The 57,671-nt window shown below is 67.7% G+C and carries 49 protein-coding genes (2 of these 49 cut by a window edge); 19 read left to right on the forward strand and 30 right to left on the reverse strand.

Annotated elements, in window-relative coordinates; translation table 11 throughout:
* Positions 1-159, reverse strand: partial view of a winged helix-turn-helix domain-containing protein gene (locus EV650_RS03695; protein WP_134115315.1) — the start only. It extends 2,445 nt beyond the left edge of the window; only the first 159 of its 2,604 coding nucleotides appear in the window; the start codon lies at positions 157-159; its stop codon lies off the left edge, out of view.
* A 98-nt stretch (positions 160-257) separates the two neighbouring features.
* Between EV650_RS03695 and EV650_RS03700 the strand changes: the two genes are divergently transcribed.
* A complete protein-coding gene (locus EV650_RS03700) occupies positions 258-938 on the forward strand; it encodes an SDR family NAD(P)-dependent oxidoreductase (RefSeq protein ID WP_134115317.1) in 681 nt (226 codons plus the stop codon).
* Positions 939-950: 12 nt separating this feature from the next.
* Complete coding sequence (locus tag EV650_RS03705; RefSeq protein ID WP_134115319.1) at positions 951-1,991, forward strand: MBL fold metallo-hydrolase; 1,041 nt, start codon at positions 951-953, stop codon at positions 1,989-1,991.
* 138 nt (positions 1,992-2,129) lie between these two features.
* On the opposite strand, the gene EV650_RS03710 is transcribed toward EV650_RS03705, so the two are convergent.
* The gene (locus EV650_RS03710; RefSeq protein WP_134115320.1) at positions 2,130-2,618 is read right to left on the reverse strand and encodes a MarR family winged helix-turn-helix transcriptional regulator; all 489 of its coding nucleotides are present in this window, start codon (positions 2,616-2,618) and stop codon (positions 2,130-2,132) included.
* Positions 2,619-2,673: 55 nt separating this feature from the next.
* Here EV650_RS03710 and EV650_RS03715 point away from each other — a divergent pair, with 55 nt between their 5' ends.
* The 7 genes from EV650_RS03715 to EV650_RS03745 all read left to right on the forward strand — a co-directional run bounded on the left by EV650_RS03715 (position 2,674) and on the right by EV650_RS03745 (position 11,065).
* Complete coding sequence (locus EV650_RS03715) at positions 2,674-3,876, forward strand: Bcr/CflA family efflux MFS transporter (protein ID WP_202874369.1); 1,203 nt, start codon at positions 2,674-2,676, stop codon at positions 3,874-3,876.
* On the forward strand, positions 3,873-4,805 hold the full coding sequence (locus tag EV650_RS03720) for an alpha/beta hydrolase (RefSeq protein ID WP_134115322.1): 933 nt from the start codon (positions 3,873-3,875) through the stop codon (positions 4,803-4,805). Before EV650_RS03715 ends, EV650_RS03720 begins: the two co-directional genes overlap by 4 nt.
* 72 nt (positions 4,806-4,877) lie before the next feature.
* Positions 4,878-5,105, forward strand: a complete 228-nt coding sequence (locus EV650_RS03725) for a hypothetical protein (RefSeq protein ID WP_134115323.1) — start codon at positions 4,878-4,880, stop codon at positions 5,103-5,105.
* 513 nt (positions 5,106-5,618) lie between these two features.
* The gene (locus EV650_RS03730) at positions 5,619-7,739 is read left to right on the forward strand and encodes a PHA/PHB synthase family protein (protein ID WP_202874371.1); all 2,121 of its coding nucleotides are present in this window, start codon (positions 5,619-5,621) and stop codon (positions 7,737-7,739) included.
* Positions 7,740-7,794: 55 nt separating this feature from the next.
* Positions 7,795-9,411: a long-chain-fatty-acid--CoA ligase gene (locus EV650_RS03735; RefSeq protein ID WP_134115325.1), complete on the forward strand. Its 1,617-nt coding sequence runs from the start codon at positions 7,795-7,797 to the stop codon at positions 9,409-9,411.
* Complete coding sequence (locus tag EV650_RS03740; protein WP_202874372.1) at positions 9,408-10,640, forward strand: acyl-CoA dehydrogenase family protein; 1,233 nt, start codon at positions 9,408-9,410, stop codon at positions 10,638-10,640. The genes EV650_RS03735 and EV650_RS03740 overlap by 4 nt, the downstream gene beginning before the upstream one ends.
* Before the next feature lie 32 nt (positions 10,641-10,672).
* A complete protein-coding gene (locus EV650_RS03745) occupies positions 10,673-11,065 on the forward strand; it encodes a helix-turn-helix domain-containing protein (RefSeq protein ID WP_134115327.1) in 393 nt (130 codons plus the stop codon).
* Between the two features lie 8 nt (positions 11,066-11,073).
* Here the strand turns inward: EV650_RS03745 and EV650_RS03750 are convergent, their stop codons facing one another.
* Positions 11,074-12,231, reverse strand: a complete 1,158-nt coding sequence (locus tag EV650_RS03750) for a DUF3141 domain-containing protein (protein WP_134115329.1) — start codon at positions 12,229-12,231, stop codon at positions 11,074-11,076.
* A 119-nt stretch (positions 12,232-12,350) separates the two neighbouring features.
* On the reverse strand, positions 12,351-12,650 hold the full coding sequence (locus EV650_RS03755; RefSeq protein ID WP_134115331.1) for a hypothetical protein: 300 nt from the start codon (positions 12,648-12,650) through the stop codon (positions 12,351-12,353).
* 346 nt (positions 12,651-12,996) lie between these two features.
* On the opposite strand from EV650_RS03755, the gene EV650_RS03760 reads away from it, so the two are divergent.
* Entirely contained in the window at positions 12,997-13,671 is a 675-nt protein-coding gene (locus tag EV650_RS03760; RefSeq protein ID WP_134115333.1) for a PucR family transcriptional regulator, read from the forward strand.
* Here the strand turns inward: EV650_RS03760 and EV650_RS03765 are convergent.
* Positions 13,668-16,142, reverse strand: a complete 2,475-nt coding sequence (locus tag EV650_RS03765; protein ID WP_166678008.1) for an AAA family ATPase — start codon at positions 16,140-16,142, stop codon at positions 13,668-13,670. The two genes, EV650_RS03760 and EV650_RS03765, sit on opposite strands and share 4 nt — an antisense overlap.
* Positions 16,143-16,294: 152 nt before the next feature.
* Between EV650_RS03765 and EV650_RS03770 the strand changes: the two genes are divergently transcribed.
* Positions 16,295-17,512 carry a PucR family transcriptional regulator gene (locus EV650_RS03770; protein ID WP_134115337.1) on the forward strand — a complete coding sequence of 406 codons (1,218 nt, stop codon included), beginning with the start codon at positions 16,295-16,297 and terminating at the stop codon, positions 17,510-17,512.
* Here the strand turns inward: EV650_RS03770 and EV650_RS03775 are convergent.
* Both EV650_RS03775 and EV650_RS03780 read right to left on the reverse strand, forming a co-directional pair.
* On the reverse strand, positions 17,492-18,742 hold the full coding sequence (locus EV650_RS03775; RefSeq protein WP_134115339.1) for a helix-turn-helix transcriptional regulator: 1,251 nt from the start codon (positions 18,740-18,742) through the stop codon (positions 17,492-17,494). The two genes, EV650_RS03770 and EV650_RS03775, sit on opposite strands and share 21 nt — an antisense overlap.
* Before the next feature lie 109 nt (positions 18,743-18,851).
* Positions 18,852-19,301, reverse strand: coding sequence for a YtxH domain-containing protein (locus EV650_RS03780; protein WP_166678009.1), 450 nt, complete (start codon positions 19,299-19,301; stop codon positions 18,852-18,854).
* A 167-nt stretch (positions 19,302-19,468) separates the two neighbouring features.
* Between EV650_RS03780 and EV650_RS03785 the strand changes: the two genes are divergently transcribed.
* Entirely contained in the window at positions 19,469-20,023 is a 555-nt protein-coding gene (locus EV650_RS03785; protein ID WP_134115343.1) for an HdeD family acid-resistance protein, read from the forward strand.
* Here the strand turns inward: EV650_RS03785 and EV650_RS03790 are convergent.
* The 4 genes from EV650_RS03790 to EV650_RS03805 are packed head-to-tail and all read right to left on the reverse strand — an operon-like array spanning position 20,004 to position 25,748.
* Positions 20,004-22,700, reverse strand: a complete 2,697-nt coding sequence (locus tag EV650_RS03790) for a helix-turn-helix transcriptional regulator (RefSeq protein WP_166678010.1) — start codon at positions 22,698-22,700, stop codon at positions 20,004-20,006. The two genes, EV650_RS03785 and EV650_RS03790, sit on opposite strands and share 20 nt — an antisense overlap.
* Before the next feature lie 43 nt (positions 22,701-22,743).
* A complete protein-coding gene (locus EV650_RS03795) occupies positions 22,744-23,577 on the reverse strand; it encodes an alpha/beta fold hydrolase (protein ID WP_134115347.1) in 834 nt (277 codons plus the stop codon).
* A 13-nt stretch (positions 23,578-23,590) separates the two neighbouring features.
* Positions 23,591-24,433 carry an MBL fold metallo-hydrolase gene (locus tag EV650_RS03800; protein WP_166678011.1) on the reverse strand — a complete coding sequence of 281 codons (843 nt, stop codon included), beginning with the start codon at positions 24,431-24,433 and terminating at the stop codon, positions 23,591-23,593.
* 55 nt (positions 24,434-24,488) lie between these two features.
* Complete coding sequence (locus tag EV650_RS03805) at positions 24,489-25,748, reverse strand: PucR family transcriptional regulator (RefSeq protein WP_238174007.1); 1,260 nt, start codon at positions 25,746-25,748, stop codon at positions 24,489-24,491.
* Positions 25,749-25,900: 152 nt separating this feature from the next.
* Between EV650_RS03805 and EV650_RS03810 the strand changes: the two genes are divergently transcribed.
* Genes EV650_RS03810 through EV650_RS03820 form a run of 3 tightly spaced genes read left to right on the forward strand, consistent with a single transcriptional unit; the run spans position 25,901 to position 30,593 of the window.
* Positions 25,901-27,364, forward strand: a complete 1,464-nt coding sequence (locus EV650_RS03810; protein ID WP_134115351.1) for a class I adenylate-forming enzyme family protein — start codon at positions 25,901-25,903, stop codon at positions 27,362-27,364.
* Between the two features lie 11 nt (positions 27,365-27,375).
* Positions 27,376-29,184 carry a DUF3556 domain-containing protein gene (locus EV650_RS03815; RefSeq protein WP_134115353.1) on the forward strand — a complete coding sequence of 603 codons (1,809 nt, stop codon included), beginning with the start codon at positions 27,376-27,378 and terminating at the stop codon, positions 29,182-29,184.
* The gene (locus tag EV650_RS03820; protein ID WP_134115355.1) at positions 29,181-30,593 is read left to right on the forward strand and encodes a phytoene desaturase family protein; all 1,413 of its coding nucleotides are present in this window, start codon (positions 29,181-29,183) and stop codon (positions 30,591-30,593) included. The genes EV650_RS03815 and EV650_RS03820 overlap by 4 nt, the downstream gene beginning before the upstream one ends.
* Here EV650_RS03820 and EV650_RS03825 read toward each other — a convergent pair.
* From EV650_RS03825 to EV650_RS03885, 13 genes are all read right to left on the reverse strand, one after another.
* Positions 30,586-31,599, reverse strand: a complete 1,014-nt coding sequence (locus tag EV650_RS03825; protein ID WP_134115357.1) for a LacI family DNA-binding transcriptional regulator — start codon at positions 31,597-31,599, stop codon at positions 30,586-30,588. The two genes, EV650_RS03820 and EV650_RS03825, sit on opposite strands and share 8 nt — an antisense overlap.
* Positions 31,600-31,631: 32 nt before the next feature.
* Positions 31,632-32,786, reverse strand: a complete 1,155-nt coding sequence (locus EV650_RS03830; RefSeq protein ID WP_134115359.1) for a glycoside hydrolase family 99-like domain-containing protein — start codon at positions 32,784-32,786, stop codon at positions 31,632-31,634.
* Between the two features lie 23 nt (positions 32,787-32,809).
* Entirely contained in the window at positions 32,810-33,598 is a 789-nt protein-coding gene (locus EV650_RS03835; protein ID WP_134115361.1) for a carbohydrate ABC transporter permease, read from the reverse strand.
* Between the two features lie 4 nt (positions 33,599-33,602).
* Positions 33,603-34,526 carry a carbohydrate ABC transporter permease gene (locus EV650_RS03840; RefSeq protein WP_134115363.1) on the reverse strand — a complete coding sequence of 308 codons (924 nt, stop codon included), beginning with the start codon at positions 34,524-34,526 and terminating at the stop codon, positions 33,603-33,605.
* A 9-nt stretch (positions 34,527-34,535) separates the two neighbouring features.
* Positions 34,536-35,855, reverse strand: coding sequence for an ABC transporter substrate-binding protein (locus EV650_RS03845; RefSeq protein ID WP_134115365.1), 1,320 nt, complete (start codon positions 35,853-35,855; stop codon positions 34,536-34,538).
* Positions 35,856-36,403: 548 nt separating this feature from the next.
* Positions 36,404-38,401, reverse strand: coding sequence for an NAD-dependent DNA ligase LigA (gene ligA / locus EV650_RS03850; RefSeq protein WP_134115367.1), 1,998 nt, complete (start codon positions 38,399-38,401; stop codon positions 36,404-36,406).
* A gap of 18 nt (positions 38,402-38,419) precedes the next feature.
* Positions 38,420-39,673, reverse strand: coding sequence for an ABC transporter substrate-binding protein (locus EV650_RS03855; RefSeq protein ID WP_134115369.1), 1,254 nt, complete (start codon positions 39,671-39,673; stop codon positions 38,420-38,422).
* Positions 39,670-40,716: a branched-chain amino acid ABC transporter permease gene (locus EV650_RS03860; protein ID WP_202874373.1), complete on the reverse strand. Its 1,047-nt coding sequence runs from the start codon at positions 40,714-40,716 to the stop codon at positions 39,670-39,672. The genes EV650_RS03855 and EV650_RS03860 overlap by 4 nt, the downstream gene beginning before the upstream one ends.
* Positions 40,709-41,587 carry a branched-chain amino acid ABC transporter permease gene (locus EV650_RS03865; protein ID WP_134115373.1) on the reverse strand — a complete coding sequence of 293 codons (879 nt, stop codon included), beginning with the start codon at positions 41,585-41,587 and terminating at the stop codon, positions 40,709-40,711. The genes EV650_RS03860 and EV650_RS03865 overlap by 8 nt, the downstream gene beginning before the upstream one ends.
* Positions 41,584-42,342, reverse strand: a complete 759-nt coding sequence (locus EV650_RS03870; protein ID WP_134115375.1) for an ABC transporter ATP-binding protein — start codon at positions 42,340-42,342, stop codon at positions 41,584-41,586. Before EV650_RS03870 ends, EV650_RS03865 begins: the two co-directional genes overlap by 4 nt.
* Positions 42,339-43,043 (reverse strand): ABC transporter ATP-binding protein, encoded by a 705-nt coding sequence (locus EV650_RS03875; RefSeq protein ID WP_202874374.1) that lies wholly within the window; start codon positions 43,041-43,043, stop codon positions 42,339-42,341. Before EV650_RS03875 ends, EV650_RS03870 begins: the two co-directional genes overlap by 4 nt.
* Positions 43,044-43,181: 138 nt before the next feature.
* Positions 43,182-43,802 carry a response regulator gene (locus EV650_RS03880; protein WP_134115379.1) on the reverse strand — a complete coding sequence of 207 codons (621 nt, stop codon included), beginning with the start codon at positions 43,800-43,802 and terminating at the stop codon, positions 43,182-43,184.
* A 57-nt stretch (positions 43,803-43,859) separates the two neighbouring features.
* Positions 43,860-44,954 (reverse strand): GAF domain-containing protein, encoded by a 1,095-nt coding sequence (locus EV650_RS03885; protein WP_202874375.1) that lies wholly within the window; start codon positions 44,952-44,954, stop codon positions 43,860-43,862.
* A 111-nt stretch (positions 44,955-45,065) separates the two neighbouring features.
* Here EV650_RS03885 and EV650_RS03890 point away from each other — a divergent pair, with 111 nt between their 5' ends.
* A complete protein-coding gene (locus EV650_RS03890; protein WP_134115381.1) occupies positions 45,066-47,096 on the forward strand; it encodes a DUF6351 family protein in 2,031 nt (676 codons plus the stop codon).
* Here the strand turns inward: EV650_RS03890 and EV650_RS03895 are convergent.
* Positions 47,080-47,664 (reverse strand): TetR/AcrR family transcriptional regulator, encoded by a 585-nt coding sequence (locus EV650_RS03895; protein WP_134115383.1) that lies wholly within the window; start codon positions 47,662-47,664, stop codon positions 47,080-47,082. The genes EV650_RS03890 and EV650_RS03895 overlap by 17 nt on opposite strands.
* Positions 47,665-47,791: 127 nt before the next feature.
* Here EV650_RS03895 and EV650_RS03900 point away from each other — a divergent pair, with 127 nt between their 5' ends.
* Both EV650_RS03900 and EV650_RS03905 read left to right on the forward strand, forming a co-directional pair.
* Positions 47,792-48,655: an LLM class F420-dependent oxidoreductase gene (locus EV650_RS03900; protein ID WP_134115385.1), complete on the forward strand. Its 864-nt coding sequence runs from the start codon at positions 47,792-47,794 to the stop codon at positions 48,653-48,655.
* Positions 48,656-48,798: 143 nt separating this feature from the next.
* Positions 48,799-49,695, forward strand: coding sequence for a hypothetical protein (locus EV650_RS03905; RefSeq protein ID WP_134115387.1), 897 nt, complete (start codon positions 48,799-48,801; stop codon positions 49,693-49,695).
* Here the strand turns inward: EV650_RS03905 and EV650_RS03910 are convergent.
* The 5 genes from EV650_RS03910 to EV650_RS03930 form a co-directional block, all read right to left on the reverse strand.
* Positions 49,692-50,684 (reverse strand): ABC transporter substrate-binding protein, encoded by a 993-nt coding sequence (locus EV650_RS03910; RefSeq protein ID WP_238174008.1) that lies wholly within the window; start codon positions 50,682-50,684, stop codon positions 49,692-49,694. The two genes, EV650_RS03905 and EV650_RS03910, sit on opposite strands and share 4 nt — an antisense overlap.
* Before the next feature lie 32 nt (positions 50,685-50,716).
* Positions 50,717-51,727 (reverse strand): FecCD family ABC transporter permease, encoded by a 1,011-nt coding sequence (locus tag EV650_RS03915; RefSeq protein ID WP_202874377.1) that lies wholly within the window; start codon positions 51,725-51,727, stop codon positions 50,717-50,719.
* The gene (locus tag EV650_RS03920; RefSeq protein ID WP_166678013.1) at positions 51,724-52,752 is read right to left on the reverse strand and encodes a FecCD family ABC transporter permease; all 1,029 of its coding nucleotides are present in this window, start codon (positions 52,750-52,752) and stop codon (positions 51,724-51,726) included. Before EV650_RS03920 ends, EV650_RS03915 begins: the two co-directional genes overlap by 4 nt.
* Positions 52,753-52,832: 80 nt before the next feature.
* Positions 52,833-54,431 (reverse strand): DHA2 family efflux MFS transporter permease subunit, encoded by a 1,599-nt coding sequence (locus EV650_RS03925; protein WP_134115391.1) that lies wholly within the window; start codon positions 54,429-54,431, stop codon positions 52,833-52,835.
* A 137-nt stretch (positions 54,432-54,568) separates the two neighbouring features.
* Complete coding sequence (locus tag EV650_RS03930; RefSeq protein ID WP_134115393.1) at positions 54,569-55,270, reverse strand: alpha/beta fold hydrolase; 702 nt, start codon at positions 55,268-55,270, stop codon at positions 54,569-54,571.
* A gap of 121 nt (positions 55,271-55,391) precedes the next feature.
* Between EV650_RS03930 and EV650_RS03935 the strand changes: the two genes are divergently transcribed.
* On the forward strand, positions 55,392-57,671 hold the 5' portion of the coding sequence (locus EV650_RS03935) for an AAA family ATPase (RefSeq protein ID WP_166678014.1). It continues 420 nt past the right edge of the window; the window shows 2,280 of its 2,700 coding nt (coding positions 1-2,280); its start codon is at positions 55,392-55,394; its stop codon lies beyond the right edge, outside the window.

Consider the following 57,671-nt stretch of genomic DNA (forward strand, 5'->3'; position numbering starts at 1 on the left):
GGCTCGCCGAGCGGCCCAGGCGCGCAGCAGCGACGTTTTCCCGCTCCCCGCGGGCGCCGAGACGACCGTCACCCGCAGCGTCGCGGCCCGGTCCAGGGCTGCGACGAGATCGTGGCGGTCGATCAGCCCGGTCGGTGTCGCGGCGTCTGGTCCAGGCACCTGGTCAGCCTAACCGCAGAAATCACTGGAATCAGGTGACGACCGGGCACGGGTCCGGCGGGAAATCTGAACCAAAACGAATGCAGGGAGATGACCAGATGACGGAGCGAGTGGCGATCGTGGTCGGTGCGGGCGGTGAGCTCGGTCGCGAGACCGTGGTGAAGCTGGCCGCCGCCGGATTCACGGTGGTCGGCGTCGATCGCAACGAGGACGGGCTGAAGGAACTGCCGGACGGCATCCGGTCCGAGGTCGCCGACGCGAGCGACCCGGCGGTCGCCAAGCAGGTGGTCGACCGGATCGCCACCGAGGTCGGACCACCCGAGGTGCTGGTGAACACCCTCGGCACCTATCACCTGGGTGGCGTCCTGGACGCGACGCCGGAGGATCTCCGGCTGATGCTCGACGTGAACACCGGCCCAGCACTCTGGCTCTCGCAGGCAGTCGCGCCGTACATGCGTGATGCCGGTACGGGCGCGATTGTCCACGTGGCCGCCCGTCCGGGGTTGGAGCCGACTCCGGGACTCACGACGTACAGCGTCAGCAAGGCGGCGCTGGTCCACCTGACCCGCGTGCTCGACGTGGAACTGCGGCCACTCGGCATCCGCGTGAATGCCGTCGCGCCGATGATCCTCGACACCGCCAAGAACCGGCCGTACCTGCCGCCGGACCAGCTGGCGCACGCCGTCGCACCCGAAGCCGTCGCCGGCATCATCGCGTTCCTCGTCAGCGAGGCGGCCGCGCCGATCAGTGGAGCCGTCATTCCCACCTACGGGGCCTGAGAAAGGACTGTCATGACATCAACGACCAACCGCCGCTCGTTCCTGGCTGCCGGCGCGGCGGTTGCCGCCGCGCCAGTGGTAGCGGGGGCACTGGCCTCGCCCGCCTCCGCCGATGAGCTGCCCGACTACGCGCCGGTCCCGCCGTCCGCATTGGGCCCGGCGGTCAACGCGCAGGGGTACTTCGTCGGGCGGGTGCAGAAGAACCTGTACTGGGTCACCGACAGCACCTACCAGGCAGCGTTCCTGACCACGAAGGACGGCGTCGTCCTGTTCGACGCACCACCCTCGATCGGCCAGAACATCCAGCGTGCGATCGACCAGATCGCCGCCGAGAACGGTGTGTCCAACAAGGTCACCCACCTCGTCTACTCGCACCACCACGCCGACCACCTCGGCGCCTCGTCGCTGTTCGGCAAGCACGTCACCCGGATCGGCCACACCGAGAACAAGCGATTGCTTGCCAGAGACAACGACCCGACCCGGCCGGTACCCGATGTCACGTTCGAGACCCGCCGTACCCTGCACGTCGGCGGTGAGCGGATCGAGCTGGCGTATCACGGGACGAACCACACCCCGGACAACATCTACATCCACTTCCCGGATCACGACACGCTGATGCTGGTCGACGTCATGCTGCCCGGCTGGGTGCCGTTCGACTTCTTCAACATCAACGAGGACGTGCCGGGCTCGATCGCGGCGCCGGCCAAGGCGATGGCGTATCCGTGGAAGCACTACATCGGCGGTCACATCGGCCGGCTCGGCACGCGTCAGGACATGACCGTGTACCGGCAGTACATCGACGACATCGTCGCCGGCGTGAAGCTGGCGCTGGTCAACGTGGACCCGACACCGTTCTTCGTGAAGTACGGGAACAACGCCTGGGCGGCGGTGAAGGAGTACCAGGCGGCGCAGGTGAAGTACGCGTCCGATCCGGTGATCAAGAAGTACCTCGGGGTGCTCGCCGCGGCCGACGTGTACACGGCGACCACGACATTCCTGATCCTCGAGTCGATCCGCCTCGACCTCGGAGTGGGTTCGCAAGTCCATCCGTGAGCGCCTCTTGACTCTTGTTCACTGACCAAGTTCGGTCGGGAAACGCGGCGACCCGGCGCTGGCGAAGGTCGGCCTCGCGACGATGCTCGACGATTCGTTCGACGACCGCTTCGACTATGGGATCGCTCGCCTGATCGGTTAGACCTGGCGGGCAAGGGTCTCCGCGAGGAGGTTCAGGGCGTCGATGACGCGCTGACGGTCGTCACCGAGGGCTTCGAGCAGCTCGGCCTCGCGAGCGAGCTGCCGGGGGAAGAGTTTGTCGACGACGGCCTCGCCGTCCGGGGTCAGCCGGACCAGGGCGGCGCGGCGGTCGTTCGGGCTGGGATCCCGCCGTACCAGGCCGCGCGTCTCGAGCCGGCTCAGCGTCTTGCTGATCGCGGCCCGCGAATGACGCATCTGGCCGGCCAGGTGGCGGGCGATCATCGGGCTCTCGTCGTGCCGGAGCCGGATGCAGATGTCGAGCTCGGCGCCGGTCAGCGGTGCGTCGACGTACAGCGGCTCGAGGGCCTCGTCGAGCATCGCGGCGATCCGCTTGAGCGGCCCGATCACCTCCATCGGCGAGGTGTCCAGATCTGGGCGCGCGGCCGTCCACGCCTTCCGGACCCGGTCCAGGCTGCGCTCATTCATCGGCCGTCCGTCTCTCTAGATTGTTAACTAGTTGACCATAGGTTACCTTATTTGCATGCCCCAGACCACAGCGGTACGCCGGCCGATCGCGCTGATCGTGATCCTGAGCGCGCTGACCGCCGTCGCTCCGTTCGCGATCGACATGTACGTGCCGGGCTTCCCCGAGCTCGGCGTGGAGCTGAAGTCGGCCGCGTCGACGGTGCAGTTGTCGATGAGCGTGTTCCTGATCGGCCTGGTGATCGGCCAGTTGGTCATCGGCCCGATCAGCGACAAGCTCGGCCGTCGGCGCCTCCTGCTCGGCGGTACGTCGTTGTTCACCGTCCTGTCCGTCGCTTGTGCGGTCGCCCCGACCATGCCGCTGCTGATCGCCGGCCGGTTCCTCCAGGGTTGTGCGGGGGCAGCCGGCCTGGTGCTTGCGCGGGCGGTGCTGACCGACCGGTTCGCCGGTCCGCGACTGCCGTTCTACTTCTCGATCCAGTCGATGATTCTCGGCATCGCGCCGGTGCTCGGGCCGTTGCTCGGCGGGCTGATCGTGACCGCGGGCGGCTGGCGGGCCGTGTTCTGGGTCCTCGCCGGGCTGGGCGTCGTACTGCTCACGTCGGTCTTCCTCGGGGTGTCCGAGTCGCTGCCGGTCGAGCGGCGGGCGCCGCAGGGGATCGGGGCCACTTTCACCGCGATGGGTCAGCTGATGCGCGGACGGGCCTTCGCCGGATACACGCTCACGTTGGGATTCGCGGCCGCTGCGATGTTCATCTACATCGGCGGTTCGAGTTACGTCTTCCAGGACCTGTTCGGCCTGTCGGCAGCGCAGTACGGGATGGTGTTCGCCTCGAACGCGGCCGTGATGCTGGTGGCCAACATCATCTTCGGCCGGGCCTCGAAACGGATCGCTCCGTCGCTGTTGCTGAGCGGTTACATCACGGTCGGCGTGGCCGGCGCGCTGGCGCTGGCGATCCAGGCCACCATCGCCCCGACGCTCGGCGGTACGTGGGCCGGCCTGGCCGTGGTGATGTTCGGCATCGGCGGGACGTTCCCGTCGGTCACGACGATCACGCAGACGATCGGGCGATCCCGCGCCGGCGCCGCGGCGGCCCTGTCCGGTGGCGGCACCTACCTGTTCGGGGCGTTGACCAGTCCGCTCAGCGGCGGCGAAGTGAGCGCGATGGCGCTGTACATGCTGATCGCCCTCGGACTGGCCGCAATCGCCCTGATCTCTGCCCGCCCGTGGCAACCTGTCGTTGAAAGGACACTGACATGAAGCTGTCGATGCGGATCATCGCCGCCCTCGCCACCCTGCAAGGCCATCCGATCCGGTTCTCCACGGTCGCCGCGCCGGAGAAGGACCCCGACAGCATCGCGATCGAGGTGAATCCGGATCCGCAGATCGGCCGCGCCCGGAACCTCCGCTCCACCAAGGGCATCGGGTACGCCGGGAAACTCAAGCTGGACCTGCTGATTCCGCAGGGTAGCGGCCCGCGTCCGCTGGTGCTCTACCTGCCCGGTGGCGGTTTCGTCGCCGCCCGCCGGATGATGGCAGCCAAGCAGCGGCAGTATCTCGCTGCCGCCGGCTACGTGGTCGCGAGCATCGACTACCGCACCACGACCGTCGGCGCGACGTACCGGGACGGGCTCACCGACGTCGCGGCCGCACTCGAGTTCCTGCGTTCGCACGCGACGGAGTACGGCATCGATCCGGACCGGGTCGCGGTTTGGGGCGAGTCGGCCGGCGGCTACCTGGCGTCGATGGCGGGAACCGAACCAGGCAACAGGATCACCGCCGTCGTCGACTTCTTCGGCGCCTCGGATCTCGCCTCGATCGCCGAGGGATTCGAAGGGGAGATCGTGGCGGCCCTGACCGGCCCCGGCGCCGCGATTCCGGCGTACGTTCTGGGGCCCGACCGGGCGGCGGCCGACCATCCCGACGAGATGCGGCAGGCAGACCCGGCGACGCGGGTCACGGCGGACACGCCGCCGTTCCTGCTGCTGCACGGCGACGACGACCGGGTGATTCCGCCGATGCAAACGGCGCGTCTGCACCAGGCGTTGCGTGAAGCCGGCGTCGACAGCACTCGCTATGTGGTAACAGGCGGTGGTCACGGCGACCTGTCCGACAACCCGGAGTTGTGGACCAGTAAGCAACTCATGGACCTCGTCGTCGACTTCCTGCGCACCCAGCTTGGTCACTGACTCAGGCGTGGGTTGGTAACGGAACGGGCCTCGGGTGGGCGGAGGGACGAAGTTGGGCGCATACTGGACCCGATGGAGTCTTCACGCGGGACGACGCGTCGTCACCTGTCCACGAGCCCCTTCCAGCGCCGGGTGCCCGACCCGATCAAGACGTTCGAGGTCGGTGACCGGGTGTCCCACGACAAAGAGGGTGTCGGTCGTATCACCGTTGTCGAGGGGACCGAAGCAGTTGTGGTCGACCTCGGCGAGGGTCGCCTGCTGCGCGTACTGGCGCCGTTCCACAAGCTCCACACGCTCTGACGCTGATCAGACGCAGTACCTGATCACACCTGACGACACCGCCCAGGTTCGCCTGGCGGTGCCGGGCTGTGGAGTCGACCGATGGTAGGCGACAGCACGTCTCGGGGATGAGGGTCGCGCGGCCCTGCTCTGTCGGTCTGGCTACCCGGTTGTGGGGTATACCGCCAAGCGAACAATCCCAGCGTAGATCCGCCGGACCGGTGCGTACCGGAATCGTCCGGACCTGACCGCTGACCGGACGCCGCTACTGATCGTGTCCAACCGATCACCCACCGAACTGCCCTGCGATCCCGCAACCTTTGCCGACCCGTGCGCATCGTGCCAGGTAGGGGGATTACGCAACGGGCAGTGGTTTCTGACGGCAACCGTGTGATTGCCATCAGCAACAAAGACGCAGCTGGCAGCCGGGGGGCCGAGCCAGACCACCTGCGTCGGCTTCTCAGGCTTCGACCGGTCATTCGCGGTCGGGCCTGATCGGGTCGCCGGTTTCCGGCGACGGGGGAAGGACGACTCATGCGAGTCACCAGCATGGCCGGTGTGGCCGTCGGGATCGCCGTTCTGATGCTTGGGGCGGGAACGGCAACAGGAGCAGTGAGTACGCCGGGACTCCAGATCGTCCCCGCGCCGGAGGGGCCGGACCAGGCGCAGTTCGTGCCGGGCGACAGCAATGTCGTACCGGCGACCGCGCCGCCGGCCACCGACATCGGGACGAAGAAGATCCAGTCGCTGGCGGCGCCGTTCTACGCGTGCTCGGGTTTCAGCGGGATCGAGAAGACGAACCCGGTGGCGAACCTGTACGCCGACAAGTTCCAATGGGGGCCGTACGCGGCGGTCAAGGTCGGCAACGGCGGCGGGAACATCAACTGGGCGGCGAATCCGTACAAGAACGCCAGCTGGTACATGTGGTTCCACTCGCTCCGCTGGCTCGGCCAGGGAATCGTTGCTGCTAGCAACGGTGACCTGACGGCGCTGACGCGGGTGAACACGATCGCGTACGACTGGTACCGCGACAACCCGTACTCCTGGAAGGCCAAGGCCCTGGTCGCCACGCTGTCTCGGTCGGCGACCCGGCCGGCCGGCCTCGCCGCGGCCGCGGTCACCTTCGCCGGCCGGCTGTCGAAGCTGGGGCCGGCAACGGCCGCCGTGGTGTTCGCCAATGGTGCACCGGAGAACGGCGGTGCGACAGACCGCCGGTTCGCCGACGCGGCCTGGAGCTCCAATCCGGCGTACTTCGCCCTGCGTGAGATTTATCTGGCCGCCTGCCAGTGGGGTGAGGACGTCTTGGCAGTCGGGTCCGACGATCCGGCGGTCGAGGCCAAGGCAGCCCTGGCCGGACAGCTCCTGGCCGATGCACTCGCCCCCACGAACTTCCTGCTGACCAACCCCGCGGCCCTGCGCCGGGCCGCGGAGACCGGCGGCTGGAGCCTCGTCAAGGGAGCCACCAACCTCGTCGGTGACGTGCTGACCAACGGCGGAAAACCCCGCCAGGTCGACTCCAGTTCCTTCGAGGTGGGCAGGAACCTCGCCGCCACCCCGGGCAAGGTGGTGTTCCGCAACGACCTGATCGAGCTCATCCAGTACACACCGCAGACCGAGTCGGTCCATGCCGTGCCGCTGCTCGCCGTCCCTCCGTGGATCAACAAGTACTACGTCATGGACCTCGCGCCGGGGCGGAGCTTCCTGGAATGGGCGGTGCAGCACGAGCGGACCGTGTTCGTGATGAGCTATCGCAACGCCGACGCGTCCATGAACGGCGTGACGATGGACGACTACCTGTCCCGCGGGCCGTGCGCAGCCCTCGACGTCATCACCGACATCACCGCTTCGTCGACGGTGGATCTCGTCGGACTCTGTATCGGTGGGGCGATGACGGCGATGACGGCGGCGTACCTGGCGCAGTCGGAGCCCGACCGGGTCGGCACGGTGACGTTACTCAACACCTTGCTGGACTATCGCGAGCCCGGCGCTCTCGGCGTCTTCACCGACGAGGCATCGATCGCCCGGCTCGAGGAGCAGATGGCACGCTCGGGCTTCCTCGACGGCGAGAAGATGGCTGGCACCTTCGATGTGTTGCGGCCGAACCAGCTGATCTTCAACTACGTGGTCTCGAACTGGCTTCTCGGACAGACGCCGCCCGCGTTCGACATCCTCGTGTGGAACGCCGACAGCACCCGGATCCCCGCCACTCTCCACTCGGCCTATCTGCGCTCCCTGTACGTCGAAAACCTGTTGGCGTCAGGTCAGCTCGAGCTCGGGGGGTGCCGTCTCAACCTGGGCGACATCACGAACGACGCGTACGTCGTGGGCGCCGTCAACGACCACATCGTGCCGTGGACGGCGTCGTACGAAGCCACCCAGTTGCTCGGCGGGGATGTCCGGTACGTGCTCTCCAGCGGCGGTCACATCGCCGGCATCGTCAACCCGCCCGGACCGAAAGCCTGGTTCGAGGTCGCCGCGGAGAACCCGACCGATCCGGCCGACTGGCGGGTCGCGGCGGAGCAGCACCCGGGAACGTGGTGGACCGACTGGGACGCGTGGGCCGCCGAGCGCGCGGGACCGATGGTCGCCCCGCCAGAACCGTCGGCCGAGCACCCGCCGCTGTGCGACGCCCCTGGCGAGTACATCCGCTTGTAGTGCGCCGACTCCCAACCCGAATGCACCGACCAAACCGCACTACGGAGGTCCACCCATGTTCGCCCACTCGTTCACAGCGCTCACTCCACTGTCCTTTCTGCAACGCTCCGCCGACGTGTTCGCCGACAAGACGGCGATTGCCTACGGTGATCGACGTATCAGCTACAGCGAGTTCGGTGTGGAAGCGACCCGCCTGGCCGACGCGCTGCGATCGTCCGGTATCCAGCCCGGCGATCGGGTCGCCTACCTGCTTCCGAACATCCCGGAGATGCTGATAGCCAACTTCGGCGTTCCGCTGGCCGGTGCGGTGCTCGTCGCGGTGAACACCCGCCTGTCGCCCGAGGAGGTCCGCTACGTCTGTGACCATTCCGGCGCGAAGATCCTCGTGGTCGACACGGAGTACCTGCCTGCACTGAGCCCGGCCGTCGAGTCGTTCCGGACGGTGAGTGAGGTGATCGCGGTCAGCGACCTGCACGGCCCAGCCGCGCACGAGGCTGTTGACCCGGCATACGTGCTTTATGACGAGTTCCTCAAGCGCGGGACGGGTGAGCCCGTGCGCTGGACGGTCGAGGACGAGAACAGCATGATCTCCATCAACTACAGCTCGGGGACGACAGGGCAGCCGAAGGGCGCGATGTACACCCATCGCGGCGCCTACCTCAACGCCCTCGGCGAGATCATCCATCAGCGCTTCGACCCCGAGAGCGTGTATCTGTGGACGCTGCCGATGTTCCACTGCAACGGCTGGTGCACACCCTGGGCCGTGACGGGGATCGGCGCCACCCACGTCTGCCTGCGAGCAGTCCGGGCCAACGTGATCTGGCACCTCATCGACGAGGAACGCGTGACCCACCTCGACGGCGCTCCCACGGTGCTGACGACGATTGCCGAGGCACCGGAGGCGCACGCGCTGGAACGGGAGCTGGTGGCCACCGTCGCGGGAGCCGCGCCGAGTCCGACGGTGATCGCGAGGATGCGCGAACTCGGGGCGCGGATCGTGCACGTCTACGGCATGACCGAGCTCTACGGTCCCTACACGCTGAACGAGTGGCAGGCGGGCTGGGCGGCTCTGCCGCCGGCGGACCAGGCCAGGCGCCAGGCCCGCCAGGGAGTGGCCATGATCCAGGCCGACCCCATCCGCGTCGTCGACCAGAACATGGTCGACGTCCCTCGCGACGGCCGGACCATGGGCGAGATCGTGATGCGCGGCAACAATGTGATGGCGGGCTATTTCGATGACACCGACGCCACCGAGAAGGCGTTCCGCGGCGGGTGGCTGCACTCCGGCGACCTCGGCGTACAGCACTCGGACGGTTACGTCGAACTGCGGGACCGCGCGAAGGACATCGTCATCTCGGGCGGCGAGAACATCTCGACCGTCGAGATCGAGCATGCCCTCGAGGCGCACGACTCGGTGCTCGAGGTGGCCGTCATCGGCATTCCGGACGACAAGTGGGGCGAGCGGCCGAAGGCCTTCGTGGTCCGGCAGCCCGGATCCACGGTCGACGAGGCGGAGCTGATCGCTCACCTGCGGGCCCACATCGCCAAGTACAAGGTGCCGAAGGCGGTCGAGTTCGTCGAACAGCTTCCGCGCACCTCCACGGGAAAGATCCAGAAGTTCGAGCTCCGCGAAAAGGAATGGGTCGGCCACGTGAGCCGGATCCAGGGATGAGCGACACCATGCTTGCTGACGAGACCTACGACGAGACCACCCTGACCACCACTGACATCGGCAAGTCGCTGGGCACCGACTACTTCGGGTTGCGCGACGAGCTGACCGACGCCGAGCAGGTGTACCTGGATCGCACCAGAGAGTTCGTGGACACCGAGGTACTCCCGGTCATCAACGGCTACTGGGAACGGGCCGAGTTCCCGTGGGCGCTGGTGAAGAAGATGGGTGCCCTCGGCATCGTCGGCGACGGCATCGTCGGCTACGGCTGCCCACCGATGAGCTCGGTCGCGGCGGGACTGATCAACATGGAGCTCAACCGTGGCGACGGCAGCCTCGGAACCTTCCAGGCCGTCCAGGCCGGGCTGGCCATGCGGTCCATCTGGATGCTCGGCTCCGAGGAGCAGAAGCAACGCTGGCTGCCGGCCATGGCGACCTTGGACAAGCTGGGCGCCTTCGCTCTGACCGAGCCGGAGCACGGCTCGGACGCCGTCGCCCTGGAGACGGCGGCCACGCGTGACGGCGAGGGCTACCGGCTGAACGGGAAGAAGCGCTGGATCGGCAACGGCACCATCGCCGACGTCATCGTCGTCTGGGCCCGCGACACCCTCGACGGCAAGGTCAAAGGCTTCCTCGTCGAGAAGGACGCACCCGGGTACGACGCCAGGCTGATCGAAGGCAAGGGCTCGGTCCGAGCCGTGTGGCAGGCCGACCTCACCCTCACCGACGTCTTTGTTCCCGACGCGAACGTGCTCCCCGGAGCACGCACCTTCAAGGACGCCGCGCGCGTGCTCGCCTCGACCCGGATCGCGGTCGCTTGGGGCGCCCTGGGTCACGCGGTGGCGGCGTACGAGGCCGCGCTGAGCTACACCCGGCGACGCCGCCAGTTCGGCAAGCCACTGGTCAGCTTCCAGATGGTGCAGGACCAACTGGTCAAGATGCTCGCCGAGGTCACGGCCATGCAGCTCTACTGCCTGCGGGTGAGCCGTCTCGAGGAGCAGGGAAAGCTCACCGACACGATCGCCGCCCTGGCGAAGATGAACAACACGCTCAAGGCTCGGCAGGTCATCGCCGAGGCGAGGGATCTGCTCGGCGGAAACGGCATCCTGCTCGACTACCACGTCATCCGGCACATGACCGACATCGAGTCGATCTACACCTACGAGGGCACCGAGCACATCCAGACACTGATCGTCGGGCGCGACATCACCGGTGTCAGCGCCATTTCGTGAAGGCATGTAGTCCGCAAAGCTAGACTGGCGCCATGACGGACCAGGAGATGCCGCATCTCATGCTCGGCCGGATCATCCGGGCGCAGCGTGAGCTTGCGGCACTTCCTATGCGCGAGCTGGCAGCAGCGGTCGGCATCTCGAACCCTTACCTGTCGCAGATCGAACGCGGCCTGCGGGCGCCGTCGGACGCGGTGCTGAACGCGATCGCCGACTCTCTGGAGACCTCCGTGCAGCGGCTCTACGCCGACGCCGGGTTCGTTGAGCCACTCTCCGAGGACCAGGCCGAGCCGGCAGCTCTCCCCGCGCAGATCGAGGCCGCCAACGAGCTCACTGCGACCCAGCGCCGGGCGTTGCTCGAGGTCTACCGCGGGTTCGTTGACGCCAACGCCGTCCGCCGGGCGCGCACGACCCGCGCCAAGCCGTAGCTATCGGCCTACGACCGCGCGGCGAGCGCGGCGAAGATGGGCTGCCAGTGGTCGCGGAGCGCTTGGCGGCCCATGAAGAGGCCGAGGTGCCCGCCGGTGGTCTGGCGCCGGTGGATGTCGGTCGGCCTGGTGCCGATGTGGTCGGCGAGTGCGAAGACCTGCGGGGGCGGCGTGATGCGGTCGGTCTTGCCTGTCAGCAGGTAGACGGGGCACGCGATGCGGGCCAGCTCGACCGTGTGCCCTGCGACCTGAAGGCTGCCCGCGACCAGCTCGTTGTCCTGGAAGAGCCGCTCGACGATCCACAGGTAGAAGGCTCCCGGGATGGGCTGCGTGTGCCGGAACCAGTTCTCGAAGGTCCGGTAGCGGTTGACGTGGGCAGGTTCGCCGATATGGGCGAGCAACTGCAGCTGGCGGTCGAGCTCGTTGGCCGGCTGCATCGCGACGAAGCCGGCCAGCAGGAACCTGCCAGGAAGGACGCCGCCGTTGGCCCCGACGACGGCCCGGTAGAAGGCCAGGTCGCGCCGCGGCGACAACACCTGCATCCAGTCGTGGATCAACGGCTCGCCGGCGTGGAAGTCGACGGGTGCGCCGGCGATGGTCAGAGTCTCGACCGTCTCCGGGTGCAGTGCGGCGTAGATGACGGCAAGCCAGCCGCCCTGGCAGTCACCGGCCAGATGGACCCGGCCACCCGCCAGCGCGATGGCCTCGTCGACGACCGCGACGTAGTCCTCGATCGAGGCGTCCTTCGTCTCGGCGGTGGCCCCGATCCAGTCCATTGACAGCACCCGGGTGAGCCCGGAGTCGAGAGCCGTCCTGACCTGGCTCTGGAGCGGGTCGTAGTCGACGATGCACGAGTCGTGACCCGCCTGGGGAGGCAGCAGGAGAAGGGGGATCGCGGCCTCGGAGCCGGCCGTCGAGAAGTCGCGCAGCCGGGCGATCGGCCACGCGGCGACGACGTTGTTCTCAGTGGCCCAGCGCGGCGGCTCGCGGTCCGCGATGGTCGTCGCCCAGGAGACAAGGTCGAGACCCACGCGGAGAGGCGTGCTGTGACGGGACACGATGTCGGCGAAGTAATCGCTCGCGCCGCGCACGAGCGTTTCGAAGTGGCCGAACGTCTCGTCGACCGTCGCGCTGACGATGGCTGCATGGGGGTGCGAGGTGGCCATGGGCGGGTCCTCACTGGTGATCGGGCGGGAATCGGTTCCGGTCGAGGGTTCCTCCGGCAACCGAACGCTCGCCCTCGATTCCGGAGGACGAGCGTGTGCGGCACCTCTGGTACGTGCTGTCAGTTCAGCAGGTCGCGCGCGGCCTGGCTGTAGGAGGCGCTCAGGTCGGTCACGAACTTGGCATGGGTGGTGGCCACGGCCGACACCCACTCCAGCTGGCTGGCCGACGCGACCTTCGTCTCGAAGTCCACCAGGCTCTGCAGGCCCTTCTCATAGGCATCGAGGGCGACGATGCCCGCACTCTTGGAGGACTCGATCAACCGCTCGTTGAGGTCGCGGATCCGCTCGGACGCTTCCTCCATCGACGGAAGGTCGGCGAAGTTCGGTGTGCTGCTCGTGCTCTCGGTGCTGGTGGCCATGAGATCCCTTTGCTGGTCGTCGGGTGGTGTTTGCTACGTTAGCACGGCAATTGCTAACACCGCTAATCCGCCTGCTCGGCTCTGCATCCCGGAGAGACGGTGATTTGTGCGGCGGGCACAGTGGCCGGCTCGAAGTTCGGGTCGGCGGGCCAGGAATCGGGAGGGGCTCACAGGCGAACCTTTAGGTACCAGCCGGAACCCAGCCCCGGCCCACCGAAAGGAAAGTCCGATGCTTGCTTACCTGATCCCGGTCCTGTCCACCATCGCCCTCAGCGTCCCGATGATCGGCCTGCGCCTGCTGGCCAAGCAGCACGGCTGACGTCACCAGCACTGTGGCGAGGCTCCGATGACACCCGCACCGGTCGCTGTGAACGGCAGCCTTCGCCGTCTCGCCGACGCCTTACCGGAAGGACGACGCTTCCTGGTCGTCGCGGCCGAGGAAACGTCCGGTCTCCACCGGATCGAAGAGCAGTTGCAGACCATGGCGATCCCGTCCGCCTGGCAGCCGTTGCCAGGGCTGTACGTCGGCGTCGTCGCGATCCGCCCGGACAGCGTCGACCGGGTGATCGGCCTACTGAACAGAACTACCGTCGGCCGGATCGGCGTGAGTCCGCCCTACCCCGACGCCGACCAGCTCGATCTGGGCCTGAAGCTGGCCCGGATCGCCTTGGCAGCCGCGACCGTGGCAGAGCCGGTCAAGCTCTTCGACCGCGCACCACTGAACATGGTCGCTCTCGCCGATGTCGAGGTCGCGCGAGCCGTCGTACACCTGGTCTTTGGCAATCTCGATGACCTGGCCGCCGACGATCGGGACATCCTGCTGGCCACGCTGGCTGCCTGGTCGACCCATGACGGCTCGGCCGGCGAAACCGCCGCCGCGCTGTACTGCCACCCGAACACCGTGCGCTACCGCCTCCACCGGGTGGAAGAGCGCACCGGTCGTTCACTGACCAACCCGCGCGATGTCGCCGAACTCGTCTTCGCGTTGCAGGCCCGCGCGTTGCTCGGCCTGGACTCCTAGTCTTGCGGGATCGCGTCCAGCGCGGCGCGTAAGCCGGCGCGGGCGGCGATGCCGAGCTTCGGGTACAGCCGGTGCAGGTGGGAAGCCACCGTGCGGTGGGACAGAACCAGTCGCGCCGCGATCTCCTTGTTGGTGAGTCCGGTCGCCGCGAGCTCGGCGATCTGCTGCTCCTGTGTGGTCAGCACGCCGGCCGCGGCCGGGCGGGGACCGCTGGCAACTCCGGCCGCGCGGAGTTCCTCGCGGGCTCGGCGCGCGTACTCTTCGGCGCCGATCCGGTCGAAGGTCTCCAGGGCCGCTCGGAGCTGAGCTCGGGCGCGGGCGGTGTCATGAGTTCGACGCAGCCACTGCCCATGGGCGAACTGGACCCGCGCGCGATCAAACGGCCACCGGTCGGCGTCAGGCACCGAGAGGGCTGCCTCGAACAGCGCGCCGGCCGCGTCGGCTGTCTCGCTTGTGCCGTGCGGGGCGATCAGGGCTGCCGCACCGGTGACCATCAGGTCGATCCGGGGACTGATGCGGTGGAGACCGGTCTGGTGCGCTGCGGCTACGTACGCGCGGGCGCGCTCGAGCTCACCGGATCGAATGGCGGCTTCGACCTGGTCGAAGACCATCCAGCGGCCCGGGATGCCGGTACTCGGTGCGATCTCCGTCAGGGCCTCGCTTCGCCTGCGCAATGCCTGGATCTGGCCGACCCAGAACTGGTAGCCGAAGGTTGTCGCGAGGTCCAGGGCTTCCTGTGCCAACCGGTCGGCCTCGTCCCACCGCCCGTGGACGTATGAGTCCTGGCTGAGCAGCATCAGGCCGGGCACAACCATCGCGATCGCCCCGTCGACTCGTTCCCGATCGATCATCCGTCTGATCAGGTAGCGGTAGTCGGACAGGAGATCCATCGCCGTCGCGGCGAATGCCAGCGGTATGAGTCGCCAGGGCTCGGCGTCGGCCGGCAGGTTCGTGAAGGCTTGCGCGAGTCCTGCCCGGATCGCGTCGGCTTTGCGGCACGGGTCGACGTACGCCTCGTAGCAGAGGCGGAACGGTACGACGTCCTCCGGCTCGAATCGAGCCATTGCCTTGTTGAGCAGCTCCCAGGGCTCTGGCCGGGAAGAGCTGAGGCTGACGAACAGCAGTGCGGACAGCATCGGGTCCAGCAGTCCGTCGGTGTCCTCGAGAACGTCGAGAGCCTGGGCCAGCAGTCGGTGGGCGGCCTCGAGGTCGCCGTCCTGGTAGGTGAGCAGTTGGGCGGTGGTGACCAACGTCATCGCGTCCGGTGTGGCGTCGGCGAGCAGATGGGGTACGTCGTCGAGTTGACCGGTGATCGTTGCGAGCCAGGCGGCTGCGGCTAGCCTCCGGGACCGGTCGGCCGCGCGCGGGCTGAGCTCAGCAGCCCGAACCAGCGCCGCGGGGGAGCGGCCGGGCATCGCAGCGTCCTCCAACGCGAGGGCCACGGTTTCGTCTGGTCCGTCGATGGCACCGGCCTGATGCCAGGCTTGACGCACAGGAGAGTCGGCCATCACCGCGGCCAGAGTCTGGTGGGCGTTGCGGCGTACATCGGGCGGTGCTTCGTGAACGATTGCCAGCCTGGTCAGCGGATGCTGGATCCGGATGCGCCCGTCCGCATCGACCCGAACGAGCTCCGCGTCCAGTGCCGGTGCGGATCCCCTAATGCCAGCAGGTTCCAGTGCGAGTTGCACGAGGAGCTCTCTGGTTGCTGAGGGCAACGTTTGGAGGTCAGGTGCGAAGGTTCGCAGTAATCGATCGGACAGCGGCAGGAACTCGGGCAACAACTCACGCCCGGAGCGCTGCCGACCGTCGAGCAAGGTGGGAAGTTCCTGCAGCGCGAGCGGGTTCCCGGCGGCTTCGTCGAGCATTCGCCTCCGTACCGCGGGCGCCAGGGCGGGCCAATGACTATCCAGCAGGGTCTCGGCCGCCGCCGCATCGAGTGGTCCGACGAGGAGTTCTGGCAGTCGCAGACCGCTTGCACCGAACCTTGCGGCTGAAAGGAGTGCGATCGGGTCGCTGCCGAACCTGCGGGCCGCGAAGCCCAGCACGCTGGCGCTGGCTGGGTCGATCAAACCGAGGTCGTCCACGATCATCAGGAGTGGTTGTTCGGCGGCCGCGTCGGTCAGCAAGGCGAGCACCGCGGTGAGAGTGGGCGGATCCGGCTCAAGGTTGGGCGAGAGGTCGAGGATGCGCCTGCACTGGTCGCCGCCGACGCGATCCACCCGATCACGCAACGGGTAGAGGAGTTGATGCAACACACCGAAGTTGAGCCCCGCCTCGAACTCGGCGCCGGATGCACGGAGCAACCGCATTCCACGATCGGTCGCCCGGTCAGCAGCAGCAGAGAGCAACGCCGTCTTCCCGACGCCCGGATCGCCGCGAAGTAGCAGGGCAGGCGAGGCCGAGGTATGCCGACCGAGCAGTGAGTCGATCGACTCGAGCTCGGCGGTTCGCCCGACGAGGTCTGACCGCAAGTCGTCCAACCCTTCGCAACTGATCGCCACCTGATCTCAGGATCCAAGCGGCCGCAGCAGCTGTCGATGTGTGTGCTCACAAGGTTCGGAGCCGTTGCGAGTGGCAGACCACAACCAGGACCACACCGCGGGCGACGCTCTACGATCGGCAGATGCACACGGACGACGATGCCGAGCGCGATGGCCGGATCGCGCAGCTGGCCATGGCGCTGCTGGGCCGTCTCGATCCGTTGGCCCGGACGATGGCGGAGTGGATCGAGAAGGCTGTCCCGGGGTACGTCGACAGCGGGCTCGTCCCGTACGCCGAGCTGCACGAGGACTGCAGTGCGCAGTTGCTGTCGATCCTGCCGGCGCTGGCCGGGTCCGAAACCGCCGACGTGGCCTACGCGAGGGCGAGCGGCCGCCATCGGGCCGGCGCGGGCGTCCCGCTGGTCAAGGTGACGGATGCCTATCGGGTCGGCGGCAGGTTCATCTGGGAGACACTCGTCGCGGAAGCAGAGGCTCTGGGTGCTGGCGTGCTCGGCAGCGACGCGCTGGTGCGGGCCGCGTCGAGGATCTGGCTGATCCTCGACGACTTCACCGACGCGATGGCCAGTGCGTACCGCGACGCGGTCGCCGAGCAGATCGTTGCCCAGGAGCACGAACGTTCCGCGCTGGTCGCCGCGCTGCTCGAGGGTCGGATCACCGAGAACGAGACGCTGTGGGAAGCAGCCGAGATTCTGCGGATCTCCTGGCGGGGACCGTTCGCGGTGGTCGCGGCGGAGGTTCCGGAGGTCGGGCGGCAGGCCTTCCCCGAGATGGAGGCGCGGCTGCGCTCGATCGGACTCGCATCGGCCTGGCGGCTGCTGGCGGACCTGCAGGTCGGGATCGTGGTGCTGCCCGAGAGCGGCCGGCTCGACCAGCTGGTCGCCGTACTCACCAAGCACGCCGAGCATCGCGTCGGTGTCAGTCCGCCGTACCCGGCGCTGGAAGGGACGCGTGAGGCACTCCGGTTCGCGAAGTTCGCCGTTCTCGGTACGGCGGCCGGTGCGAACGTCACGCTGTTCGACAGCTCGCCGCTCGCCGTGACCGCCGCCAGTACGCCGGAGGTGATGGCCCGGGTCGTCAGCTCGACGCTCGGTGCTCTCGACGCATCCGCGGATCGCGAGGTGCTGCTGGACACGTTGGCGGCCTGGCGGGACGCCGGGGGATCGAGCGAGGGCGCCGCGAAGCTGATCTTCGTACACCCCAACACCGTGCGCCAGCGACTGCGCCGGATCGCAGACCTGACCGGCTGCACGCTGACCGCGCCGCGTGACATCGCCCGGCTCTGCCTTGCCCTCGAGGCTGTCCGGCAGCAGTCTGCCGAGCTACCGCGGCTCGATCGCTAACTCGTCCAGTGGCAACAATGCCCGGACGAGTTGGGTGCGGGAGCTGACTCCGAGCTTTCTGAAGACCTTCTGCAGGTGGTACTCGACGGTGCTCTGGCTGATGAACAGCTGCGCGGCGACCTGACGGTTCGAACCACCTTCCGCGACCAGCCGCGCGACCTGGCCTTCCTGCGGCGTGAGTTTGCCGTGCCGGTCTGGCCTGGTGGCGCCGGTGGCCTTCAGCTCGATCCACGCGCGCCGGGCGAACGCTTCTGCGCCCAGTTGGTCGAAGATCTCCCGGGCGGCGGACAGGTGTTCCCGGGCGGCCCGCCTGCGACGCCGGCGTCGGAGCCACTCGCCGTACAGCAACTGCGCTCGGGCTCGTTCCAGCTGCGGACCGGGTTGCTCGATCGCCTGAAGATAAAGGGATTCCGCCTCGTTCGTCTCCGTCAGCAAGGCGCGGGATCTGGCCAGCAGGCCCTGAGCGCCGGCGGACACACGGTCGGTCAGCCGGTCCAGTGCCGACTCCGCTGCGTCGCGTTGTCCCGAGCGGACGGCGGCCTCGACCAGCTCGGGCAGGATCTGGGTGCCGAACCCGGGCGGATCGTCGTGATACACGAGCAAGGCGGTGGCCGCCGCGGACTCGTAGCGGCTCAGACCGAGCTCGTGGATGGTCAAGGCATACAGCGCTTCACTGTCCCGGTCGGTCGAGGTGCGCGACACGTGAATGTCTGGGAGTCCAGCGAAGGGATTGGATCGTTCGCTCGGCTCTCGGATCGCCGAAGTCAGGGCGATCCGGGCGGTCTCGAGGCGGCGGGCGACGAAGGCGAGCACGGTCATCGTCGCGTCGTCGATCCAGTGGGCGTCGTCGACGATGATCAGGACCGGCTCGACGGCAGCAGCGTCGGACAAGATGGTCAACGCAGCCAGACCGACCAGGAACAGATCCGGCGGCCCCGCATCGGTGATGCCGAAAGCTGCTTGCAAGGCTGCGCGTTGCGGCCGGGGGAGACGATCGAGGCTGGGCATCAGCGGCAGCAGCAGCCGATGCAGAGCGGCGAACTGGTACGACGACTCCTGTTCGACGCCGGCCAGTCGCATCACCCGCATCCCGGCTGCCTGACCAGCGGCGTACTCGAGGAGACGGGTCTTCCCATCGCCACGCAGTACCAGCGCACCGCCGGCACCGTCGCGCGCGTCGGCCAGCAGGCGATCCAGGGCAACCCGAGCAGGTAGCGACAAGTCGCCCATCCAGCCTCCTCAGGGTCGATGACGCCCTGACGAGGTTAGTGCGGTGAACTGCGGACTGGCTTGGGTCATCTGACTGCATTCACTACGCAGTTAGATGACCCAAGCCGAACTAGCCGGCCGCTTTCTCCGCCAAGTCGGCGTCGGCGCGGGCGAGGACGGCATCGAGTACGGCGTACTCCGCGTTCTCGATCGCCGAGTAGGCGAAGTCGATCGCGAACTCCGCGTCGCTGTCCGCATCCTCCGCGTCCCGCTCGGCGACCTTCGCGTCGTGGGCTGCCTTGCGCGCCTCGACCTTCTCGCGGACCTCGGTCAGGTGACGGCTCCACGACTGCTGGATGTCGTCGTTCCAGGATTTGGCCCGATCGGCCGCGGCTGTGGTGCCGCTGCGGAGCTTGTCCGCGGCCGTCTGGGTGTTCTGCCGGGCCTCTTCGACGTCCTGCTCGAGCTTGTCCCGGGCCTGGGTCTTGGCCGCGGCGACCCGGTCCTCGGCCTCTTTGGCCCGTTGCGACAACCGCATCAGATCGTCCGACAACGCCATGACGTCCTCCTGGAGATTCATTGGATGGGGATCGCCGACAAGCTAGGCCGATCCGGCCGGTTCCGGCATCAGGGTCTTCGGTAGTGGTGCCGGCGACGTCGCCGGACTGCGGATTCCAGTGATTCGCGGGCTGCGATTCCGATCTAGCTTGGTGCTCGATCTGACGCCCCCTCCCGAGGAGTACTGCCATGCGCCTGTCGACGTCGTTGCTCCTGCGAGGCATTCTCGCGATCGTGGTCGGAATCGTCTCGGTGGCGTGGCCGAATATCACTGTCGGCGCGTTCGTCGTACTGTTCGCCGTCTACGCGTTCATCGCGGCGGTCACGGACGCGATGCGAGCGTTCAGCAGTGAGAGCGCCGGACCCGTCTTCGGCTACCTGTTACTGGCACTTCTCTCGGTCGCGGGCGGCATCGTCGCACTCGCCTGGCCCGGTCTGACTGCCCTGGTGCTGACGATCTGGGTGGCATCCTGGGCGCTCGTCACCGGTGTCGTCGAGGTCGGCCTGACGTTCCGGCAGGGTCAGTCGAGCGGCGCGCGAGCGATGTGGGTACTGAGCGGCCTACTGTCGATTGCGCTGGGCGTCGTCCTCTTCATCCGCCCGGACCTCGGCGCGCTGTCGCTCGCGGAGGTCTTCGGCCTCTTCAGCATCGTGTACGGCGTTTCGACCGTCGTCCTGTCCTTCCAGGCCAAGGAACTGTCGTCCGCCGCCGCAAACGTCGGCCTCACCCACCGAGCGGCCTGAGCACGTGGAGCGTGTTCGCCAGCTGGACCCGGGAACGGATCCCGAGCTTGGCGAACACGGCCCGCAGATGGGTGCCGACCGTGTTGACGGAGATGCCGAGAGTCGAAGCGGCCGACTTGTTGGTGTGGCCAGCCGCGATGAGATTGGCGACCCGTCGTTCGGCCTCGGTAAGGGCGTCCCAGCCGGTCGCAGGCCGGGCGGGCTGGTCCCACTTCGCTCGTCGTACCCCGGCTCGACGCATGGTGGCCGCGACGGCGTTGCGCGCGAGTGACGCGCCGATGGCGTCGTAGATGTCCCACGCCTGGTCGAGCTGGACGAGCGCCCGGTCCCGATCGCCCGCGGACAGCAGTGCCTGCCCGTACGACGCCGCGCCGACCGCGCGCAGGACCGGTCGCGGGCTGGCGGACAGGACCTCCGCCGACCGGGCGATCAGCTCGAGATCGTCCTCCTGGCGGCCACGAAGGTTGAGGGCGATGCCTTCGAAGCTCGGTACGCCGGGATTGCGCTCGGCACCGAGCTCGGCGAGCTCGACCGCCCGCTGAGCAAACTTCGGATCGCCGGCCGCGACCCCGATGTCGTAGAACACCGGCATCCATCCCGGCCACCAAGGCCAGAAGGTGCGGGCCTCGGCCGCCGTGTCGAGCAGCGGTCCGAGTACGGCAGTCGCACGCTCCAGGTCGCCTTCGGCCGCGGCCAGCCAGCCTCGCATCAACGGAATCGCCGGCTCGCGGAACTGCTCGTCCGCGTCGGTCTGGCCGGCCGCCTCCTCGATCTGCCGGCCCGCGGCCGCGAGATCGCCGTGGGACAGCAGAACCGCGCTGTGGATCATCGTCGCCTCGAGCGCGTGCACACTCGTGCCGAGCTGGCGGCCGAGCTCGATGAGGGCACGAGCACCCGCGTCCGCGTCGTCGAGCCGGCCGAGATTGAAGTCCTGCCACACCTCGGCGTACGCGAGCGCTGGTACTGCGGACTCGACGGTCGACTCGCTGTCAGCACGGGCCTGGTCGAGCAGGGTCTGGGCGTGCTCGTACCGGTCCAGGAGCTGCAGCGCGATGATCTCCTCGGCGAGGTACGACGTACCGAGCAGCGGCCGCAGATCGCGGATGTACTGCAGGCTCGCCCGATGACGGCCCTCGTTCTTGGCGGCCTCGCCGCACGCCTGCAACGCGAGAGTGATCGCCTCCTGGTCGTCGGCCGTCCGAGCCAGGTCCAGTGCGGAGTGGGCCTCCATCGCAGCAGCGGCGCCGGGGATCAGACGCGTGCGGGCGAGCGCGCGTGCCGCGGTGACGCGTGCGGTGGCGACCGGGCCGAGCCCGGGGGAGCGGAGTACCCGATCGCAGCGCCGGGCGAGCTCGGTGACGCGACCGCCGAGCCAGAGTGCACGGGCCGTGATCGTCTCGATCGCGGCAATGACGTCGGGTTCGTCGGCGCGGGCGAGCAGGGCGTCGGCGACCGCCAGGGTGTCGGCGACGCGCTGGGTGCGGCCCAGGACCGAGAGGCAGCGCTCGCCGATCCCGAACCACTGATCGTGGCTCGGCCGGAGCGTTCCGAAGGCGAGCATCGCGAGCTCACCGGCGTCGTCGGCGCTGATCGACGCGAGTGTCTCCGCGGCGGAGACCAGGATCAATGCGCTGCCTACGTCGCCGGGGATCGCCGCGGCCTTGACGTGCGATGCCGCGAGCAAAGGCTGTGCCCTCAGCAGCTGGTCGGCGATCCGTCGATGCAACCGTCGGGCGGTCTCGCCGGCGATCGTGGCATAAACGGTCTCGCGGATCAGGTCGTGGCGGAACGTCAGCGTCGGCCCAGCCTGGATCACGATCCCGGTCTGCACCGCGTCCCCGACGAGCGTCGACAGCTCGGGTTGGATCCTGGCAAGAACGTCGATCGGCAGCGGCCGTCCGAAGACCGCGACCAGCTCGACAATGCGTCGTACCGGGTCGTCGAGGTCGGCCAGACGGTGCTGGATCGCTGCGGTGAACTCGGCCGGGACCTCGTCGCCGTTGCGGGCGATTCCGTCGATGATCTGGACGGCGAGGAACGGGTTCCCGTCGGACGCTGCCAGCAGCTCCTGGTTAGGAATTCGGCCCAGAGTGTCGTGCGCCATCGCAGCCAGATCCGGGCCGGTCAGCGGCATCAGCGCGAGGTGCTGAAAGCGGACGTGCTCCACGGTCGCCACCTGCTGCTCGAGCCGCCGATCCCGGCTGGTGAGGATCCACAGGACCGGCAGACCGACGAGCCTTGGGATGAGCGACCGCAACAGGAACAGGCTGACCCGATCCGCCCAGTGCAGGTCGTCGATCGCGATCACCAGGGGAGTGGCGGTCGCGGCCTTCTCCAGGTACGCCGCGATCCGGTCCGCCAGCAGCAACGGCTGCGCCCGGCCCAGCTCCTCGTAATCGTCGGCCGAGATCAGCGGGTCGCGGCCGGACCGAAGTACGGCGATGACCGGCGCGCCCGGCGAGACCTGTTCGATCTCGTCGCACTTGGTCAGCGTGACCCGGAACTGCTGGCGGGTCGCCTGCCGGCAGATCTCGGTCAGTAATGCCGTCTTGCCGATTCCGGCCGCACCGGTGACGAGGACGACCCCGGACGATCCGACCGTGCGGACCTGCCGGACCGTGCTCAGCGCGCGGCTCAGTGGCTCACTGCGGCCGCGCAGCGGCCGACCATCGATCATGCTCATCTCCCAGCCTATGGAACCAGACTGGATGACGAGCTGACTATCGGAGGAACTCGTGGACGTCGGCGGCGAACTCGGTGTGGTGCTGGAAGAGGAAGCCGTGGGCGGAGTCGGGGTAGATCTTCACCATGGCCTGCGGGATGAGCCCGGCCAGCAGGTACGAGTAGTGCGGCAGGATCATCGGGTCGCTGTCCCCGTTGGCGACGAAGACCGGGACGCCGATCGCGCTCACGCGTTCGAGCAGCGCGTTGTTCGGGACACCCCAGTCGCACACGGCGTCGTACTGCGCTATCCGCGTCGCCCACGTGGTCTGCGCGTCACGGTCGGACGTGCGTGACGCTATCCGGCCGAAGTACTGCATGCCGGCCTGACGGCTGGTATCCGAGTCGGCGAAGAAGACTCCGAGCACCCCTTGAGGATTGGGCTGCGGTTGCCCGACCGCGCCGATGACGTCGGCGGCCCAGCCGTGCATGCCAGCGGCTCCCTGCGGTGCCGACGACGCCAGGACGAGCCGGCGGACGGCATCGGGCCGGATCAGCGTGATCTCCTGTGCGACGAAGCTTCCGAGGGAGAAGCCGAGTACGTCGACCTGCGCGAAACCCAACGCGTCCACGAAGGCCAGCGCGTCGCGGGCCATCTCGTGGACCGTGTGCGGGGTGGCTCCGGTCGACGCGCCGACGCCGGTGTTGTCAAAGGCAACGACTCGTCGATCCGTCGCGAGCGCGTCGACGAGAGCGGGATCCCAGTTGTCCAGGTTGCCCCGGAAGTGCTGCAGCAGGATCAGCGGTACGTCGCCCGCGCCGTTGTCACGGTAGGCGTACTCGATGCCGTTGTCCGCCGTGATGGTCTTGGTCGAGCTCTCCGAGTACGTCATCTGATCACCTCGGCTAGGGCCGCTGGGAGTCCGCGGCGTACGTCAACGTGTAGGGGTTTCCGAAGGCCGGGTACTTGGCCACCATCTTGGCGACGATCTGCGGCGCCGGGTCACCGGTCGCGACGACGGCGTCGAAGTCGCGGATGTACTGGCGTGACTCGTCGAGGATCCTGGTCGCGTCGTCATCAGGAGCATCGGGATCCTTGTGGCCCGAGATCACAGTCACCGGCCGCAGCGCCTCGATCGCGTCGAGCGAATCGATCCAGGCTGCGCGCGTCTTCGGGTCGGAGCCGGCCAGCCACATATGTACCCGGTTGTACGCGACATCCCCGGCGACGACCGCATCCAGCCACGGCACGTGGACGACGGTTGACAGTTCCACGTCGCTCTGGCCGACCAGGACGGTCTTCAGCGACTGTCCTTCGAGCAGGAGGTCGTCCGTCGGCAGCGCCGCGGGGACCGCGGGGTGCTCGGAGATCTGTCCGGGGAAGTACGAGTTCCACAGTGCCAGCGCTCCGGTGCTGACCTGCCCCGCTGCGACGGGTGCGACGGACGCGTGCGTCACCAGGTCAGCGTCCGGGAAGGCCGTGAGTACCGGCTCGAGGCCGAAGAAGTGGTCCGCGTGGGCGTGCGTGACGTAGACCGCGGTCAACCGTTTCCCGCTCTGCCGGATCCAGGCGAGCAACTCGTCGCCTTCCGCCAGCGTCATCAACCCGTCGACCAGGACGGCGTCGCGCTCACCTTCGATCAAGGTCGCCGTACTCGCGGGCCAGGTCGCCTGCGTGGCCGGATCCCAGCTCTTCGAAGCGCCGGTGAACGGTTTGTACGGACTGAGAAATACTGAAAGCCCCACCATGCCCCCAGCATGCGACTCCTGAAGCCTGCCCGCCATCACCTGAACGGGTGAGACCTCAGAGTGGGGCCGGCAGCAGGACGGTGCCGGCCAGCCAGCGGCAGGCGACGAGGGCCAGTTCGAGCTCCAGGCGCTCGTCGTCCAGCGGACGCCCGCGTTCCTCCAACGCCTTGTCGATGCGGTACTTCACGGTGTTCTTGTGCAGATGGATTCGATCCGCAGTGGCCAGATAGCTGCCCTTCTCGGTCAGGAACACCTGCAACGTCTCGCGCAGCCGTGCGGCGGCCTCGGTATCGGCCGCCAGCGGACCCAGCGCCTTCTGCACCAGCCGCCGGGTCCCCTCGAGGTCCGCGGCCATCATCGCGGCGGTCCGGACCTGCGGATCGCTGAACGCGGTCACCCGTTCGGCGCGGTCTCGCGCCGCTAGCGCCACCTGTTGAGCCCGGAGCGCTTCCAGGTGCGTGACCCGGAAACCGTCCGCTCCGGCTGCGGCGGACCCGACGGCGATCCAGTGGTCGCCTTCGTCGTCGCCGACCATCATGATCTCCGAATGACTCCGCCCGAGCGGGATCCAGCCCCAGCCGGTCGACCGGTCCCGCGGCACAAACAGCGGTTGCCCTGAGCAACCAGCGGCCGTGGCCGCCTGCTGGAGCAAGCGTTCCAGCTGGCGCAGGCTCTCGTCGCCGGTCGATCCGGAGGTGCTCCAGAGTACGACGCCGACGTGGTTCTGCCGGAGCCGATAACTGAGCGCGCCCTCGGCCGCGGCCAGGTCGACCTGATCGCCGCGGAGCAGCTCCTCGATCATTGCCTTGCGCACCGTGTTGCGGTTCGCCAGCCAGCGCACCCGCTCCGACTCGTAGGCGCTGACCACCTGTTCGGAGATCCGGTCGATGTAGCGGAAGGTCGTGTCCACGATGATTCGGCCGGCGGCGAGCGCCACGGTCGCGTCGGCGTCCCGGTCGAGCTCGTCGAAGGCCCAGTCCAGCACCTGTTGCTGGCCTAGCCGGTAGGCCCGGACAAGCGCGAGCGGGGCGATCCCACGCTGGGCGAGCCGGCGGGCGTACTCCTCCGCGGCGAACGGGGTGGCCACCTTGTCCACGTCGACGTCGTACTGCAGGATGTGCGCGACCGTCTCGACGTTGCTCTCGATACTTGCCCCGAGCAGCTCGACGATCAGCTGGTCACCCTGCAGGTCCTCGATCGACTCGGCCAGCACCTTGTGCAGGGTCCGGGTCAGCATCGGCAGCTGCGTGCCCATCAGGGTGGCAAGTGCGGTCACCCGGGCGACCGCGGCGTCGTGCAGCGTGTCAGGAGTCACGGAGTTCTCCCTTCCGCTCCCGATTGTGCGCCCGACCGACGGCCCTGTCAGCTCGCGAGCACGAACGGTGCAGCCAGCTTCGTGTCCCGCGCACAGTGCCCGGCGGCCCGCGAATTCCTACCGTCGATGGCAACCAGACTCCGGAGGACACTGTGACCAACCTCGACTATCTCCCGTGGCGGCGGCCCGCGGCCTACGACGATCGTCCCGCCGTCCGCGACGACAAGCACGACCTCACCTACGCCGGGTTCAGTACCTGGACCGACGCCGTCGCCGAGCAACTCGCCGGGTACGGCGTAGGCCCGGGCTCGGTGGTCGCGGTGATGCTGCCGAACCGCGTCGAGCTCCTCGTCGTCCTCGTCGCGGCCTGGCGCCTGGGGGCCGCGGCGACGCCGATCAACCCGATGTTCACCGCGAACGAGGCCGACTACCAGATCAACGACGCCGACGCGGCCGTGGTGGTCAACAACGGCCCGGAGTCCCCGAACGGCGGCCGTCCGAGCATCGCGGTCGACGACCTCCGCCGTACCCGATGGGGCGACCGGGGCCTGCCCGAGCCGGCCACCGAGCCCGGCGAGCTCGCGTTGCTGATCTACACCAGCGGCTCGACCGGCCGGCCCAAGGGCGTGATGCTCAGCCACCGCAACATCGGCGCGATGGCGGCGATGATGTCCGAGCACCTGAAGATCACCGCGGAGGACCACTGCCTGCTGATCCTGCCGCTGTTCCATGTGAACGCGATCTGCATCAGCTTCCTGACGCCGATCTCGGTCGGCGGGCAGTTGACCGTGCTGCAGCGGTTCCAGCCGGTGGAGTTTCTTGCGGCGATCGAGAAGTTCAGGCCGACGTACTTCTCCGCCGTACCGACCATCTACTCGCACTTGGTCTCGCAACCCGATGACGTCGTCGCCGACACATCCTCGATCCGGTTCGCGATCTGCGGCGCGGCGCCGGCTTCGAAGGAGCTGCTGGCCGCGACCGAGAAGCGGTACGGCATCGGGCTGGTCGAGGGCTACGGTCTGACCGAGGTGACCTGCGCGTCGACGGCCAACCCGGTCGACGGTGAGCGCAAGCTCGGCACCGTCGGTGTGGCGCTGCCCGGACAGCGGGTGGGGATCATGGCGCCGGACGGCGCGCTGGTGCCGACGGGGGAGCGCGGCGAGGTCGTGATCCAGGGCGCGAACGTGATGCAGGGCTACCTGAACCGGCCCGACGCCACCGCCGACGCGCTCGGCGACGGCTGGCTGCACACCGGCGACGTCGGCATCCTCGACGCCGACGGTTATCTGCGGATCGTCGACCGGATCAAGGACATGATCATCCGCGGCGGCGAGAACATCTATCCCAAGGAGATCGAGACCGTCCTGCACGGTCATCCCGCCGTCCTCGAGGCGGCCGTCGTCGGCGCTCCGCATCCCGTGTACGGCGAGGTTCCGGTCGCCGTGGTCGCGGCGTACCCCGATCAGGTCATCGACGTCGACGAGCTGATCGCGCTCTGCCGCGCGAACCTCACCAAGATCAAGGTCCCGGTCGCGATCCACGTGGTCGCCGCGATCCCGAAGAACCCGGTCGGCAAGCCCGACAAGCCCGCCATCCGCACATCCATCCAGAGCTGAGGAGCGTCACGATGGGATTCAGCAAACCTTCGGTCCCCCCACTGGCACCGGAGCAGGTCTACGAACTGCCGTACCTGGAGCGGATCAAGATCCTGTCCCGCTACTGGGCCGAAGAAGGCTTCGGGTCACCGAAGATCTTCCATGTCATCTACATCGCCAAGCTGCTGTTCCTCTACATGCTGGGCGGTTACCTGATCGGCACGCTGACGTCGGGCTTCAACCCGTTCCACCCGGGCGGGTTCTGGAACGAGCCGGTGCTCTACCAGAAGTTCATCCTGTGGACCGTGCTGCTCGAGGTGCTGGGCATCGCCGGTTCCTGGGGGCCGTTGGCCGGGCACTTCAAGCCGTTCACCGGTGGCTGGCGGACCTACGGCCGGGTCGACACGATCCGCGAACCACCGTGGCGGATGCCGCTGACCGGCGGAGACCGTCGTACCCGTGCCGACGTCGCCCTCTACCTCGCGATCATCGTCACGCTCGTGCTTTCGTTGGTGCTGCCATCGGTCGACGACAGCGGACTGACCGCGCACGGTTTCACCGGAGGTCGCGTGTCGCCGGCGCTGATGATCGTGCTCGGCGTTCTGCTGATCGCGCTCGGGCTGCGGGACAAGGTGTTCTTCCTGCAGGCCCGCGGCGAGCAGTACCTGCCCGCGATCGTGTTCTTCTCGCTGTACGGCGCTGTCGACATGATCGTCGCGCTCAAGCTGCTGATCGTCGTGGTCTGGGTCGGGGCCGGCTTCTCGAAGTTCGGCAAGCACTTCGGCATGGTCGTACCGCCGATGGTCTCGAACACGCCCTGGGTGCCGTTGAAGGCGATGAAGCGGATCAACTACCGCAAGTTCCCCGAGGATCTGCGGCCGTCCCACGCCGGCAACCTGCTCGCCCACGTCGGCGGCACCTTCGTCGAGATCGTCGTACCGCTGACGTTGCTGTTCTCCACCAACAAGACCGTGACGATCATCGCGGCGGTGGTGATGATCTGCTTCCACGCCTTCATCACGTCGACGTTCCCGCTCGCCGTACCGCTGGAGTGGAATGTCCTGTTCGCCTTCGCGGCCGGGTTCCTGTTCCTCGGCAACCCGAACTGGGACGGGTTCGGTCTGGGCGACATGACCCCGTGGCTGCTCGTCGTGACGGCCGCCGCGCTGCTGTTCTTCCCGGTGCTCGGCAATCTCAGGCCGGACCTGGTGTCCTTCCTGCCGTCGATGCGCCAGTACGCCGGCAACTGGGCGTCCGCGACCTGGGCCTTCGCCCCCGGCGCGGAGCAGCGGCTGAACGAGCGGCTGGTGAAGCCGGCGCCGATGATCATCGACCAGGTCACCGAGCTTCTCGGCAGCCGGGAGGTCGCCGAACTGGCGATGTACCAGGTGATGGGCTGGCGGTCCCTGCACAGCCAGGGCCGGGCGCTGAACTCGATCCTGCTCGATCAGCTCGGCGAGGACCTGAATCACTACGCGATCCGCGAAGCTGAGTTCATGACGAACTGCATCGTCGGGTTCAACTTCGGCGACGGACACCTGCACGACCACAAGTTCATCGCGTCGATCCAGAAGCGCTGCCAGTTCGCGCCGGGCGAGTTCATCGTGGCCTGGATCGAGTCCCAGCCGGTGAACAAGAACTACCAGCGGTACCTGGTGATCGACGCGGCCCTCGGGATCGTCGAACGCGGGACGTACCTGGTCGACGACGCCGTCGCCGAGCAGCCGTGGCTGCCGAACGGCTCGATCCCGCTGACGGTCGAGTGGCGGCTCGAGGGGTACGAGCGGACCAGCTACCCGCGAGTCCAGCCGACCAGCCCGGATACAGCAGGTGCGTCATGACCAAGGCGGTCGTCATCGGCAGCGGACCGAACGGCTTGGCCGCCGCGGTCACCTTGGCCAAGGCCGGGGTGGACGTCGAGGTCCTGGAGGCCGCCGCCCAGCCGGGCGGCGGCACCCGGAGCGCCGAGCTCACGGTGCCCGGACTGATCCACGACGAGTGCTCCGCGTTCCACCCGCTGGCTCTGGACACGCCGTTCTCCCGGTCGATCGACCTGGGTCGGTACGGTCTGACCTGGCGGTGGCCGGAGGTGCAGTACGCGCATCCGCTGGACGGCGGGCGGGGTGCCGCCGTACTGCGGTCGGTGGCGGACACGGCCGAGTCGCTCGGGCGGGACGGGCGGCGCTGGCAGCAGGTGTTCGGGCCGCTGACGGAGCGGTTCGACCGGATCACGGCCGACTTCCTGCAACCCGTCGTACGGATGCCGTCGCATCCGTTCGCGATGGCTCGCTTCGGTGCGTTCTCCGCGATGCCTGCGTCGGTGCTGGCCAAGCGGTGGTCGTCGGACGAGGCTCAGGCGCTGTTCGGTGGAGTCGCGGCGCACGCGCTCCGACCGATGTCTTCGCCGTTCTCGTCTGCGATCGGAGTGGCTTTGGGTACGGCGGCGCACGCGTACGGGTGGCCCGTCGCCGAGGGCGGTTCTGGGGCCATCAGTCGGGCGATGATCGCGGCGCTGGAGGAGTACGGCGGCAAGGTCGAGACGAACGTCCGCGTCACGTCGCTGGCCGAGCTCAGTGAGGCGGATCTCGTGCTGATGGATGTGACGCCGAGTGCGGCGGTCCGGATCGTGGGGGATCGGATGCCGTCCCGGGTGCGGCGGGCGTTGCTGCGGTACAAGCACGGGCCGGGTCTGTTCAAGGTCGACTTCGCGTTGTCCGGCGAGGTTCCGTGGACGTACGAGCCGACGCGGCGGGCCGGCACGATCCACGTGATCGGAGACTTCGCCGAGCTGGCCCGGGCCGAGCTGGACGTGGTGCAGGGACGGATGCCCGAACGGCCGTTCTTGCTGGTCGGGCAGCAGCATCTCGCCGACCCGTCGCGTGCCCACGGCAACCTTCGTCCGTTGTACGCCTACGCCCACGTGCCGGCCGGGTTCCGCGGCGACGCGACCGAGCAGATCGAGGCGCAGATCGAACGGTTCGCACCGGGCTTCCGCGACCTGATCGTGGCTCGTCATGTGCAGTCGCCCGCGCAACTCGAGGAGCACAACGCCAACTACATCGGCGGCGACGTGACGACAGGTGCGAACACTGCGCGCCAACTGGTCTTCCGGCCGCGGGCAACGCTCAACCCGTACGCACTCGGCGTACCTGGCGTGTACCTGTGCTCGGCGGCGACACCACCCGGCGCCGGCGCGCACGGCATGTGCGGCTACAACGCGGCGCAGGCTGCGCTCGCAAACCTCAGGTGAGAGGTGCAGTTGATGCGCGTACGACGAGTTCGGGCGTGATGCTGATCTCGCGGTGCGGGGCCTCGGGGTGGTCGGCTCGTTCGAAGAGGAGCTGGGCTGCCAGGGCTCCGATTTCGCGGGCCGGCTGGCGGACGGTGGTGAGTGGGATGACGGCGAGTTGGGCGTCGGTGATGTCGTCGTAGCCGACGATGGCGATGTCCTTCGGGACCGACCAGCCGTGGCGGATGAGTTTGTTGACGATGGCGATCGCAATCATGTCGTTGCCGCAGAGCACCGCGGTCGGCTGCGGTTGCATCGTCATGATCAGGTCGGCCAGAGCACTCCGCTCGCTCACGGTCCGGCCGTCCGCGTCGACGCGGTGCAGCAGCTCACGGTCCTCGCCGAACTCGTCGATCGCGGCCAGTGCACCCGCGAAGCGGGCCTGCATGACGAGCTCGCCGCCTGGCCCGCCGGCGAACAGCACGTGCCGGTGGCCGAGCTCGAGGACGTGTTTCATCGCGAGCTTCCCACCGAGGTGCTGATCGAACGTCACCTTCGAGATGTCGATCGCCATGTCCTCGCCGCCCAGCACGACGAGCGGCGTACCCACCGCTTCGAGATCGCCGAGGTCGGGCGGCATCGAGGTGGTGGAGCAGATGATCAGGCCACCGACCCGCATCTCGGCGAGCTGACGGATGTAGACCGCCTGCCGGGCTGAGTCGCCCGCGGTGTCGCAGTACACCAGGACGTCGCCACGGCTTCTGGCCGCGTCCTCGACGCTGCGGGCGATCTCGGTGAAGAACGGGTTCCCGGCGTCCGGGACGAGTAGCCCGACCGTGTGGGTCCGATTCCCGCGCAACGTCCGGACCGCACGGTTCGGAACGTAGTGGGTGTCGTCGATGGCCTGTTCGATCCGGGCGCGGGTGTCGGGGGCGACCGTCTTGGTGCCGTTCAGGTAATTCGAAATGGTTCCGAGCGAGACGCCAGCACGGACTGCCACCTCTTTGATGGTGACGTTCTTCGCCATTGCCGACCTCGATCCATTGCGCCGCGCCTATCCTACTCGACGCGGTCATCCCGCCGGCCGAACACCTCCAGGATCATCTCGAGGAAACCATTCCCGTGGTGATTGTCGGGCAGTAATACGGATCCTTCGGTCCACTCGTTCCACGCATTGATCGTGACGATCGGATGCGGCTGCCCGTGCCGTTCCAAAAACGACCGTGCAGCGACCAGTCCGTCCCGGAATTCGAGTGGGGTCGGGTCCCAAGTGGATGTCCATGGATAGCGGCCGCGGACGAAGGCACGGGATTGATCGGTGCGCGGTGACGGATCCCAGCCGACCGTGACGTTCGGATAGAACGGTACGTCGAGCTCCGCGGCGTACCCCTCGTACTCCGCGAACGCGGCCTCGCGAAGTGGCGCGATCTCCGCGGCCGGGAACTCGAAGTCGTTCATATCCGCGTGATGGACCCAGACGTACGACGTCGCAGACCTGAAGCCCAGTTGCTGAACGAGCTCCGCCGGGTCGCTCGAGGTGATGGCGGCCGGCAGTACGCCGATACCCCAGATCACCGCGTCAAGATGGAGGCCAGGGAAGCCGGCTCGCCGTACCTCCTCGTCGAACCACCCCAACGCGTCAGCGGTCTCGTCGACCCCGCCGAGGCCGCGGATCAGGTTGCCGAGTTCGTAGATCGAGAACCACGGCCGGCCCTCGATCGTGAGGTAGTTCGGCCGCGAGAAGTACGCGTCGATGATGTGGCGGGCCATCTTCTCGAAGGCCTGACGATCGATCGCGCCGCTCTTGAGCTGGCGGGGATTCTGATCGGCCGGATCGCGATGCGGGAAGATGTCGACCAGCTCGTGGTTCGCCCACATCAGGGCAAGCTCGACGTCGTCGCTGTTCTCGGCGGACAGGAGTCCTTCGTCCAACGCCGCCTGCAGATACGACCCGTCGTCGTACCAGTAGTAGTCGACCAGGAAGCCGTCGACGCCGTACTGCTTGGCGAGCCTGATCTGCTGCTCGGCCGCGGCCGGGGTGGCCTCGTCGAAGGGGCCGTGCAGTGGCACGCGGGGCTGTCGATGCCCTTCGAATCTGGGCTTTGCGGACGTCAGCAGCGCCCACTCGTCCCAGCCGGGACCGAACCAGCGTGCGTTGCGCGGGTCCTGGTGCCAGTCCGGGAAGTAGTAGGCGAGTACCTTCGGGCGCTCCATCAAACGTGCTCCTGGGTCGGGGGTCACTTGACTGCTCCGGCCGACAGGCCGGTTCGGAAGGTCTTCTGCAGGGCGATGAAGACGGCGACGATCGGCAGGCTGATCAGGATGTTCGCCGCGAAGATCTTGGGGGTGTCGACGAGGCGCTCGCTCTGGAAGTACGTCGGTACCTGGGTCAGCATCTGGCGGTCGGTCGACTGGATGAAGAGCAGCGGAAGCAGGTACTCGTTCCACGCGGCCAGGAAGGTGAACAGCGCGATCACCGAGAGGATCGGCCGGCACATGGGTACGAGGATCTGCCAGAAGAACTGCCACGGTCCGGCGCCGTCCAGCCGTCCCGCCTCGTACAGCTCGACCGGGAGCCCGCGGATGTAGTTGGTCCCGACGAGTACGCCGAACGGAAGTGAGATGACCGTCAGCGGGATGATGACGGACCAGTACGTGTCGAGCAGCCCGACGGCCTGGATCGCGAAGTACAACGGGACGACCAGGGCGATGGCGGGCAGGGCGAGTCCGGTCAGGATGATGACGGCTCCGACTGTCGATCCTCTCGGTTTGAGGATCCCGAAGCAGTACGCCGCGCTGAGGGCGAGGAAGAGTACGAGTACGACGGTGGTCACCGACACGATCGCGCTGTTCAGGAAGAACTGCAGGAACGGGGTGGTCGACAGGACGAGCGAATAGTTCCGGACACCCTCGCCTGACAGGGATTCCCGCACGATGAGGGCCAGCGGGATTGCGAGGACGACGAGCGCCACGACGACGAGGAACTGGCTGACGATGCGGCCGGGCCACTGCTGGAAATGGAACATCCGCCTACCTGGCCTCTCGGGTCGACAGCCGCACCTGGATGGTCGAGAAGACGAACGCGATCGCAACCAGGATCACCGACAGCGCAGCGCCGTACCCCGCATGGAACTGCGCGATCACCTGCCGGTAGATGTAGCCGGTGAGCACTTGGGTCGTGGTGCCTGGCCCGCCGCCAGTGGTCAGGTAGACGAGATCGAACATCTTCAGCGAACTGACGAAGCCGAGGATGATCAGCACGAGATGCGATCCGCGAAGTAGCGGCGCCAGGATCAGCCGGGTCACTTGCCACGCCGAGGCACCGTCGATCTGCGCCGACTCGAAGATCGCGGCATCGACCTGACCGATCGCGGCGTCGTAGATCAGGAAGCTGTAGCCGGTGTACTGCCAGACGTTGATCAGCATGATCGCGGCGAAGGCGGTCTTCGGATCGGCAAGCCAGGGCTGACTGAAGTCCGAGAAGCCCACGCCCTGAATCAGTTTGTTGATCGCGCCGTCCGGGGTGAGCAAGGAGCGGAAGCTGGTTGCGACGATCGCCGGCGCGAGGACGACCGGTACGAAGATCATCGTCCGGAGCAGGCCTGCCAGTCGCACCTTGGTACGGACGAGAATGGCTAGTCCGAGCCCAAGAACGAGTTGCACCGAAACGGTGACCAGGGCGAAGAGCAACGTGTTGCGGAGGGATCTCCAGAAGATCGGGTCCTGGCTGAGTGTCTGGTAGTTCTTCGCGCCGATGAAGTCGGTCGGAGCGCCGACGCCGGACCAGTCGAACAGCGACGACAAGAGGTTGAAGGCGATGCCCGCGTGGATGACGCCGACGACGAGAATCACGGCGGGCAAGGCCCAGAGGTAGTTTCGGAGGTGGGACCCGTTGCGGCGCGGGGCAGAGTCTGTCGCTGCCAGCGCGGTTCGGGATTCCATGAGCGCAGTCATATTTCCCCCTTAGGAGCGGGTCACCGACTTCGACGCCGCTTCGACCTGGGCGAGGGCGTCGGCCGGCTTCGTCGTACCCGCCGCGACTCCTGAGAGCGCATCGCCGAGGGCGGTCGTCAGGTCGCTGTACGGGATCTGCCGAGCCCCGACCAGTTGGGTCAGCGATGCCTGCTGCTTCTCGATGTCCGCGGCCTGGCGGGGATCGATCACATCCGTGGTCGCGACCTTGATCGAGGTGATCGCGGGGATGTTTCCGCCGGCGGCCTGGATGTCCTGTCCCTTGCCGGCGGTCAGGAACTCCATGAACTTGAACGCCGCGTCCTGCTTCGACGACTTCGCCGAGACGGCGTACCCGTTGTCCGGTCCACCGAACAGCTTGGTCGGCGTACCGCCCGCGACCGGGGCCGGGAACGGAGCCGAGAAGAACAGCCCGTCGATCTTCTTCGTGACCGTCTTCTGCGCGTCTGCCTGGCCGGTCTTGGTCATGGTCGCCGGGGTGTTCCAGGTGCCGAGCGCGATGAACGCGGCCTTGTCTTCGAGGAAGTTGATCTGCGCATCCGGGTACTCCGCTGCGGCCGCGGCGCCGGGGGCGATGATGCCACTCGTGAACAGGTCGTGCCACGCGTCCATCGCCTGCACGAACTCTGGATCGGTCCACGAGGTCTTCCCGGCGATGGCGTCGTACACCTTGCCGGGGGCGATGCTGTTGATCAGCGACAGGAAGACGTCGGTGTTGGCCCAGGCATCCTTGGCTCCGTGGGCGAGGCAGCCGACCCCCTTCGACTTGAGGGTGGCGCAGACGGTCTTCCACGCGGCGAAGTCAGTGGGCACGGTCAGGCCGAAGCGGTCGAGAATCTTCTTGTTGTAGTAGACGAGTCCGGCGGCCGACATGTAGGCGGGGAGCGCGACCTGCTTGTCCTTCAGTTGCAGCTGTCGCAGCCCTTCCGGGTTGAACTTGCTGGCCCAGTCCGAGCCGAGGCTCTTGGAGAGGTAATCCTCCACCGGTACGGCGAGTGGGCCGAAGTTCGTGACCAGGTCGCCGGGCTGGACCTGGAAGACGTCCGGCCCCTTGCCGCCGGCCAGTCCCGGCCTTAGCGCGGTCAGGTAGTCGTTGTACGCGAACTGTTTGTAGGTGACGGTGATATTCGGATTCGCGGCCTGGAATTCCTTGATTGCCTGAGTCTGGTTGAATGCATTCCAGCCCCACCAGGTGAGTGACACTTTGTCGCTCGCGCTGGGTTTGTCCGAGCCCGAGCATCCGACCAATGCGGTCATTGCCATCGCAGCGGCCGCGAAGAGGGCAGCACCTTTCCTGGCGTGACGTCGCATATCTCCAGCCTCCTTCGGCTGACTAGAACAAGACAAAGCGTTCGGGCGGCATGGTGAAATGTTTCAACGCGGTCAATTTAAGATGCACCCAAGACGCTGTCAAGACCGCAGTACGCCGCTACCCGCCGCCTGTCCGATTCCGGCCAGCCGGCGCCGACCGAGGTCGCATCGTGAGGCGACGTGGCCGGGTTTGGCGGTCAGGTGGACAGGAGGTGTCGGGCACCTGGTAGTACACCTGAGCGTAGAAACGCCAGCGCGTACGGCGTACGGCAGGTGTACTACCAGTCGACCTGCAGATCGCCAGCGCGCGACCGCCGTACCGCTAGGCCGGCCTCAACCCCAACCATCCCCACAACCGAGCGGCAACGCCCGAACCCCGCCACACGTGCGGCGGTGGTCCGCGGGCCGTCTCAGGGGTTGACCCCCGAGATGGTCGGTTGACACCTGGCATCCAGGGAGTGCAACCGGCAATCTCAGGGGTTGACCCCTCAAACGATCCGGCTCGCCTCGGCCGGTTCGCGGCGGCTCGAGCGTTGTCTGACGGAGGGCTAGCCGTTGAGGAGGTCGGCGGCTTGGAGTTGGTGCCAGATTTCGGACTGGTCTACGACGGTGACGCCGAGTTTGTCGGCCTTGGTGAGTTTGGCGGCGCCTACGTCGGCGCCGGTGATGAGGAGGTCGGTGCCGGCGGAGACCGAGGAGGCGATGGTTGCGCCGGCCCGCTCGCAGAGGCGTTGGAAGGCTGGCCGGTTGACCTTCTCGCCGGAGCGTGGGTCGCTGATCGAGCCGGTGACTACGACCGTCTTGCCGGCGAGTGGCGCGCCTGCGGCGACGACCGGCGGGAGGTCTTCCTCGCGTACGTCGAGTGATACGCCGGCTTCCCGCAGTCGTTCGAGCTCGGGACGCAGCCGGGTGAGGTGCTCGATCAGCGAGGCGGCGACCTTCGGACCGATGTCCTCGACCGCGACGAGCCCGTCGACACCCGCATCGGCGACATCCTCGAGCGAGCCGAATCCCGCGCGACACAGCCTGGCCGCGGTGCCTTCGGAGGCCATCGGGATCGCGAGGCCGATCATCGCCCGGCGGAGGCCGACCTGACGGCTCGCATCGATCGAGTCGACCATCCGGGTGGCCGAGATCTCGCCAATGCGGTCGAATTCGAGCAGCTTCTCCGAGGTCAGGTGGTAGAAGTCCGACGGGTTCTCCAGAATCCCCGCCTCGGCCAGCCGCTCGATCCAGACCCCGCCGATCGCGTCGATGTCCGCGGCCGCTCGGGAAGCCCAGTGGATCAGTCGCCGTACGGTCTGGGCGGGGCAGGCCGCGTTGACGCAGAACAGTTCGCGGCTGTTGCCCTGCTCGATCAGCTCTTCCCCGCACGACGGGCACACGCTCGGCGGCACGATGTCCTTCTCCGCACCCGTGCGCTTCGACGCGTCGAGTACGCCGGCCACGAACGGGATCACGTCGCCGGCACGGCGTACCAGGACCGTGTCGCCGATCTTGATGCCGCGGGCACGGATCACTTCCTGATTGGCCAGCGTCGCGCGGGTGACCGTTGTACCGCCGACGAAGACGGGCTCCAGCCAGGCGACCGGCGCGATCTTGCCGGTTTTGCCGACATCCCAGACCACGTCCGCCAAGATCGTGGTCTTCTCCTCAGCCGCGAACTTGAAGGCCAAAGCGCCACGCGGCGAGCTGGACCGAGTGCCGGCCGCGGCAAAGGCATCACGATCGGCAAGCCGCAGTACGGCGCCGTCCAAGTCGTAGTCGAGATCGTTCCGCCGCTGCTCGATCGTGCTGATCACAGCCTGCGCCGCCGCAGCGTCGTCACAGTGCCGCATCTCGGCGACGGTGAACCCCAGGTCCTGCAGCGCCCGCTCCAGATCGGCGTCGGTGTTCTCGACGTCGCTCAGCAGATCGAAGGCGAGAAACTGCAGCCGTCGTTCGGCAACGGTCGCCGGATCCTTGGCGCGCAACGTGCCAGCGGCGGCGCCCCGAGGGTTGATCAACGGCTTGTCCGGATGGGCGGCGTTGTAGGCGGTGAAGGTGGAGCGCAACATGACCGCCTCACCGCGGACCTCGACACGCCCCGGTACGTCGAGCTTCGCCGGAACGCCGTCCGCGAGCGCCCGCACCAGCGGGGTCACGTCGTCGCCGGTCGTCCCGTCGCCGCGGGTGATCGCCCGGACCAGATGCCCGTTCTCGTAGACCAGCGCCAGCGACAGGCCGTCCAGCTTCGGCATGACCACCACGGCCTGACCGGGAAAGCGGGCGAAGAACGCCTCGACCTGTTCCGGCCGGGTCGCCTTGTCCAGGGACAGCATCGGCCGCGAATGCCGGATCGGCGCGTGCAGCACCGCCGGCGCACCCACCTGCTCCAGCGGATTCGGGTCCGGCGCGAGCTCCGGGTTCGCCTCGATCAGCGTCCGCAGCTCGTCCTCGATCACGTCGTACTCCGCGTCGGCTACCGCCGGCGAACCCCGGTAGTAGGCGTCACGCAGTACGACGATCCGATCGGCAAGTTCCTGAATCCGCTCCCCAACGTCCACGATCCAGGACACTACCTGTCACTGTTCGTGGGGTGCCTTGTAGGTCTTGGCCTGGTCGGCCTCGAACAGTTGCTGGACGTACTTCGTTCCGCCGGGCACGGACGCGTCGGGCTGGGCGACGTACACCTGGCGGGTCGCGGGAGCGCCGGGCGAGCCGAAGTTCAGAGCGGCGACGAGGCCTTCGGTGTCGGCCGACGTGGTCTGCTGCATCGCCTTGTGGATGCCGTCGCGGGTCAGGTCCTTGTTGTCACAGGCCTTCCGCAACACCGATCCCCAGACCTCGGCGACCGCGTAGCCGTACGGTACGCCGGCGTTCGGCGGCTCCTTGTAGCCGGCAGCCTGATACTTCTGGGCAATCTCCTTCGCCTTGGGGATATCCGCCGAATACGGCACGCTGCTCGCCACGATGTAGAGCTTGTTGAGGGCGCTCGCCGCCGGGCTCTGCAGCAGCGCCGGGTCGAAGCTCGGGTTGTTGCCGAGGATCGGCACGTTCAGCCCGAGCGCCTTGCTGGCCGCGGCCGCCGAGCCGGTCTGCTTCGGCGTGGTCGTCAGCAGGATCGCCTTCACGCCCTTGCCCTTGAGACCGGTGACCACGTTGGTCAGGTCCGTGTCGGTCGAGGTGATCTTGACCTCGGACAGCTTCAGGTTGTGCTGCTCGGCGTAGTATTTCGATCCGCGCAGACCGTTGGCGCCGTACTCGCCGTCGACGTAGATGTGCCCGACCGCGTCACCGTCCTTGAGCAATCCCTGCTTCTGCAGGTAGCTCAGTCCGTCGATCATCTCGACGTCGTACGTCGTGCCGACGATCATCACGTACGGGTTGCCGAGCAGCTCCGACGACCAGGAGGCCGGGGTGGTGGTCACCTTGTCGGTCTCGATGTCCTTGCCGAGCGCGGCCATGATGGGGGAGCCGGTCAGCTGGACGAAGCCCAGCACCTTCGGCTCGAGTTGCGGGTAGAGCGTCTTGGCCGTCTCCGCCTTGTAGCCGTGGTCAACGATCTCGAGTTTCACCTGACGTCCGCAGACGCCGCCGGACGCGTTGAGGTCCTTGACCCACAGCTCGTTTCCGTGCGTGATGGCGGTGGACAGGCTCTTGAACGGGCCGGACAGGTCGGCCATCACCCCGAGCGTGATCTGCGAGTCGGTCACGCCGACGCCGGTCTGGACGCCGTCGGCCGAGCCCGTGTTCGTCTCGGCGCCACCCTTCGTACCGCACGCGGCGAGCGACAGTGGCAACACCAGTGCCACTGTCATAGCCAGTAGACGTTTCATGATCTGAGCTCCCTAATCCTGTGTTTGACTCTGGGGCCGACCGCAGCCAGACCGCCCGGTTCGAACAACACGACGAGCACGATTGCTGCGCCGTACACGAATGAACTGACCAGCACCGGCGTGACCGATCCGGTGAACCAGCCGAGGTCGGTGGAGTACAAGGTCAGGACCTGCGGCAGCCCGAAGACGACCAGCGCGCCGATCACCGCCCCGCCGACCGAGCCGAGGCCGCCGATGATGACCATCGCCAGGAACGCGATCGACGTGTTGACGCCGTAGGTCCCGTACTCGCTCTCGTCCGGCTTGAGAATGTCGAACCAGAGCACGGTCATCACCCCGGCCAACCCGGCGTACGCCGACGACACCGCGAACACGCTCGCCTTGGTACGCCGTACGTCGACACCCATCGCCGCCGCAGCAGCCTCGTTGTCGCGTACTGCCCGCCACGCCCGCCCGATCCGGGTCCGGACCGCGCCGCGGGCCAGCCAGTACGCCAGCGCCAGTAACGCGAGGAACAGGTACCAGATCCGTTCGGTGCCGCGGATCGGTACGCCGGCGACGACGAGGTCACCCTCGTTGGAGAACGGGAAGCCGAACAGCTTGAAGGTGGCCGGATCCCGCCCGGTCGACGTACCGCCGGTGAGTGACTCGGCCGCCTGACCCAGATACAGGCCGAGGAACACCAGCGAAAGTGAGGCGACGCCCAGATAGATCCCGCGGACCCGACCTGCAACCGGAGCGAACGCCATCCCGGCCAGCGCACTGATCGCGACCGCGCCGACCAGCGAGATCAACGGGTCGAGGCCCAAACCGAGGTGGTCACCCTTCGGCCCGGCCAGAACTGTGTACGACGTCGCGCCGACGAGCAGGAAGAAGCCGTGGGCGAGCGACAGTTGGCCGGCCTGGCCGGTGAGCAGAGTCAGTCCGATCGCCCCGACCGCGCCGATCATCATGTACTGACCGGCCTTCAGCCAGGGCGCCTCGAGGTACAGCGGAAGCAACAGCAGGACGATGCCGACCGGGATCCACGCGAGCCTAGACACGAGTCGTCTCCCGCGTACCGAACAGCCCCGCCGGCCGCACCACCAGGACCACGAGCATGACCAGGAAGACCGCACTCTTCGCGAACGCGAACGACACGTAGTACGTCGACAGCGCATCGACCAGACCGACCGCGACCCCACCGACGATCGCGCCGACGGTGGAGTCGAGCCCACCGAGGATCGCGGCCGGGAACGCGGCAAGCGCGATCGAGTGCGTCCCGCGAGAGAGACCGGCTCCGGAGAAGTCTTGGGTCGCGATGAACAACACCGCAATGCCTGCGAGCAAGCCGGCCAGAAGCCAGGCCGACGCCGTGACTCGTGAGCTGCGGATCCCAACCAGAGCAGCGGCTTCGCGGTTCTCCGCCTGTGCCCGCATCGCGATTCCCCAGTTGGTGTAGCGGGAGGCGAGGAAGAAGGCGGTGATCAGGACCGTCGCGACCAGAAGCGCCACCAGGTGCGTCCGGAAGAGGGTGATCCCGCCGAGCTGGATCGGCTTCGCGTCCCAGGCGTCGCCGATGAACGGAACCGAGACTCCCAGCCGGCGGATGATCTCCTCGGTGATGATCACGTCCACCCCGATCGTCAGCAGAGCAAGGCTGAACGGGTCGGCGTGCCGGGAGCGGGCCAGAAGCAACCGTTCCACGGCGAGCGCGAGGAGCCCGGCGCTGAGGATGCCGATGATCGCGGCCGCGGCCCAGCCGATGTGGTCCTTGGTGACCAGCACCAGGTAGCCGCCGAAGAGCACGAGCGAGCCGTGGGCGAAGTTGACCACCTCGGTCGCCTTGTAGATCACCACGAATCCCAATGCCAGCAGGGCGAACACGGCACCCTTGCCGAGTCCGTTGACCATCAGTTGCAGGAAGGTCGTCATGTCGTCACTCCGAGGTAGGCCTTGACCACGTCCGGGTCGGTCTGTACGTCAGCCGGGGTGCCGTCGGCGATCACCCGGCCGAAGTCGAGCACCGTGACCTGATCGGCGATTCCCATCACCAGTTCCATGTCGTGCTCCACCAGCAGTACTGCGATGTCGAGGTCGGTCCGGATCTGGCCGATCATCGCGGCGAGTTCGGCGGTCTCGTCGGTGTTCAGGCCGGCCGCCGGTTCGTCGAGCAGGAGCAGGGACGGCTCAGTGGCCAGAGCCCGGGCGATGTCGGCCAACTTGGCCACGCCGTACGGCAGTGCGCCGAGTGGCCGGTCGACGCTCGCGCCGATCCCGAGGAAGTCGCAGATCTCCCTGGCCCGGGCTGCGTGCAGTCGTTCCTGGCGGCTGGTCAGGCGCAGTCCGCCGGCGAGGAAGCCGCCACGGGTCAGCGCATGCCGGCCGAGCAGCACGTTGTCGAGGACGGTGGAGTGCGGAGACAGCGCGGTGTTCTGGAACGCGCGCCCGATGCCGAGGCGAGCCACTCGATGCGGTGCGAGCCGGAGCAGGTCCTGCACGCCCAGCCGGACCGTGCCGGCGGTCGGTCGGTAGAGGCCGCTGATGACGTTGAAACAGCTGGACTTCCCGGCGCCGTTCGGTCCGATCAGCGCGTGCAGCGAGCCCGGACTGACGGTGAAGGAGATGTCGTCGAGTGCGATCAGCCCACCGAACCGAAGGCTGACGTTTTGCAGGACGAGTTCGGTCATCCGGGCCACCTGGCCAACGTTCGGCGTTCGGTTGCCGCCGTACCGAGGTAGTGCTGGTGTACGCCGGCCGCGACTTCGGCGACCGGGCCGGACATGGCGACCGACCCGACGCTGAGTACGACGGCGTGGTCCGCGACCTCGAGTGCCATCGCGGCGTTCTGCTCGACCAGGACCACGGCCGTGCCCTGGGCGTGGATCTCGCGGATGGTCTCGCCAATCCGCTCGACCATCAGTGGCGCCAATCCCAACGAGGGCTCGTCGAGCAGCAGCAGCTTCGGCCCGGCCATCAGGGCGCGTCCGATCGCGAGCATCTGCTGCTCGCCGCCGGACAACAGGCCGGCGCGCTGGCTTGCACGTTCCGCCAGCAACGGGAAGAGCGCATGCACCCGGTCCCGGGCGGCTGCTCGATCAGTGCTGGCGATTCCACCAGCGCGGAGATTCTCGGCGACCGTCATGCGGGTGAAGATCTGCCGCCCTTCCGGTACGCCGACGACACCGTGCCGAACGATCTGAGCCGGACCGAGTCGGTCGAGCCGCAGCTCACCCTGGTGGATCGTCCCGCCGGTCACGATGCCGCGGTGCAGACCGAGAGTTCCGGAGACGGCCCGGAGCAGAGTGGATTTCCCCGCGCCGTTCGCGCCGAGGACGGCGAGCACACCGTCGTCCGGTACGTCGAGATCCACACCGTGCAAGGCGTTCATCGAACGGCCGTATCGCACCTGCAGATTCCGGATAGTCAACACTGGCGGGATCCCCTCCGCATCCCCAGCCGATCGGCCGGTGGCGGACAGTCTGCGAGGAATCCCGTCCGGCTCCACACCCCCAAGTGGAGAGGTTGCCTATAACAACCCGGCCTCGCTCGCCTTCACGATCGCCTCGACCCGGTTGCGTGCGCCGAGTTTGTGCAGGGCGGACTGCAGGTACGTCTTCACGGTGTTGCGGGTCAGGCCGGTGGATTCGGCGATCTCCGGGTTGGTCCGGCCCTGCGCGGCGTACCGCAGTACTTCGTACTCTCGACGGGTCAAACCGCTGCGTGCCAAGGCATCCGAGCGTTGCGTGTGGTGCGGAACGATTCTCGGATCGACCACGCGTTCACCGCGCAGTACTGCTCGTAAGGCCGCGGAGAGGTCAGTGCCGGCCACATCTTTGACCAGCGCCGCGTCTGCTCCGGCGTCGAGTGAGGCTGTGATGCCGTGGTGGTCGGCGTGGGCGGTGAACACCACGATCTTGCCGCCGGAATGGACCTTGCGGAGTTCGCTGATGACCTCGGGGGCAAGCATGTCCGGGAGGCGCAGGTCCAGCAAAATAAGGTCCGGGCGCAGCTCGGTGATGCGTTCGATCGCGGCCTGCCCGGACTCGGCCGATCCGATCACGGTCAGCATCGGATCCGACCGGAGCAGCAGGATCACTCCGTCGCGGACGACCGGGTGGTCGTCGACAACGAAGACGGTCGACGTCATCCCGGCAGCCAGCAGCGCAAGGTGCAGCCGCCGTCCTCGTCGCGGACGAGGCTCACGTCACCTCCCAGCCGTACGGCGCGCTCGGCCAGCGACCGTACGCCGAGACCGCTGCCCGGACTGCCGGCCACCTCCGCCGTGCTGTCGTCGGCGACCACCACGTGAACGCCGCCGTCGTCGGATGCGCCGAGACTGACGATCACCGATCACCGATTGCGGGTTGGCGTGCTTCTCGACGTTCAGGAGGCCTTCGCGGACAACTGCCACCAGCAAGGCGGTCCGCTCGGCGTCGAGTGGCGCGACCGTGGCCAGCTGGACGAAGCGGGCCGATACGCCGGTCCTCGCCTCGAATGAGCGGGTGTACTCGGCGATCTCCACCGGTAGGGCACGTTCCGGCGCGGTCCCGGTCATTACAAGCAGGGACTCGCGCAGCGCGGTCGACGCGGCGGACACGTCCGACTCCAGCCGCCGCAGCCGGTCCACCAGCAGCGGGTTGTCCTGAACCGACTCGTGTAGATCGCGGACCTGAACTCCGATCAGGAACAGCAGCGCGCCGACCGAGTCATGCAGGGCGCTCTGTGCACGTTGCCGTTCGGCGGCGATCGCATCGGCCTCGCGCGCCTCGGCCGCATCTGCGATCCGGAGTGCGATCGAGGCCTGGTCCGCGACCTCCTGCATCCGGTCGACGGCGAAGTCACCGAACGACGTCGCTGTGCGCATGGCGGCGTACGCAACGGCGATTGTCCGGCCGCCGCTACCGACGACCGGGACGGCGAGCATCGCACCGATGCCCTCGTGCTGCACCTGTACGTCGAAGTGGTGGGTGATCGAGGGCGAGCTGACGTAGTCGTCGACACGGACCGCCGAACGCAGCGCGAGCACCCGGCCGCCGATGCCCTGACCGATCGGTACGACGAGGTTCTGCAACTGGTTGGTCCGGGTCCCAGACATCCAGCGGACGACGGCCTGATCCGGTGCCTCCAGATCGGCCACGAATCCCGAGTCGGCGCCGACCGCGATCCTGATCAGCCGCGCGGTGCCGTGGAGCGCCACCACGCGGTCCATCACCGTCAGCAGGCCGTCCCGCTCACGCAGCAGCGCATCGAGCGCGGTGAGTCGCTCGGTGACCTGGTCGGTGGCACGCGCGGTACTCACCTGGTGACTCTCGCACGGTAGGCGACCGGCACGGTACCTCCATCTGGAGAGGATTGTGGGTCCGCTGGGTAGTCCCTAGTGTCTATGAAAGTGAACTCACTTTCACGTCGGATGCTCATTCTGCCCTGTTTGTTGGCCCTCGTCGCCGTGTTCGCGTCACCCGCTGCGGCTGGGATGCGGCCAGATCCACTGTCCATCACGGTCGTCTCGAACACCAGGCCGGAGTACGTCAGCGGCGGCGACGTCCTGCTCCGGGTCAGCCGGGCCGCGAAGGTCCGGCTCAACGGGCGTGACGTCTCGTCGAGTTTCGCCGTACAGCCGGACCGGTCGCTGCTCGGCCTGGTCAGCGGGCTGAAGACCGGCGGCAACGTGGTGACGGCGGGTGACAGCTCCCTGCGGATCACCTCGTACCCGCTGTCCGGGCCGGTGTTCGCCGGGCCGCAGCAGACCCCCTTCTACTGCGAGACGACGTCGTTCGGGCTGGCGCCGTCGACGCAGCCGTTGTGCGAGGCGCCGACGAAGGTGTCGTATCTCTACCGGACGACCGCCGGCGCCTTTGCGCCGCTCGCCGATCCTGCTGGGCGACCGACCGATCTCGCGACTACTACGGTCGACGGCCGCGAGGTCCCGTACATCGTCCGCTTGGAGACGGGCACGATCGACCGTGCCGTCTACCAGTTCGCGGCTTTGTACGACGGCGGGGCGCCTTCACCGCTGCGGTCCGAACAGAGCTGGAACAGTAAGCTCGTCTACACCTTCGGCGGCGGCTGCAACGGCGGCTACCACCAGGGCAGCATGATCGCCAACGTCGTCGACGACCTGTACCTGTCCCAGGGGTACGCCGTCGCGTCGTCCACACTGAACTTCCCAGCGACGAACTGCAGCACGATCCTGTCGGCCGAGGCCGCGATGATGGTCAAGGAGCACTTCATCGAGACCTACGGGCCGGTGCGGTACACGATCGGCTGGGGTGGCTCCGGCGGCAGCGTCAACCAGCACGAGATCGCCGACGCGTATCCGGGGATCCTCGACGGCATCATTCCTGGGGTGTCGTTCCCGGACATGCTGACCGCGTTCACCTCGGCGGCCGACTGCAGTGCGTTGAACAAGTACTTCGCGTCCAGCTCGCTGACCGAAGTACAGAAGACCGCGATCGCCGGTTATGTGAGCAGTAGTCCCTGCGTCTCGTGGCAGGGCGGGTTCGGCCCCTTGATGACTCCGACAGCGAGTTGTGGGCCGCCGATTCCGCCGACGGCGGTCTGGGATCCGATCACGAACCCGAACGGCATCAAGTGCATGGCGTCGGAGGGTTGGGTCAATCAGTACGGGCGTGACCCGAAGACCGGGATCGTCCGTAGCACGCGGGACAACGTCGGGCTCCAGTACGGGCTGCAGGCGCTCAAGTCCGGGGTGATCACGCCGGACCAGTTCGCGGATCTCAACGCGAAGGTCGGTAGCGTGAACGAGGTCGGCTTAGTGGTCAACCAGCGAGCTGTGGCCGATCCCAAGGCGCTCGAGACCGCCTATCGCGACGACCTCTCGCTCAACGGGGGACTCGGGCTCAAGTCGACCCCGATCATCGACCAGCGCACGTACGCGGACCGGGCCGGTCCCGGCATCGACATCCACACGTCGGAGCTGTCCTTCGTCACTCGTGATCGGTTGCTGAAGGCAAACGGTACGGCGGCCAACCAGGTGATCATCGAGTCGTCGCTGGACCCGGCGCAGTCCGCAGCGGCTTCCCGCTACGAGCTGGACGCGATGGATCGGTGGTTGGCGGCGATCACGGCCGACAAGTCCCGGCGTACGGCGCAGCAGAAAGTCATCGCCGACAAGCCGGCGGATCTGAGTGACGGCTGCTTCTTGTCCCCGACGCAACGAATCCAGGAGAAGCTCGTGTACCCGCCGGCCGGGAAGTGCGGCGCTGCCTATCCGGTCGCGGCGAACCCGAGAATCGCCGCCGGATCCGACGTGGGCATGACCACCCTGAAGTGCGCACTCAAGCCGTTGGACTTCAGCGGCTTCTCGGCTGCGGACCGGGTCAAGCTTCGCCAGGCCTTTCCATCCGGGGTCTGTGACTACAGCAAGCCGGGAATCGGTCAGCGGCCGCCGGCCGGGATTTGGCTCAACTACCTGCGGTGATTCCGCCGTAGACGAAGGCGGTCAAGGTACTGACGCTGCTCCGAGAGCGGCCCGCGCCCGGTTGCATGGTGGTGTAGCAGTAGTTCTCCAGCAACCCCACCACCATCTGGGCGAGGGCCGCCGACTCGGCGACCGGCTTGCCGAGGTGGGTCCGTAGCTCCTTGATGTGGGTGCGCCAGATGGCGACGTCCTTGGCCCGGATCCGCCGCTGGATCTCGGCGAACTCCGGGTCCGACACGGCGGCCTCGAAGATCGCGATCATCTCCGGGCGGTACTCGCGATAAGAACGCCAGTACGCCTGGACATGATCGCGGACATCCTGCTCGCTGACCATCGTGTGACCGTGCCCGGACGCATCCGCGACGCGCTCGCGCCGGGCCTGCAGGAACTCGTCGGCGAGGGCCTTGAGTACGGCGGCCTTGGACGGGAAGTACCGGTAGATGCCACCGGTCGCGCGGCCCGCCTCCGCGGTGATGTCGGTGATCCGCGTGACCGAGTAGCCCTGCCGGGCGAACACCCGCCGGGCCGCCGCCTTGAACTCCTCGGCCGTCCGATCTGACTTGGACATGGTCACGAACCCGCGCTCCGCTCCGAAATGAAAGTGATGTCAGATTCACCTTAGATCATGTGCACCACGGTCACCGCCTGTTCACGGTGCGGTGATGTAATGGCCGGGACACTCGACGGAGGTTCCCTTGAGACTCGGCCTGCACTACTGGAACTACTCGAACCCGACCGACACTTCGCAGATCGCGGCCTCGCTGGCGGAGACGGCGCGGATCGTCGACGAGGCGGGGTTCTACCGGTTCACCGCGATGGATCACTACTTCCAGATGGAGCACCGCGGTACCGCTGACGAGCCCATGCTGGAGGGGTACACCACCCTCGGCTATGTGGCCGCGCGGACCGAGCGAGTGAAGCTCGGCCTGCTTGTGACTGGGGTGATGTACCGGTATCCGGGCCTGCTCGCGAAGATCGTGACGACGCTCGACGTGCTGTCCGGCGGCCGCGCGTTCCTCGGCATCGGCGCGTCCTGGTACGAGCGCGAGCAGCGTGCCCTCGGCGTACCGGTGGTGCCGATGGGTGAGCGGTTCGAGCGGTTGGAGGAGAGCCTCCAGATCTGTCAGCAGATGTGGAGCGACAACAACAACGGTCCGTTCGAGGGACGCCACTATCAGCTGGCGGAGACGCTGTGCGTGCCCGCGCCGCTGACGTCCCCGCATCCGCCGATCATGGTCGGTGGCGGCGGCGAGAAGAAGACGCTCCTTCTGGTCGCGCGGTACGCCGATGCGTGCAACCTGTTCGCGGTCAGCCCGGAGGATGTCGCACACAAGCTCGAAGTACTGCGTGCACACTGCGACGCCGAGGGCCGGGACTACGACGCGATCACCAAGACGGCCGTGTACATGGGCCCCGTGCTCGAGGACCCGGATGCGGTCGTCGCTGCCGCCGAGACCTACGCCGGCCTCGGCATCACCGAGCTCCAGTTCATGCCCGACCGCGACCCGGTCGAGTTCGCGACTCGCCTGTCCGAAGAGGTGGCGCCTCGGCTCAGCTAGCATCTGCAGTACCGTCGCCCCACGGAGGACCGCCCATGTTCACCAGGATTCTGGCTGTTTCAGTGCTGCTTCTGGGAAGTGTTTCGGCGCCCGCGACTGCCGACTCTCCACCATCGGATCCGGCTCGCGCCGAGCTTCGCGGCATGGTGGAGAACGTGAGCGGCGCGACCGGCAAGCGTTACGCCGTACACGACGACGCCGGCCACACGATGGACACGGTCAAGATCATCCAGGACTCGACCGGCGGGTACCTGGCCGTGTCGCACCACATGGCATCCGACGGCCACTTCCGGGTCAACCTGGCGACCTCGACCGACCTGCTGAACTGGCATTGGGTACGCGAGCTCGCCGGGAGCAACACCGGACCGGCGTCGCAGCCGACGATCGCCGAGGCCTCCAACGGCGGCTTCGTGATGGCCTGGGAGCAGGAGCAGGCCGGCGGTGGCAACAACCACCTGGCCTTCCGGTACTTCGCCAGCCGCGCCGACCTGCTGGCCGGGAACGTGTCCCGATCCTTCGACGCAGGCCGTCAGTTGTCGTCCTGCGCGGAGGGTACGCCGAACATCTACAGCGTCACGTTGTCGCCCGATATCGACCACTCGACGATCGACATCGGCGGCCACTACTGGTGGAACTGCGACCGCGACCGGCAGCAACGCGGGCACCTGACGAACTTCAACTCCTGGAGTACGTCGGCCCAGCCGAACTACGACAACGCCCTGCTGTACTGGGGCGTCGGCGGCAACATCGGCGACCGCGACCAGGCCGTCTTCCGCGGCTTCAGCTACGGGCTGATCGAAGGCCAGTTCACGAAGGGCGACTTCGGATCCTGGCGCACCTTCGTCTACGACTACCAAACCGGCAACGCCGATCAGACCACCATCCACACCGACGGCGGCAGTACGGCATTCGCCAACCCGACCATCACCGCCCTCCGCGCCCCCAACGGCCAACCAGCCATCCTCACCACCCTCTTCATCCCCAGCGAAGGCGCCGCCGCAGGCGAATCAGGCGAACTGATCTATTACCACACCTACTAAGGCTTCAGAGTCTTCTGCAGGGTGGTGAGGATCTTGCGGCCGGTGTTGAGGTAGAAGACGTCGTCGTCTACTGGGATGGCGTGCTGGGTGGTGACGGCGTTGAGGGCCGGCCAGAGTGGGTTGGCGCTCATCGTTTTCTCGGCGTCGCCCTTCTGGACGCCGTAGAACAGCCAGTCGGCGTCGGCGCGGTCGAGTTGCTCGGAGCTGATGTCCTGCGACGTTTCGTTGAACTGCTGGTCCTTCGGCCGCGGCAGTCCCGCGTCGTCGGCGACGCTGCCGGTGAACGACGGTACGCCGTACACCCGGAGCCGATTGCCGTTCTTGCGCAGGAAGGAGACCGTGGGCCGTGGGCTCAGCGAATTGCCCAGCGCCGCGGCATCGGTCTGGAACTGGTCGAGGAGCTGCTGCGCCTTCTCGGTCTCGCCGACCGCATCCGCGACCAGCAGGAAGTCCTGTTTCCAGTACAGCCCGGTGCCGCGGGACGCGACCGTCGGCGCGAGCTTGCTGAGGTTCGCGTAGAGCGCTTTCGAGTCCTTGCCGGCGACGTTCATCAGGATCAGGTCCGGTGCGATCCGGGCGATCGCCTCGATGCTCGGCGCGAGCCGGCTGCCGACATCACCGACCTTCGCGAGCGCCGCGCGCTGCTGCGGATACGCGTCGATCAGGTACTTCGGGATGAGGTCGGCGCCGTCTCCGCGGGTCGACCCGGCCGGCGTAATGCCCAATGTGAGCAGGGAGTCCGCCTGACCGGTCGAGACGACAACGACCTTCTTCGGGGCGACCTTGAGCTGGGTGCTGCCCTCGAAGTGACGGACCGTCCGCGGGAAGACTCCGTCGGCCGCGCCACTCCCGATCCCCGCCGGAAGGGTCCGTGGTGCGACGTGCGTGGTCGGCGAGGATTGCGGGCCGGTTGCGGCTGTCGTCGTACCCGCGCATCCGCTGACGGCGAGGGCGAGGCTGCAGCTCAGCCACAGCAAGTGGTGTCGCATCGTAGATCTCGTCCTGTTCTGTGGTGGAGGGGTCATCGCCGGCCGATCAGCCAGGCAAGGTAGGCGCCGCCCAGTACGCCGGTGACCAGGCCGACCGGGATCTGGAACGGTGCGAGCGCACGCTGAGACACGAGGTCGGCCACTGCGAGAAGCAAAGCGCCGGTGACGGTGGCGGACGCAAGTGCGGGCGTGGGGGAGCGGGTGAGTCGGCGGCCCAGCTGTGGAGCCGCCAGCGCAAGGAAGCCGATTGGGCCCGACACCGCGACGGCCGCGCCCGTCAGCGCGACGCCAAGCAACGCGGCGAGCAGGCGGACCTGCGCCGGACGCACACCCAGAGCCGTGGCCAAGTCGTCGCCGGTTTCCAGCACACCGAGTCGGCGTCGGAGGCAGGCCGTGAGTACGAAGAGCACCAGGAGTACGACGGCGAGGAAGCGGACCGGTGATCCGTTGATGCCGTTGAGGCTGCCGAGCAACCACAGCTTCGCCTCCTGCGCCCGTTCGGGATCGGCGCGGGTGATCAGGTAGTCGTTGACTGCGGCAAGCATCGCGCCGACCGCGATGCCGCCGACGATGAGTCGCTCGCCGCGGAGTTGGCCTCGGCCGGTGAGCGCGAGTACGGCGACCGCGGTGAGCAGACCGCCGAGGACGGCCCACACCGCGACCCTGGCTCCGGTGGCGTTCCCGATCAGGAGGGCAAGCAGCGCGCCGGATGCCGAGCCGGTCGTGAAACCGATGACGTCGGGGCTGCCCAACGGGTTGCGCGAGATGCTCTGGAACAACGCGCCGGCCAGTCCGAGGGCGGCGCCGACTAGCAAGGCCGCGATGGCTCGCGGAAGGCGTTGGCCGACGATGATGAACCGCTCGGTCTGGTCGCCGCCTCCGGCGAGGATGTCGAGGACTTTGAGGGGCGCCACGTGGTAGTCGCCGAGCACGAGCGCGAGTGCTGACACTGCGAGTGCGATGAGCAGCAGAAGGCCGCACACCAGCCCCGTCCGTTGGCGGCGGGAGCGGATCGCCGCTCGTACCTCGAGGGCGGCCGTCACAGTGCGCGTGTCCGTCGCAGGACGGCTGCCAGCAAGGAGGGCGCGCCGATGAAGGCGGTCACGATGCCGACCTCCAACTCGCCCGGCGGCGCGACTACCCGACCCAGGATGTCGGCAGTCAGCACGAGCGCCGGCCCCGCCAACACGGAGTACCCAACGAGACGCACAGTGTCCGGCCCGACCCACCACCTCAGGAGTTGGGGGACCGCGAGCCCGACGAAGCTGATCGGCCCGGCGGCCGCCGTCGCGGCCCCGCTCGCCAGAATGACCGCGAGGAAGCCGAGCCCACGGGTCCAGGCGACGCGGACACCGAGCGCAGCGCCGAGTTCATCACCGAAGGCCAGCGCATTGAGCGGACGGCCGAGCGTGAGCGCCAGTCCAATCGCCACGACGGAGAACGGCAGTACGGCGGTGGCGACGTCGGAGCCGCGATCGGCGAGCGAGCCGACGACCCAGAAGCGGTACGAATCGAAGGTCGTCGAGTCGAACTGGGTGACGATGCCGGTCGCGGCGCTGATACTCGCCGAGATGGCCGCACCGGCCAGGACCAGCCGGATGCGTCCCTGATCGCCGGCATCGCGACCGGCCAACCAGTACACCAGAGCCGCCGCGATGGCTGACCCAACGAAGGCGAACCAGGCGTAGCCACTGACCGAGGTCACGCCGAGCAGCGAGATGGCTAGTACGACGGTCAGCGCTGCGCCGGCGTTGACTCCGAGCAGACCGGGCTCGGCAAGCCGGTTCCGGGTCAGCGCCTGCATGATCACGCCCGCGACGGCGAGATCGGCGCCTACCAGAACCGCAAGCACGGTCCGCGGCATCCGCAGGCGCCAGACGATGATCGAGGCCGCGTCCCCATCAGGCGCGAAGACCGCGTGACCAACCTGTCCCAGGCTGAGCGGGCGGGAACCGATGGCCAGGCTGACAAAGCCGAGTCCGACCACGAGCGCGAGCAGGCCGACCCAAAGCACGCCAGACCGCTTCTGCCGCACCCGAACGGACGACTCCGCAGTCGCCAGCCCCACGCTCCACCTCCGCCACGTCTTAGCGAAGGCTTACCTTACCTCGGCCGCTCGAAGGCTCCGTCCGGCGGCTCCCACGGCGGTCAGTCGACGACGGCGGGTGGTGCGCCCTCCTCGACGACGTCCGGCTTGGGTTGTTTGCGCGGGAGCATCAGGGCCGGCACCAAGGTGATGACCACCAGCACCCAGGCGACCCAGTAGCTATGGGCGAACGAGTTGGCCGCATCGACGAGCCCGCGGGCGATGGCGGCCGGGTCGATGTGGAGCTGGGCCAGGCTGTCCGGCCGGGTGTTGGACAGGATCGCCGCTTGCGTCTCACGGAGGCCTGCGCCCAGGCCGGGGACGTTCTGCGTACCGGGGATGATCGGCGAGTTGTTCAGCTGGTTGGTCAGGATGACCGACATCGTCGCGACGCCGACCGAGGAGGCGATCTGCTGGGAAATGTTGAGCAGCGTCGACCCGCGCGCGACCTGATGCCCGGTGAGCGTCCTGAGTGCCGTGGTGAACAGCGGCATCATCGTGCCGCCCATCCCGAAGCCCATCACGACCAGCATCGCGATGATCAGCAGGTACGGCGTAGTTGCGGTGATCTGGGTCAGGCCGAACATGCCCACGACGATCAGCGCCAGCCCGACAGGCACGATTCGTCCGACAGGGACCTTGTCCACGAGCCGTCCGGCGATCGGCATGGTCACCATGGCTCCGAGTCCTTGCGGCGCGACCAGGAGGCCCGCGTGCAATGTGGACTCACCACGGATCTGCTGGAAGTACGTCGGTACCAGCAGAAGGCCACCGAAGAACGCGGCGGCGAACAAGAACATCGTGATGATCGAGATGGTGAGGTTGCGATCGCGGAACAGCCGCAGATCGAGCAGCGGATGCTCCGGCCGGAACGAGTGCCAGACGAAGGCCCCCATCAGCAGCACCCCGGCCAGCATCGAGAGCCAGACCCGAGGCGCTGTGAAGTCGCCGCCCTCGGCCGGCAGCGAGGAGACGCCGAAGAGGAACAGCGCCAGTCCGGGGGACATCAGCGCGACGCCGAGGAGGTCGAGCGACTCCGTCCGCTGTGCGTTGTCCCTGGCCAGGGCGCGCCAGGCGTAGATCAGCGCGATCACGCCGAGCGGCACGTTGATCAGGAAGATCCAGTGCCAGCTCGCCACCTGGATCAGCCAGCCACCCAGGATCGGTCCCGCGATCGGGCCGAGCAGCATGGGTACGCCGAGGATGGCCATCAGGCGGCCCATCCGGTGCGGTCCCGCGGCCCGCGTCATGATCGTCATCCCGAGTGGCATCAGCATGCCGCCGCCCAGCCCCTGCAGGACCCGGAAGCCGATCAGCATGTTGATACTCGTCGCGGTCGCACACAGAGCGGAGCCGGCCGTGAACAGGAAGATCGCGGTCATGTAGAGCCGCTTCGTCCCGAACCGGTCCGCCGCCCATCCGGTCAACGGGATGACGGTCGCCAGCGCGAGCGTGTACGCCGTGACAGTCCAGGCGACGGTCGAGTAGGCGACCGGACTGTCCGGCGTACCGAACTCGGCCTGGAACGTCGGCAGCGCGACGTTGACCACCGTGATGTCGAGGATCGACATGATGGCGCCGAGCACCACCACACCGGCGATCTTCAGGACGGCGGCATCGATATTGTCGGGATAATCAGGTTGAGTCGCAGACTGGCTCATGGGTGGATCCCCCCTCGGCACGAATCACAACGCTGCCGAGCCTACGCGCCAACCCACACCCCACACGAGCAAATTCCCCGAGTCAGTCGACGGCGAGCTGGTGACGGTCGGTGAAGGTTCCAGGGACGGCGTACACGTCAATCGGCGTTGCGGACTCCCTCTGCTGCGTCGCGGATGAGTTGGGCGGTCTCGTCGGGGTGGGAGACCATCGCGAGGTGGCCGGAGTCGACCTCGATGGTGGTCGCGCCCATCCGGTTCGCGAACAGGCGTTCCGCGTCCGGCGGGATGGCTTGGTCCCCGGCGCCGACCAGATACCAGGTCGGCAGCGACTTCCAGGCCGGTACGCCGATCACATCGGCGAACGCGGAGACGGCGAGCGGTTGCTGTACGGCGTACAGCACGTTGGCCTGGACCGGGTCGACGCCGGAGGCGAAGTGGTTGACGAAGTCGTCCTCGGACAGCCAGCCGAAGCCCTGCTTGTCGGTGAACAGGTGCTCGAGTGCCGGGGTCGTGGGTCCTTGGGAGAGCAGGCCGCCCAGGGACTCACCGTTGTCGAGCCCGAACGCCGCGATGTAGACCAGGCCGGCCACGTTCGGGGCCTCGGAGCCCAGGGCGGTGGCGATCTGACCGCCGTACGAGTGCCCGACGACGATCGTCGCGCCGTCCTGGAGTTCGAGCACGTGCCGCAGCCTGGCCACGTCATCGGCCAGCGAAGTCAGTGGGAACTGTGGCGCGGTCACGTGGTAGCCGTCAGCCTGCAAGCGCTCGATGACGCCGCTCCAGCAGGAGCCGTCCGCCCAGGCGCCATGGACGAGAAGAATGTTCGGTCGCGTACTCATCTCGGGCTGTCCTTCCGTAGGAGTCGCTGCCATGCTTGCCAGCCGGTGGCGATCTGGGTATCCGCAGGTTGACTGCACCCCTCCACGAAGCTCGTATGCTGGCTGCGATCGAGGGGGCGAGGTGGCCATCGGGTTGATCGGGCGGGACAGCGAGCTCAAGTGGCTGTCAGATCTCCTGGACGCGCCACCGGCGACCAGCCAGGTCCAGGTCTTGCTGGGCGAGCCGGGTCTGGGCAAGACCGTGCTCCTGACCGAGCTGACCAGACAGGCCGCGTCCCAAGGCCGGAGGGTACTCAGCGTTGCCGGTCGAGTCTCCGAGCGTGACCTGGCCTTCGCCGGGCTGCATCAGTTGTTGCGGCCGGTCCTGGAGCGCGTTCCGACGCTGCCCGATCGGCAATCCCAGGCCCTGCTGAGCGCGTTCGGTCTGACCGACGACCCGGTCCCACCCGATGCGCTCCTGATCGGCATCGCCGTACTGACGCTGTTGTCGGCGGTCGCCAGCGATGCTCCGTTGCTCGTGGTCGTCGACGACAGCCAGTGGTTGGACCGTGCGTCGCTCGACAGTCTTGCGTTCGCTGCGCGGCGACTGGACACCGAGCCGCTCGTGCTCGTGCTCGCCGCCCGCGGTGTCACCGCTCCGCCCGGAATCGACTTCCCGGAGCTCGTCCTCAAGCCTTTGAGTACGCCGGAAGCCGGGCTGCTGCTCGATGACCAACCGGACCCACCGCGTGGCCGAGCCCGCGAGCAGGTACTACTGCAGGCACGCGGAAACCCGCTCGCGCTGATCGAGTTGTCGAAGGCAATCGCCGCCGACCCGAGCGCCGGCCGGCGTTGGACCGCCGAGCCCTTGCCACTGACCGAGCGCCTGACCAGCGTGCTGGCTACGCAGTACGGCGTACTGCCCGCGTCCGCACGGGCCGCGCTGCTGCTCGTCGCGGTGGCGGACAGCCCGGACGTGGCCGCGCGGCTTCCCGGGCTCACGCTGGGACCGGCTGAGCAGGCCGGGCTGATCCGGCTGAGCGAATCCGGCCCGCAGTTCGCGCATCCGCTGGTACGGGCGGCGATCTATCACGCGGTCCCGTTCGCCGAGCGGGCTGCGGCGCACCTGGCTGTCGCGGAGATCCTGCACGACCAACCCGATCGATACGGCTGGCACCTCGCGGCAGCGGCGCTCGAGCCCGATGAAAAGCTCGCCGTACTCCTCGAAGACACCGCGATGCAGGCGCAGCGGCGAGGTGGTGCCGCGGCTGCCGCACGAGCCCTGGAACGGGCGGCCGAACTCAGCCCTGCCGAAGACGACCAGGCTCGACGGTTGCTGGCCGCGGCCGGTCTTGCGTTGGCGGCCGGTCAGGCGGACTGGGTCCAGGACCTCGCGCGCCGGGTCCTTGCCGTGACCGCCGATCCGCATCTGCGCGTCGCCGCCCAGCAGCGGATCGGATGGGCGCTGGTTTGGTCCAACCAGCATGCGGCCGCGCTGACGACCCTGTTGGCTGTCGTAGAGGAGGCGTCGCCCGAGCTCCCGATCGTCGCCTGGGATGCGATCGGCCTGGCCGCCACCGTCGCGTATCAATCCGGCGCACCCGCCGACCGGGCCGCCGTCGTACGCGCGATCGACCGGCTGCCCGAGCCTGCGCAGCCAACTGCGGACTGGCCGGACGGTCTCGCGGACGAAGAGCGGATCTGGGTACGGGCGTGCACCAACCCGGTGGCTGGGCACGCGGACGGCGTTGAGCTGCTACAACGGATCGTGACGCGGCCAGTGACCGATCTGGCGAAGGTTGGCGCGGCGGCCTGGCTCCTCGACGAGACCGAACTCGCAGTCCGGCTGCTGCGCGAGGCGGTCGATCGGCAACGTGCTCCCGGCACCGTGGGTCGCGCTGCGGCGGCGCTGTCCGCGCTGCAATGGGCTTGCATCGACACCGGCCGGTGGGACGAAGCGCTCGCGGCGGCCCGCGAGGCGGCGGACGCGGCGGCGGCGTACCGGATGGAATTGGTTGCCGCGACGGCGGATCTCTGTGTGGCATCGGTCAACGCCTTGCGTGGCGAGCACGTGTCATCGCTGCTGGCCAGTGCGGCGGCGTACGCCGACTGGCGGGAGTACCGGTCGGTGGCCGCGCGCGCCCATCACGCAGAGGGTATGGCGGCGTTTGCCCAGGGCAACGTTCAGGCGGCGTATGCCCAACTGAGACAGCTGTTCGACGAGGCGGGTACGCCGATACACCACCACGTCTCCTATCTGGCTGTCGCCGACCTCGCGGCCGCCGCGGTCCGGACCGAGGATCGGCTCGAAGCGCGGACCCTCCTCGAGCCCGCGCTGATGACGATCGAGGAGACCAGCGGACCACGACTGCAGCAGCTCGCCGCTCGGGCTCGTGCGCTGCTCGCCGAACCGGTCGACGCC

This window comes from Kribbella kalugense (genome assembly GCF_004365875.1).
Taxonomy (GTDB): domain Bacteria; phylum Actinomycetota; class Actinomycetes; order Propionibacteriales; family Kribbellaceae; genus Kribbella; species Kribbella kalugense.

Coding starts and splice junctions, on each gene's coding strand:
- EV650_RS03700 (WP_134115317.1), top strand. CDS start 258: ATGACGGAGCGAGTGGCGATCGTGGTCGGTGCGGGCGGTGAGCTCGGT.
- EV650_RS03705 (WP_134115319.1), top strand. CDS start 951: ATGACATCAACGACCAACCGCCGCTCGTTCCTGGCTGCCGGCGCGGCG.
- EV650_RS03710 (WP_134115320.1), bottom strand. CDS start 2,618: ATGAATGAGCGCAGCCTGGACCGGGTCCGGAAGGCGTGGACGGCCGCG.
- EV650_RS03715 (WP_202874369.1), top strand. CDS start 2,674: ATGCCCCAGACCACAGCGGTACGCCGGCCGATCGCGCTGATCGTGATC.
- EV650_RS03720 (WP_134115322.1), top strand. CDS start 3,873: ATGAAGCTGTCGATGCGGATCATCGCCGCCCTCGCCACCCTGCAAGGC.
- EV650_RS03725 (WP_134115323.1), top strand. CDS start 4,878: ATGGAGTCTTCACGCGGGACGACGCGTCGTCACCTGTCCACGAGCCCC.
- EV650_RS03730 (WP_202874371.1), top strand. CDS start 5,619: ATGCGAGTCACCAGCATGGCCGGTGTGGCCGTCGGGATCGCCGTTCTG.
- EV650_RS03735 (WP_134115325.1), top strand. CDS start 7,795: ATGTTCGCCCACTCGTTCACAGCGCTCACTCCACTGTCCTTTCTGCAA.
- EV650_RS03740 (WP_202874372.1), top strand. CDS start 9,408: ATGAGCGACACCATGCTTGCTGACGAGACCTACGACGAGACCACCCTG.
- EV650_RS03745 (WP_134115327.1), top strand. CDS start 10,673: ATGACGGACCAGGAGATGCCGCATCTCATGCTCGGCCGGATCATCCGG.
- EV650_RS03750 (WP_134115329.1), bottom strand. CDS start 12,231: ATGGCCACCTCGCACCCCCATGCAGCCATCGTCAGCGCGACGGTCGAC.
- EV650_RS03755 (WP_134115331.1), bottom strand. CDS start 12,650: ATGGCCACCAGCACCGAGAGCACGAGCAGCACACCGAACTTCGCCGAC.
- EV650_RS03760 (WP_134115333.1), top strand. CDS start 12,997: ATGACACCCGCACCGGTCGCTGTGAACGGCAGCCTTCGCCGTCTCGCC.
- EV650_RS03770 (WP_134115337.1), top strand. CDS start 16,295: ATGCACACGGACGACGATGCCGAGCGCGATGGCCGGATCGCGCAGCTG.
- EV650_RS03775 (WP_134115339.1), bottom strand. CDS start 18,742: ATGGGCGACTTGTCGCTACCTGCTCGGGTTGCCCTGGATCGCCTGCTG.
- EV650_RS03780 (WP_166678009.1), bottom strand. CDS start 19,301: ATGAATCTCCAGGAGGACGTCATGGCGTTGTCGGACGATCTGATGCGG.
- EV650_RS03785 (WP_134115343.1), top strand. CDS start 19,469: ATGCGCCTGTCGACGTCGTTGCTCCTGCGAGGCATTCTCGCGATCGTG.
- EV650_RS03790 (WP_166678010.1), bottom strand. CDS start 22,700: ATGATCGATGGTCGGCCGCTGCGCGGCCGCAGTGAGCCACTGAGCCGC.
- EV650_RS03795 (WP_134115347.1), bottom strand. CDS start 23,577: ATGACGTACTCGGAGAGCTCGACCAAGACCATCACGGCGGACAACGGC.
- EV650_RS03800 (WP_166678011.1), bottom strand. CDS start 24,433: ATGGTGGGGCTTTCAGTATTTCTCAGTCCGTACAAACCGTTCACCGGC.
- EV650_RS03815 (WP_134115353.1), top strand. CDS start 27,376: ATGGGATTCAGCAAACCTTCGGTCCCCCCACTGGCACCGGAGCAGGTC.
- EV650_RS03820 (WP_134115355.1), top strand. CDS start 29,181: ATGACCAAGGCGGTCGTCATCGGCAGCGGACCGAACGGCTTGGCCGCC.
- EV650_RS03825 (WP_134115357.1), bottom strand. CDS start 31,599: ATGGCGAAGAACGTCACCATCAAAGAGGTGGCAGTCCGTGCTGGCGTC.
- EV650_RS03830 (WP_134115359.1), bottom strand. CDS start 32,786: ATGGAGCGCCCGAAGGTACTCGCCTACTACTTCCCGGACTGGCACCAG.
- EV650_RS03835 (WP_134115361.1), bottom strand. CDS start 33,598: ATGTTCCATTTCCAGCAGTGGCCCGGCCGCATCGTCAGCCAGTTCCTC.
- EV650_RS03840 (WP_134115363.1), bottom strand. CDS start 34,526: ATGACTGCGCTCATGGAATCCCGAACCGCGCTGGCAGCGACAGACTCT.
- EV650_RS03845 (WP_134115365.1), bottom strand. CDS start 35,855: ATGCGACGTCACGCCAGGAAAGGTGCTGCCCTCTTCGCGGCCGCTGCG.
- EV650_RS03855 (WP_134115369.1), bottom strand. CDS start 39,673: ATGAAACGTCTACTGGCTATGACAGTGGCACTGGTGTTGCCACTGTCG.
- EV650_RS03865 (WP_134115373.1), bottom strand. CDS start 41,587: ATGACGACCTTCCTGCAACTGATGGTCAACGGACTCGGCAAGGGTGCC.
- EV650_RS03870 (WP_134115375.1), bottom strand. CDS start 42,342: ATGACCGAACTCGTCCTGCAAAACGTCAGCCTTCGGTTCGGTGGGCTG.
- EV650_RS03875 (WP_202874374.1), bottom strand. CDS start 43,043: ATGAACGCCTTGCACGGTGTGGATCTCGACGTACCGGACGACGGTGTG.
- EV650_RS03880 (WP_134115379.1), bottom strand. CDS start 43,802: ATGACGTCGACCGTCTTCGTTGTCGACGACCACCCGGTCGTCCGCGAC.
- EV650_RS03890 (WP_134115381.1), top strand. CDS start 45,066: ATGCTCATTCTGCCCTGTTTGTTGGCCCTCGTCGCCGTGTTCGCGTCA.
- EV650_RS03895 (WP_134115383.1), bottom strand. CDS start 47,664: ATGTCCAAGTCAGATCGGACGGCCGAGGAGTTCAAGGCGGCGGCCCGG.
- EV650_RS03905 (WP_134115387.1), top strand. CDS start 48,799: ATGGTGGAGAACGTGAGCGGCGCGACCGGCAAGCGTTACGCCGTACAC.
- EV650_RS03910 (WP_238174008.1), bottom strand. CDS start 50,684: ATGCGACACCACTTGCTGTGGCTGAGCTGCAGCCTCGCCCTCGCCGTC.
- EV650_RS03925 (WP_134115391.1), bottom strand. CDS start 54,431: ATGAGCCAGTCTGCGACTCAACCTGATTATCCCGACAATATCGATGCC.
- EV650_RS03930 (WP_134115393.1), bottom strand. CDS start 55,270: ATGAGTACGCGACCGAACATTCTTCTCGTCCATGGCGCCTGGGCGGAC.